Genomic DNA, 44,104 nt, shown 5'->3' with positions numbered 1-44,104 from the left:
TACAAGGCAAAATGCCATCACCGAAGGTGATTTGGAATGCATTTTGACTCGTAACTGTGAGGGTACTGAACAGTTACCTTTATACAAAAAATCGAAAGGTGGATATAAAACATGAATACATCAATGTCCTGGATTAAAATGTATGTGCCGGATCTGGATGTAACAGCCCAGGAATACACAGATGCCATGACACTGTCAGGAACAAAGGTAGAAGGCTTCGAGAAACTGGATGCTGACCTTGAAAAGATTGTGATCGGACAGATTGAAAAAATAGAAAAACACCCTGATGCAGATAAGCTCATCATCTGTCAGGTCAATGTCGGAACAGAAACTATTCAGATCGTAACAGGTGCTCCGAATGTCAAAGAAGGAGACAAGGTACCGGTTGTCTTAGACGGCGGACGTGTTGCAGGCGGCCATGACGGCAAAGCAGCTCCTGGCGGGATTAAGATCAAAAAAGGAAAGCTCAGAGGAATCGAATCTTATGGAATGATGTGCTCCATCGAAGAACTGGGAAGCACAAGAGAAATGTATCCGGAAGCACCGGAATACGGCATCTATATCTTCCCGGAGGATGCAGTTGTCGGCGAAAGTGCGATCAAAGCACTTGGCCTTGATGATGTTGTATTTGAATATGAGATCACATCCAACCGTGTAGACTGCTATGGAGTACTTGGAATTGCAAGAGAGGCAGCAGCTACTTTTGATAAGAAATTCATCCCTCCGGCAGTAAAAGAAACCGGAAACAATGAGAATGCATCTGATTATATTAAGGTTACGGTAGAGGATCCGGAGCTTTGCCCGAGATATACAGCACGAGTTGTCAAGAACATCAAGATCGGTCCGTCTCCGAAATGGATGCAGAGATGTCTGGCTTCCAACGGAATCCGCCCGATCAACAACCTTGTGGATATCACAAACTATGTAATGGAAGAGTTTGGACAGCCGATGCATGCTTATGATCTGGACAGAATTGAAGGTAAGGAGATCGTGGTCCGCCGTGCAGAAGCAGGAGAAAAATTCGTGACTCTGGATGGTCAGGAACGAGAGATGGACGATCAGGTTCTTATGATCTGTGATGGAAAGAAAGCAGTCGGTATCGCTGGAATTATGGGTGGTGAGAACTCCATGATCACAGATGATGTACACACAGTTCTGTTTGAAGCTGCCTGCTTTAACGGCACAAACATCCGTCTTTCTTCCAAGAGAATCGGTCTTCGTACCGATGCCTCCGGTAAATTCGAAAAGGGTCTTGATCCGAACAATGCAAAAGCAGCGATCGACCGTGCCTGCCAGCTGATGGAAGAACTGGGAGCCGGCGAGGTTGTTGGCGGCTGTGTAGATGTATGCAATGAGACCAGAGAGCCTTCCAGAGTACCGTTTGAGCCGGAAAGAATCAATGCACTTCTTGGAACAGACCTTACAAAAGAGGAGATGCTTGCATATCTTGCAAAGGTGGAACTGACGCTGGATCCTCAGACGAACGAGATCGTGGCACCTACCTTCCGCCAGGATATCCACTGCATGGCAGATGTTGCAGAGGAGGTTGCAAGATTCTTCGGATATGACAAAATCCCGACAACACTTCCGACCGGAGAAGCTACAACAGGAAAACTTCCGTTTAAACTCCGCATTGAAAATGTGGCAAGAGATATCGCAGAATATTGCGGCTTCTCAGAGGGAATGACCTATTCTTTCGAAAGCCCGAAGGTATTCGACAAGCTTCGTATCCCGGAGGACAGTGAACTTCGCAAAGTGATCACAATCAATAATCCGCTCGGAGAAGATTACAGTATCATGCGTACTACAACTCTGCATGGAATGCTTTCTTCCCTGGCGACAAACTATAACAGAAGAAACAAGGCTGTCCGTCTCTATGAGATCGGAAAGGTTTATCTGCCAAAGGCACTTCCACTGACAGAACTTCCGGATGAAAGAGTACACTTCACTCTTGGTATGTACGGAGCCGGAGATTTCTTTGACATGAAGGGTGTGATCGAAGAATTCTTCGAGAAATCCGGAATGAAGAAAAAGGTTCATTATACACCGGACAGCAACAAGACCTACCTGCATCCGGGCAGACAGGCAAACATCATCTATGAAGGCAAGGTGGTCGGATATCTTGGAGAAGTACATCCACTCGTTGCTGATAATTATGGAATCGGAGACAGAACTTATGTTGCAGTGATCGACATTCTGGATATCCTTGAATTCTGCGGATTCAACCATAAATTTACCGGAATCGCAAAATATCCGGCAGTTACCCGTGACTTAAGCATGGTTGTTCCGAAGCACGTTCTCGCAGGTCAGATCGAGGACGTTCTGGAACAGAGGGGCGGAAAAATCCTCGAATCCTATCAGCTGTTTGATATTTATGAGGGAGCACAGATCAAGGCAGGATACAAATCCATGGCATACTCTGTGGTATTCCGTGATCACGAAAAAACTCTGGAAGAGGCTGAGATCACAGCAGCAATGAAGAAGATTCTGAATGGTCTTACTGCTCTTGGAATCGAGTTGAGAAGCTGATGAAACTTTATGTGGTACGACATGGGGAGACTGTATGGAACAAGCTTCATAAGGTGCAGGGGGCGGCAGATATCCCGCTCGCTCCAAATGGTATCCTGCTTGCAGAGAAAACAGGAGAAGCATTGAAAGATGTCCGGTTTGATCTCTGCTTCAGCAGTCCCCTTGCGAGAGCCAGAAAGACGGCAGAACTGATCCTTGACAGTCAGGCTGGAGAAGTACCTGTCATTGAGGACAAAAGGATCCAGGAAATCAATTTCGGTGAGCTGGAGGGAGTGATCTGCTTTAATGATGCACATGAGTATCTGAATCCGGAGATGGAGAAGTTTTTTACGGATCCATGGAAGTTTAAACGCCCAAAGCACGGAGAAAACATTGCAGATATTCTTGCAAGGACGAAGGATTTCTGGGACGAAAAGATTCATGATCCTTCCCTCCTGGACAAAACAATTCTGATCGCATCCCACGGGTGCGCGGTAAGAGCACTTTTGCAGAATGTGTATCAGGATCCTGAGAATTTCTGGCATGGATGCGTGCCTCCGAACTGCAGCGTGAATGTTGTTGAGGTTAAGGATGGACAGGCAGTCCTTCTGGAAGAAGATAAAGTATATGCGTAAATAAAACAGATAAGACAGGCTGGAGATCTTTTATGACAAGGTTTCCGGGCTGTCTTTTTTGCAGATCAGAGTACGGTCTGTGAGCTGCCTGAAATGTGTTCAAATTGTGAGGCTTTTGGTAAAGTAGAGAAAACAGCTTGTTCGTCAAAAAATGGTATGATATGATAATAGACAATAAGGAGGTTGCTTATGAGAAAAAAGGTGTTAAACGTAATGCTTTTTCTGGCAGTTGTAGCAGCGGCTGTCGGAATGACCCTTTATGTTGGCCGCGGAGCTGCCAGTATACTGATTTATAACTTCTGCTTTCTGGGGATCATGGCAGTTACCTATATTGCCGGGATGTTTGGCGGAATGTTCCGTATGAATGATCTTTCCAGGGCACTGAGCGATGCGGCAGATGAGATCAGAAATGTATTTCAGTCTCCGGGAAAGGTTGATGCAGATAAGGTTTCTGCACTGAATGGTATCTTTCATCAGCGATATCTTGATGAGAAGATGCAGGCTTTTACGGATGCGATCTCACAGAGTCATGAGGGAATCGGTGATATCGAGGAGTATCTGAATGGAGATGATATGGATGAACATGTCCACAAGCGTCTTCTGGAAATGGCTCCGGATATTTTTACAAGTCTTGGTATCCTTGGTACCTTCGTAGGACTTGTGTGGGGACTTAAGAACTTTGAACCTACCAACTATGAGGCAATGACAACATCGGTTGCTTCTCTGGTAGACGGTATCAAGGTAGCGTTTCTGACTTCCATTTATGGTATTGCGATGTCGATCGTCTATACCTGCGGCATGAAGTCAGAGTATTCTTCAATGACAGCGAGTCTTCAGAAATTCCTGGATCGATTCCATACATATGTCATGCCGACAGCAGAGAGTGAATCTATGAATATCCTGGTTTCCAGCCAGAAGAATCAGACCGCAGCCATGGAGCAGATGGCGGAGAAATTCTCTGTACAGATGGCGGGCAGCTTTGAAAAGGTTATCACGCCGACCTTCCAGAAGATGAACGATTCTCTGGATGTGCTGGTATCTTCTGTGACGAAATGCCAGGAGGATGCGATCAGGGAGATATTGGATACTTTCCTGAAGGAAATGAATCTTTCTTTCAAAGCACAGTTTGAGGATTTTGGCAGGGCACTTACCCAGCTTAAAGACGCTCAGACAGACAATGCCAACTACACGACAAATCTCTATCAGTCTATGAGCAGACAGCTCAGTGAGGCATATACGGAGCATGAGCGCAACATGCGTACCATGCTGGAGGATACCAGTATGGCACAGAAGGAATATCTCGACAGGGCAGACCGCATTCTTAAGGATAATCAGACGATCCAGAAGGAACAGCAGGCAGATTACCAGCATCTTGCAGATTATCTCAAGGAAGCGGAAGCTTCTTCTGCGAAATTCTGGGTTGCGTGCAACCAGACCATGCAGAAATATGTCGAGGCTGCTGCACAGGGAATGGATCGCATTTCCGCAGCGGGCAGGCGTAATGTAGAGCTTGCACAGGCAAACCGTCAGGTGGTTGCGGAATTTGATGCAAGACTTCAGGAGTTTATGAATTATCAGAAGCTGTCTTACAAGACGATGGATCAGGTCCGCCGTCTTCTTGCAGATATTTCGGCAGCAGGAAGTGATAAGACCGTGACCCTTTCTTCCGGTCAGCTGACACAGAAACAGTCTTTCGATAAACTGGAAGAACTTCTGGAACAGCAGGGAGAACAGCAGCAGTTACTGCTTGAAGAACTCAACAGAAATTTACGTGAACTGACCAAAGGGACACAGAAAGGCAAGCTTGGTATATTCAGATAGGAGGACAAATGCGCAGAAAGAAAAAATCAGAAAACAACGGATTTAATGTCTGGCGTTCCTATTCTGATATGATGGCGGGAGTTCTTCTTCTCTTTGTACTGCTGATGTGTGTGACTCTTTTTCAGGCTCAGAAAAGCTACAACGAGAGCATTAAGGAGAGAGACGACAAGATCGCACTTCAGGAGGAATACACACAGCAGCTTCTTGACAAGCAGAATGCCCTGAATGAGAAGGAAGGAACGATCCAGAATCAGGACGAGCAGCTTAAGAATCAGGACGAGCAGCTCAAGACCCAGCAGGAGAAGCTTGAGGAACAGGAACAGCAGCTGAACGCGCTGGCTGCCAAGCTTAAGGAACAGGAAGCCACACTCAAAAGCCAGCAGTCTGCACTGGATACCAAGACTCAGCAGCTTAAGAACCAGCAGGCACAGATCGATCAGATCATTGGTGTCAAGGCAGATGTTATAGAGGCTCTGAAGAATGAGTTTTCCAGGAACAATATCAGTGTGGATATTGATGCACAGACAGGTGCACTGACACTGGAGGCCAGCGTTATGTTTGATTATGATCAGGCGGAGCTGACCGATGCCGGTAAACAGGCACTGGAACAGATCCTTCCGATCTACTGTAAGGTGCTTCTGCAGGATGATTATATGAAATATCTTGCAGAGATCATCATTGACGGTTATACCGATACGGACGGAGACTACAGCTACAACCTGCAGCTGTCCCAGCAGAGATCCCTGGCTGTGGCACAGTATCTTCTGGATATTCAGGGGAATTTTCTGGATTCCACTCAATCGGCAAATCTTCAGAATTATCTGACGGTAAACGGACATTCCATGGCAAATCCGGTTCTGGATGCAGATGGAAATGTAGATAAGGATGCTTCCAGACGTGTTGAGATCAAGTTCCGTCTGAAGGACGAAGAGATGATCGATGAGCTGAATCAGATTTTGAGCAGTTCCGATGCGACCACTGCTTCCGATACTGCATCCGGTAATTAAACATAAAATAAAAAACTGCTTGCAATCGGAATATTTTTATAGTATACTTATTTTCGTTGTAAAAAAGATGGTCCTCTGTTACAGAGTCATGTATTAAGAACATCCAGATAAGAATAGGAGAGAATAAAATGAACGACATTATCAAAAACATTGAGTCTGCTCAGTTAAAAGCAGAAGTACCGCAGTTCCGCGTTGGTGACACAGTAAGAGTACACGCTCTGATCAAAGAGGGAAACCGTGAGCGAGTTCAGGTTTTCGAGGGAACTGTTCTTAAGAAACAGGGTGGAAGCACAAGAGAAACTTTCACAGTAAGAAAGAGCTCCAACGGTGTTGGTGTTGAGAAGACATGGCCGCTTCATTCCCCACACGTTGTTAAGGTAGAAGTTATCCGTCAGGGTAAAGTTCGCCGTGCTAAGCTGAACTACCTGAGAGACCGCGTAGGTAAAGCTGCAAAGGTTAAAGAACGCGTTAGATAATGTGTTTTATCTGAAAATTTCAAATGTTTTAAAAGCAGGGACAATAACGACAGCTATTGTCCCTCTTTTCCATTATGGGAGAGAGCAGATATGAATATACAGAACTGGAAAGAACACTCAAAGGTTCTTGAATTAAAGGCAAAACTGGAAGACAGAAAGATTCGCGGAATTCTGAAGTGGATCTTTCAGATTGTGGTAACACTGGTGTTTGCAGCAGTGGTGGCACTCATGTTGTTCCAGACTGTGACCATGCAGGAAAATTCAATGGAACCGACAATTTCTGTCGGTGATCGTTTCTTTATCAATAAAGCAGTATATAAATTTTCATCACCGGAAAGAGGAGATCTGATCGTTTTCAGAACAAATGCCAGTGATGATGCGGCACTTCATATCCGGCGTGTGATCGGACTTCCGGGAGAGACGGTACAGATTTCTGACGGAAAGATCCTGATTGACGGCAAAGAGTATCAGGAGGCCGGACAGTTTCCGGAGATCACGAATCCGGGACTTGCTTCCACTACAGTTACACTGGAATCGGGGCAGTATTTTGTTCTGGGCGATAATCGCAACAACAGTGAAGACAGCCGTTATTCTGATATCGGAAATGTAAATAAGCGTTATATTGTCGGAAAGCTGTGGTTCACCTGCTCTCCGTTTGAGAAATTTGGTTTTTGTGAAAGATGGTAACTATTCAGAAGGTAGTATCCCGCGAGGTGTTTTGGCATATTTTTTGCCAAAATCCCGAGACATACAAGGCGAAATGCCATCACCGAAGGTGATTTGGAATGCATTTTGACTCGTAACTGGGAGGGTACTGAACAGTTACGAAAGATGAATAAATACGAAAGGTCAGGACAGATATGAATATACAATGGTACCCTGGTCATATGACCAAGGCAAAACGGCAGATGCAGGAAGACTTAAAGCTGATCGATCTGATCATAGAACTGGTGGATGCCAGAGTGCCGCTCTCCAGTAGAAATCCGGATATAGATCAGCTTGGACAGAATAAATCGCGTCTGATACTTCTGAACAAGGCAGATCTTGCAGATGAGAGACAGAATGAGGCCTGGAAAGAATATTTTCAGAGCAAGGGATTTTATGTGGTGAAGGTGGATTCGCGTAACGGGGCAGGAATGAAGACAATCCAGAATGTGATCCAGGAAGCATGCAAAGAAAAGATTGAGCGTGACAGGAGAAGAGGAATCAAAAACCGTCCGATCCGTGCCATGGTGGCAGGTATCCCAAATGTAGGGAAGTCTACGTTTATTAATACCTTTGCAGGGAAGGCCTGTGCCAAAACCGGAAACAAGCCTGGCGTGACAAAGGGAAAACAGTGGATCCGCCTGAATAAGAATGTAGAGCTTCTGGATACACCGGGAATTCTCTGGCCGAAGTTCGAGGATCAACTGGTCGGTATCCGTCTGGCCTGCGTTGGTTCCATCAAGGATGATATCCTGAATATCGAAGAACTGGCTCTCTGGCTTCTGGAGAAGCTTAAGAAGGATTATCCGGGCTTTCTTGAGAAACGCTATGGCATTTCTGAGGAAGGTACGCCGCTTGAAACTCTGGAAGCAATTGCAAAGGCAAGAGGCTGTCTGAAACGGGGAGAAGAACTGGATTATGTCAAAGCCTCCGGACTGATTTTTGACGATTTCCGTGGCGGCAAGATCGGACGAATTACTCTTGAATGGGCAGAGCAGGTAAAAGCAGATGAAAAAGATCGGTGAAATCAAGGCGGAATTTGCCGCGGCAGCTGAAGAGCAGTGGAACGGACTCTGTCAGGAATATGCGGATGATGAACGAAGCGGGGTGCAGAAGATTATTCAGCAGTATCAAAAGAAGCTTGCGAACATCCAGAAGGAAAAGCTCCGCATGGAAGAAATGATGCACTACGAGCATGAATATGAACATCTGGGATATCTCTGCGGGATTGATGAGGTGGGAAGAGGGCCGCTGGCAGGTCCTGTAGTAGCCTGTGCAGTGATCCTTCCGAAAGATCACGATATCCTCTATCTGAATGATTCAAAGAAACTTACTGCGAACAAAAGAGAAGAGCTTTATGATGTTATCATGGAAAAAGCAATAGCGGTAGGTATTGGTATGGCAAGTCCGCAGAGGATTGACGAGATCAATATTCTGCAGGCGACCTATGAGGCAATGCGGGAAGCTATCAGTAAACTGAAGGTCACTCCGCAGCTTCTTCTCAATGACGCGGTAACGATCCCGGGAGTAACGATCCCGCAGGTTCCAATCATCAAGGGAGATGCCAAAAGCGCGTCCATTGCAGCGGCCAGCATCGTTGCAAAGGTAACAAGGGACAGGATGATGGTCGAATATGACAGTGCGCTTCCCGGATATGGATTTGCATCCAATAAGGGATACGGTTCCGCTGAGCATATTGAGGCACTCAAAAAATACGGACCAACCCCGATCCACAGAGCAAGTTTTATTACGCATTTTGTATAATCGGCGTGTGGTTTAAGACCATATGCCAGACTTTCTTACAAAAGATACCGACACACAAAAAGAAAAGAGAGACAGCGTATTAACAAACGTAAAACAGGCAGTCGTCATGAAGAGCAGGCGGCTGCCTTTCTGGAAAAACAGGGAGTAAGGATTCTTGAGAGGAATTTTTTCTGCCGGAGCGGAGAAATCGATCTGGTAGCCAGGGATGGAAACTATCTTGTGTTCGTGGAGGTGAAATACCGGGCTACGGCGGTCTCGGGAGAGGCGGCAGCAGCAGTTGATATCAGGAAGCAGCGCCGGATCAGCCGGGCGGCACAGTTTTATCTTCTGCGTTATGGATATGGAGAACCTCCCTGCAGATTTGATGTGGTGGCGATCGACGGAGAAGAGATCCACTGGATCAGGAATGCCTTTGATTACTGTGGATAAAACACAGAAGGAGGATATTGATGACAGATATAAAATGGCATCAGGAAGAGAGACCCAAAATGCGGGTAAATACAAGAGAGGGCGTGACTTATCTTACTTATCCGGAATTTGATAAACTGCCCGGATTTGTGCATGCCTTCAGCACCAGGCTTGGAGGTGTCAGTGAGGGAATTTATTCCTCTATGAATCTGAGCTTTACCAGGGGGGACAAAGAGGAAGCGGTAAAAGAAAATTATAAGAGAATAGCCGATGCCGCAGGCTTCGATATGAACGATATTGTAACCTCTGATCAGACACATACGGCGAATGTCCGCCTTGTCACAGAAAAAGACCGTGGAAACGGCATCACAAAGCCAAGACCGTACACAGATGTGGATGGAATGATCACCAATGTTCCGGGACTGGTACTTGCAACGTTTTATGCGGATTGTGTGCCGTTGTACTTCATTGATCCGGTACATCGTGCGATCGGACTTTCTCATTCCGGCTGGAGAGGAACAGTGGCAAAAATCGGTGCGGTTACTGTTCGGAGAATGCAGGAAGAGTTCGGCTCTGAGCCGTCAGAAATCTATGCTGCAGTAGGACCTTCTATCTGCCAGGACTGCTATGAGGTTAGTGAGGATGTGATTGAACAGTTTAAGGAGAATTTTGCAGAAGAACAGTGGGATTCTCTGTTTTATGGAAAACCGGACGGAAAATATCAGCTGGATCTCTGGGAGGCGAACCATCAGATCATGCTGGAAGCGGGAATCAGAGAGGAACATATCTCCCTTCCGAACCTGTGCACCTGCTGCAATCCGGAGTTCCTTTTTTCTCACAGGGCATCACATGGCAAAAGGGGAAATCTTGGAGCGTTTTTGGGAATAAAGAAAACGAAATAAAAGATATCGACAAAGAAAATGGGCTGCATACCGTACAGATAAAAACGGTATACAGCCCATAAATGTTATTTGGCAGATAAATCAGCACTTATTGACTTTCTCCATAAGCTCCATGATCTTATCGTTGCTGGAACGTACCTTCTCTACAGACAGGTCGTGGTTGATGATATCCATAATACTTGCAAGATATTTGCTCATATTTGCTTCAATGTAATATGGTTTCTCGAGGAGTTCCGGATCGCGGTAGTTTAAGTTGGTGGTGATCACCTTATCGATCCAGCCCTTTTCGTAGTATTCATCAAATTTCTTAAGACCATCTGTGAACAGACCGTAAGTAGTGCAGATGAAGACACGTTTTGCGTGACGCTCTTTGATCTGCTTTGCAACATCGAGCATACTCTCTCCGGAAGAGATCATATCATCGATGATAACAACATCCTTGCCCTCAACGGAATCGCCAAGGAACTCATGAGCAACGATAGGGTTCTTGCCGTTTACAATAGTGGAGTAATCGCGGCGTTTGTAGAACATACCCATATCGACGCCGAGGATATTTGAGAAATATACTGCTCGTGACATAGCTCCCTCATCCGGGCTGATGATCATCAGGTGATCGTTGTCGAGCTTGAAGTCCTTAACGTCCTTGACCAGTGCCTTAAGGAACTGATAGGTCGGGAAGAAGTTGTCGAAACCGTTCAGCGGGATAGAGTTCTGTACACGCGGATCATGTGCGTCGAAAGTGATGAAGTTGGAAACACCCATATCACTCAGTTCCTTGAGCATCAGTGCACAGTCAAGAGATTCTCTCTTGGTACGGCGGTGCTGACGTCCTTCATAAAGGAATGGCATGATCACGTTGATACGATGAGCCTTACCGGTAGCTGCGGAGATGATTCGTTTGAGATCCTGATAGTGGTTGTCCGGGGACATGTGGTTCTCATGACCACAGACAGTATAAGTTTCTGTGTAGTTTGTGATATCCACCATGATAAAAAGGTCGGCACCACGTACAGACTCTTTGATATAACCCTTGCCCTCGCCGGTACCGAAGCGTACACATTCACATTCTACAAGGAAAGAAGGAAGGCTGTATCCCTGTGGTACAGTGCTGGGTTTCTTTTTGGCTATAAGTTCTTTACGGAATTTTACAAGCTTCTTGTCAACCTCTTTTGCAAGGTCCTGACATCCGGCAAGTGCTGCGATACGGATCGGAGCAACTGGGGTTGCTTTTTCAAGTAACTCTATATTTGGCATAATATTCCTCCTAGGTATAGTTTTTCAAACTGAGTCCTATTATATTTATAACATTTGCCCTAAATCCCGTCAAGGAATTTATTGATTTTTACTCCCGAAATCAGTATTATTTATGAAAATGTACGCAAATACAGGGGATGCAGGGAGTAGTATTTTGGATTTACCCCGTTTTTTACCCCGGTGAGAAAGAAAAATCGCGGAATGAGGTATAATTAGTAACAAGACGCAAAAAATAGAATTACAGAGAGAACTGTAAAAAATAAAATGTAGTATAGAATTATAATGATTATTAAAGTGGAGGCTGTTATGGACAACGAAATGAATCATGGATATTATGTTGAAATGCTTGATAACAATTTGGATACATTTAGTTTGTTAATGAATTTAGATTCTGTATTATGGAATCAAACGGAGCAACCATTGTCTGTAAGTGATTTTTTTGAAAAATGGAAACGTGGAGCGCGGAAATCAGATAATTATAATATTAATTTAGGAATGAATTTAATTAGGACATTGTACTGTGGTATTGTGATTCCTTGTGAAAAATATAAAACATTATTACCGCAAATTTCGATGGATTCTATGGAGATTTGCGAATGGTTTGGAAATGATTCGAGTTGGAAAATCAAAGTGGAAGAAAGAAATTTGAAAAATTGCATGAAAAGAATTCGAAATGCAGTTGCGCATTTTTATGTTGATATTAATTTTCCGGAAGAATATACGGCTGCTAGTAGAATATTGAAAAATACTACTGTTGTGTTGAAAGATAGGCCAAATGAACAAAAACCATTTACATTTGAAGCGAGATTTACTATAGATCAGCTTATTAAGATTATGACTAGAATTGCTGATCTTATAAAAGAATATGACATTTGTGAAAAGAAAAGGGCAATAAAAGAAAGAATGGTTTTAAGCAATGGTTCTAAGTAATAATATATATGAATATATTTTATAAAATTAATTTGAATATATTTCAAGTGTGTAGTATAGTTATAGTATAGAAGTGGAGGATTACTTCGTGATTTGCGAAATAAGAAAACGGGAGGAACATAAGATGATAGTGATGGATATAAGGTTAGATAATTTTATGGCATTTAAGAACTTTCACATGAATATGTCTTATCCAAAAAAAATAGTAAATTCCTATATTGAAGAAGAATTTTTAAAAGATCATCCTAATTTTAGATATAAAAAAGTAAATATAATTATGGGAGCTAATGCGTCAGGGAAAACTTCTTTGGGTAGAATGCTAATGAATATATTTAACTTTATGGATAAAAAAGAAATGGAAAAAATAACCGGTGTAATTTGTGATACACATAAGAAAGCAACATTTTCAATGGATTTTGTAACTTATGATGGAGATTTTTTATATAGAATAATCACTCAAATTGCTCCTAAAACAGAAGAAAAATATAAAGAGACAGATGTTAGTATTTGTGTAAATAATGTAAAAATAGGTGTTAAAGATAGCTATGAGAGCTGTAGCAAACGGTTGGATGAACAGAATTGTAATATGAAAAAAAATTTTGTTGAAGAACTGGGAAAGATAAAGGGATTATCATGGTTATTTGAATATCCTGTAGATTTTGGCGGTGTTTATAGATACGACACATATTATAATAGCCAGAAATATTTAACAGTTTTGGAAAATACTCTAAAAGCATTAGATACATCAATTATTAAAGTTGAAAAACTGCGGGATGTAAAAAATTCTTTTGTTATAAGAATGAAAAATCAAGATGTTATAATACAAGATGGAGAGTTGACAAAAGCAGATACGTTGTCTAGCGGGACTAAAGCGGGAATAGCTGTAGCAGGTATGTTAACAGCCATTATTAATGGTGAAAATGGATTTTACTATTGTGATGAAAAATTTTCATATATACATACAGATATAGAAAAAGCTTTTCTAACGTTAATGATTCAATGTTTGAAGGGAAATGATCAGCTGTTTTTCACGACACATAATACAGATATCCTTGATTTACCACTTCCTAAGCATACCTTTACATTTTTCAAAAAAGATACGAATGATGATATGGAAACTATAAAATGTATAAATGTTTCTGATTTTCTGAAAAGAAGTACCGATTCAGTAAAAAATGCAGCTGAGAATGATTTGTTTTCAGTGGCGCCAAGTATGGAACTTATTTATGAATTGGAAAAATTGAAGTAAAATGCAAAAGAGGGTATACAATGGGGAAAAATTATCAGTATTATGTTGAAGGCGAAGATGAAGAAAAAATAGTTAAAGTACTGAAGACTGAATTGCGATTAATAGAGCCTGGAAAAATAGAAAAATTCAATGTTGTTTCAGAGCAATTTACTAATCTCAGGGTAATGTCTTTGAAAATGGGGACAGTGGTAGTATTGGTTTTTGATACAGATGCTGGAAATATTGATATATTAAAGAAAAATATTGAATTTTTAAAAAAGCAAAAATCAATAAAAAAGGTCTTATGTATCACACAAGTAAAATGTTTAGAAGATGAGCTAAAAAGAAGTTGTAACATTAAAGATGTAAAAGAACTAACAGGAAGCAAATCTAATAGTGATTTTAAACATGATATGAGAAAAGAAAAAGCATTTGGAAAGAAATTAGAAAAAAAGGGATTTGACATGAAAAAGTTTTGGATTCAAACAGACAATGGTATTTATAAAGAAATTCAAAATAATTCTAATGAAATTAAAATATAAAGATATTCTTTTTGTACATAGGATAGTATTTGGAGGATATTGCTGAGGGATGCTTGAAATTTATGAGAAGTAAAACTTTTTGTTAAGAGGCGAGCGAAAATAGTATGGGTTTTTGGAATTTCTTTGTAGGGAACATTATAATGAATTAAAATGGGCTGGAGCTGTAACAGGTTCCGGCTTTTTTTACAGTAGGACGATAAAGTTTATGAGTGATATGTTTTGCGAAGATATTTTGTAGAATTATGAAGCGGTTTATGCTATAATAAATATATAGTATTTTTGAGGGAGTAGGAAACTCTGATGGCAGATGTGGCTTAGCCATTGCTATGATTGTCGTAGACAGTATTTTGTATGTAGTTTATTTGTATGCACCTACACATGTAGTGTGCCAGACTTTCTTTGAAAGGGTGATGCCTATGGTAATTAATGGTTTTATAGTAACAGTTCATGCAGTGATTGCAAGTGTAGTGGCTAGTCTGCTACTGCCTCAAGAGTATTATTAAGTATTTTCACAAGCAGTCTTTCGCGAGGCTGTTTTTTTAATATAGCGAATATACAATAAAGCACTCAATGCCTATGACATGATGCCTCTTAAGCAGACAAGGTAAATAACCGGAGCTACTTAAGAGGAATCAGGAGAGGTATTGGGTGCTTTTTTATTATTCATCATAAGGATTATTTTCATAATAACATTTTTGTATCAAATCATCAATTAGTTTACCAAAGTCACCTTGAATTCTAAAAAGCGAAGCATCATAAGAATCATGGCAATCTGACATGCGTCGACGATATTGATCATATAGAAAGTCCCCTGAATCTTTTAATTCTATTTCTTCTTTTATATCATGTTTCTGTTTAATATTTTTGGAAAGAGGTGAATTTTCTGCCCATTTTAAATTGTCAAATTTACTATAGCATCTATTAATATCTTTGATAAGGAAAATGGAAAATGCTGGATTCTGTATAAGTTTATCGAGTATTGCAATCATTTCTTTTCCATCTTGTGGTGTTTTTATAATTTCCTGCAGTCTTTTTTGAGAAGTTTCGGATAACCCTGTTTTTTCTTGAATGGATTTTATAGTATGGGTAGATTCTTCAATTCTTCCAAGTAAATAATCAATATCACATTCTAATAAATCACATATTCGCACTAGAATATTTAATGTTGGATTTCCGTTTGGAGAACGCCATTTCCTTAATGTATTATAAATTGTTTTTCCGTTTTCACTCGGATATTTTTTATCATATTCATTTGCTAGCTTTTTTAAATCCCATTTTTTTCGTGTAAGTGCTTTATCAAAATTCTCTAAAGATAATATATTACTCATAATACCTCCGAAATAAATAAAAAAGATAATAAAAGGAGAACAAAATATCTTTAAAATATAATACCATAAACTCAGACGGAACACAACAATAACAAGATGAAAGGAAAGGTATTTATGAATCCATTAAAAACAAATAATCCAAAAGGAAGGTTACTCACTTATCAACAAGTAGCTGAAAATAGTAATCTTGGAATTAACACAGTTATGCGTTTGGCAAAAGAATCCAATTCAATAGTTCGAATTGGACGAACTGTAAGAGTAAATCCTGAGAAATTCTATGAGTACATTTTAGCAAAGTATTCAGAGTAAGGCGGTGTTTCTATGGGAGTATACGAAAACCTACTGCCGGGTAAAGAAAATGCACTGACACCGGAGTACCTTACTGTGAAATGCCATTTTTCCAGCGTTCGAATGCTTCAGAAGCAGATCGAAGCAGAACGCAGGGCTGGCAAGGTCATATTATCTAGCACCACTCCGCCAGGAGGATATTATCTTCCGGCAGCAGGAGACACAATGGAAATTCGAAAATTTATTCGTACTTTAGAGAATAGAGGTGAAAATACATTGAGAGCTTTGGAAAGCGCAAGGGACTTATTGAAAGAATTGGAGAGTGATGAATGTTGATCAATCTCCAAGAGATAAAGGATTTTGTGTCTATCAGTGCTGTAGCGGATTACTTAGGGTTGGAAGAAGAATATGGAAAACGTAAGTTTCCAGGTGAAAGAACTGCAAGTATTGAATTATATCCAAATACTCAGACATTTTACGACTTTGGTCGTGCTGTTGGTGGAGATATCTTTGATTTACTTTCTCACATAAAAGGGATTGGCTTCAAGGAAGCACTTGACGAAATTGTTGATTTTTTTAAGATTGAGGTTTCAACAAGTGAAAATGAAGAGACATCTCGTCCGCGCTGGATTAACTATTTGGAAGAGAAGAAAAAATGTCGATATATTGAGCATTATAACTACTCTTTGATTAGTCTCAAAGGGGAATATTTAGGCTATGCATTCACTAAAGTGCGGGTAATGCACCAGATAAAGAAAAAAGATGATAATGGCGATGAGGTTTTGATATGGGACAAGACCCTGATTTATGGAACGCTTAATGGTGATTATATCAAATGCAAGTTAGAGAAGAAAGCAAAGGACACTTTTGCCATTTATGGTAGTTCTGTTTTTGCAATTCAGGAAGCGATAGATCGTCAGGAGACAGTCTTTTATACGGAAGGCGAAAAAGATGTAAATACGCTGATGGAAAAGGGATATACAGCAGTTACCTGCGGCGGATCAGGAGACTGGAAGTCAGATGCTTCTATTCTTTTTCAAAATGCGAATGTAATTGTTCTAGCTGATAATGATAAGCCGGGGGGAAAACTGGCATCTACTGTTGTAAAAGACCTAAAGGGCATAGTCAAGAGCATTAAAATAATTGTTCCAATGCCAAATACGCCAAAAGCAGATATAACCGATTATTTTGAAGAGGGACATACTGTTGAAGAATTTAAAAATTTAATAAAAACAGGTGATGATACAGAAAGCATTTGTGCAGATGTTCAGCAAGATCAGAAGCAGGATACAGGCAAAAAACGATCTGTAATACAAAAAAGCAAGGACGAAGTAGCAGGAGGTCCGGCATTACGAGTGTGCCGGAGCTGCATCAGTGGTTGAGAGCTTGCAGAAGGGAAAATGCCAGAAAGAAATTACAGGGCCATAATGGTACGAAGAAACAGGCAAAGGATTTGCATATTTAAAGGCGGTGGTGAATTATGGGAAGTCCGTTGATTAAAAGGCTTGATGCTTTATACCAAAGAGCTCAGATGGTAATGAAAGTGCAGGCGGATCATGCTCCGTTTGTATCCATTGCTCCATGGAGTTTTATGAAGAATGAATGCAGGGTTGAATATTTCCCGGAAGGACATTATCAGAAACCAGAGCGGATAACAACTACACTTCATGATGCATTAATGATAGCTCAATATTATTACGAATGTGGGGTGTATGTTCAATTTACAATGAGCCTGTGTATAGAGTGGCTGTTCCTGTATGTGCGTGATGATCCCCGGTATTCTCCGCCACAACAGAAGTCATGGTATACAAAGAATGTTGAAGAATGTCCAGAAATAAAAACTATGTTGGAGAGTGAACAGCGATTTGAAATTATTGGAACATTGCGAAGAATGCCTCAGAATTTCCTTTTTAAGGGATTGCCTGATGATATTAAAGATGATTACAAATTGATGGATTTTTAGACAAAAAATGACGGGAGTATGGGAATTCGTGGACACGATAATGCGCACGTAAAAGAGTTTTGTAACACGATAACGCGCGCGAAAATATTCGGAGATTTCGGAGCCCCTAAAAGAGTAAAATGCGTTAGAACGAAGCCTGAGCGAACCCCGAAAAATAAGACTGTAAATATTATCGAACAAAAAGGAGATTTTTATGGATGGATGTAATGAAAATGTAATTGAATTTATGACCAATGATATCAGAGCAACTTTATCATTCTCACAGGGTCGGTATAAGTCTGTAATCCGCAAGCTGGCAGAGAAGCACCCGGAAGATTGCCAGATCATTGCGGATAACGAGGACGGAAGCATTTGCGCTCATGTTCCAGTATCCTGGCTTCGGATTTCTCCGCCAAGGCAGTATACAGAGGAACAGCGGCAGCAGATGGGAGAACGACTGAGGCAGAATAGGTCTGAAAATACAGCAACACAAGGATAAAACAGGGCGAGAAACGATTGTAGAGTGTTTGAGGTAAAGTTGTAAGGGAGAGCAAATATAAAGGCTAAATGAGCCGATAAAACAGTAGAAGCGGTGATGCTGGTAGTTAATAAAAATCCTGCTGCCGAACCTACGGTTCAATAAAGAATCTATTATGAGAAATACGGTCAGGCGTTATTGCTGATTTTTCAGTGTCGCTCCAATCGAAGCAGTGAGGAAGCAGTGAAAAATGGAAGTAAAACGGCGAGAACAGGGAGTGCTTGAACTGTCGATTAACAGTCGATATATTTGATCGAACAGGCGAGGAACAGGCGAGAAATTAATAAATTGATGGAACAAGATGGTATTTTTGGATATAGCTAAAGAAAGGCGTACAGTATGAATGAACTTGTTTATTTAAAGAATGACGAAGCAGTATGTGACAGCTTGCAGGTAGCTGAGAAGTTTGGAAAAGAACATAAAAATGTTTTGCAGAGTATTGATAATCTCATTGCTGAAAATTCAGCTGTGAAAATAATGTTTAAGATTTCTTCTTACAAATCTGGTAACGGGCAATCATATAGAAAATTTTATATGAATCGTGATGGTTTTTCTCTTTTAGCAATGGGGTTTACTGGGAGAGAAGCCCTCGAATGGAAATTGCAGTATATCCGGGCATTTAATCAGATGGAGAACTTTATCCGTGAGAAATCTACTCAAATGTGGGTTGAAACCCGAAAAGCAGGAAAGCTTACCAGAAAGGCAGAAACCGATACAATCCAGAAACTTGTTGAGTATGCAAAAGGACAGGGCAGCAGCCATGCAGAAATGCTTTACATGACTTATTCCAGGCTGGCAAATAAAATGGCAGGAATCAATAAAAGGGACGAAGCTACGGTGATGCAGCTTAATAACCTGTCTTTAATGGAAAATATCATTTTGCATGAGGTTGATCTGGGAATTATGCGAGGGAAACATTATCAGGAAATATATAAAGACTGCAAGGAACGCCTTGAGACGGTGAAAGACTTGGCGTATTTAGAAGCAGTATAGAAAGGAGAAGCAAAATATGAGTGCAGTTGACGACTACATCAAAGAAAACGCAGAAATACATAAATTCGCCGCAGAAGTGGCGAGAATCATCTCAGGAATACCGCAGATGCCGGAGTTCTCATCAGAGGGCATATCCGTAGCTGATGCGAGCAAACTAATTGGTATTCCAGCAGCATCTATTAGAGCCGGTATCGTATACGGATGGCTTCCGATTGGAGTAGCTATCCAGAACAACAAGCCAGCAAAAAGCCTTTCCGGTAGCCGGATTACGTACATTGTATCACCGCGAAAAGTTTATGAGGTAACAGGACATGTTTGGAGGGGGAAAGAAGCATTAAGAAAGAAAAACAAAGCTGAAGAACATATTGAAGAATGAATAAGGCAGCAGTTTATAGTAAATTGACAAATTCCTGAAGCTGGCATATAATATACTTATCAAGACAGCCAGTAAGGGAAGTCAAGGTTCCCCGTCCTGGCAAGATATATGTTTAAGACGTAGCCGCCTATTCTTTACCAGAGAGCAGGGCGGCTATTTCTTATGTGTGTATGTAAGGATAGATACAATTAAGCTGGCTGTCGTCAGGATTATCATAAATATCTCGTAATCGCTCATAAGCATCCCCTCCTGTCAAGGCTCAGGATCAGGGAACCACAGCCGCTCTACTGGCTGCCTGGATAAATATACTATATTCAGTTTTAGCTTATTGAAATCCCATGTTTTATTGCTTGCTCTTTGAGTTTGAGAAAATTTTTTGTTTGAGCATTTTTCATTCTACGATATCCACCGAATGACTTTGGAGCAATTTCAGGAAGCTCATAAAATATATGGTAATATTCAATTTCGTCTAAATCCTTTTGTTTTTCTTTCTGTAATTGTTCAAGATGTTCTAAATAATTCTTTTTTTCTTCTGCAGTACGATCGTCTTTAAAAGGTCGTTGACTGGATTTTATAGCATTTACGCTATTTCCGTTTTTGTCGAAAATAGTATCATCTTTCCCGGTGTAAAAGAAGACCGAAAAATTGTGACCACATCCATCATGAACTTTTCCTGTTTCGCGTATTACATCTGGCAATTTAGGAAAGATTTTGCTTTTTCCTGATATACTGTATACTCGTCCTTGCAATTTATTACATTCCTCACAACAAGCACGATGGGCACTCATAGAAATGTAATCAGTATTATATTTTCCACAATCAAAAAGCAATTTGTCCATCATATCTTTTGAAGAATTATAGAAAGAAAAGGAATTATGGCATACTCTTAATGTTTTTAAATAAGATTGCACAATTGCTTTATATTTTTCTGATTCTTCAAAATGTCCTTCTTTTAGGAGAAGATGTGAATATATTAAAAAATCTTTTTCTTGATATCCATTATCAGCTGCACCCATAAAAAGATGAATCCGCTCCAAGATAGAATTCGATTCTTTAAGGAGTCCTTTTCTACGGAGATTGCCAGCTTTCATGCGCAATACATATTCTAAACTTCCGGTAATACCGTAGCCATGCATAATATCAATGTTTGTAAAAGCAGGTATGGGAATACACCTTAAATCATCCAGATTCTCCAGATCATATTTTACTCCATCTGAAACTAGATATCTGGCATCGTACCAACTTTCCTTATCGGTGGGGTACACTTTGTACATTTCTCCGTTTTTAAAATAGATGGTTTGCGCATCAGGAATATCAATGGATGATGAATTGAAAACATTTTTGATTTTGCTAAAAAGGCTCATATAATCCTCCTAATAAATGGAACAGTAAAATATCAGATGTTGCTTTATTTTTTAACGATAGAAAGACGATAGGTAACGTGATGCTCCTCAGATGGTGGATTCTGGAAAACTTCTTCGTCAATCTCTAAATCTGTAAAGTCATCTGTGTAAATTATTCCGTCAAGTAGCTCCACCCGGATAAAATCAGGCAGATTCATAATATCATCACAGGTATATAAGTGTTTTGCCATGGTAGCACATCCTTTCGTGTTATGCATTGTCGCGGTCCATTCGCTGATCTACAGCCTTTTTTATATATCCGTTTACGGATTCACCAGCAGCAGTTGCAGCGGCTTTGATTTCCTCGTATTTTTCCTTTTGTACATCAAGAGGAATACGTTTAAGTTTATTTTTGGCATATTCAATATCGTATTTTCTTTTTGCACTGGTTTCACTCATGGTATTAGTTCCTTTCTGGAAAGAGGGCGTAATAAAATACTTACACTTTCCCTATTATGTACATAGTATAACACAAAAAGTCAACTGTGTACATAGTAAAAAATACAGAAAAACTACGTACATATTTATGCAAAATGTCAATAGACATACAACTACGTACATAGTATACTATGATTAGTTCAAGGGAATACAACAACAGCGAAGGTTGACGGGAGTACCGAAAGGGAAAGCAAGACAACAACAGAACACCGGGAAACAGGATAAGAGAGATTGAGAAGTTCAAGAGGAACTAGATGTTTAAAGCCTGCCGGGGCTGTTGAGGAATCCCAACAGAAAGGAGAAACAGAACATGAAGTACAACTTATCAAAGATCATGTTGAAAGCATGGAAAGTTTACCGCAAGACAAAGAATATCAGCTTTGCAGAAGCACTTCACAGAGCATGGTTATCTGCAAAGGCAGAAGAAATCAATGCAAAGAGAATCGAAGATGCGAAACATGCAGCAGGCATCACGGAGGAAACCAATACCTTTGCTAAGTGGAAAGAGCTTGGTTATAAGGTAAAGCATGGAGCATCAGCATTATTCGGATGTTCTCTGATCTGGGGAAGTAGAGGAGATGGGGCAACATACAAAGCCAGTTTCTTCGGAAAGTCTCAGGTAGAAGCAATTTAATAAAAAAGCCCTTACCGGACTGGTACTCCGATAGGGGCAAAGTAACCCGACAAACGATCAAAATTGAGGGGCTGTGCGTATTATAACATACTCATTCCCCTCAGACAACAAAAGAAAGGAACGAAAGTATGATATCAGTAATGGACGTTCTTGTAATTTTTTTGAGTGGATTTATATCTGCTAAAGTATGTGATTATGTACACGAATTAGAACGAGAGGAGAATGAAGCATGAGTAAAGAAAAAACATTAAGAACATTAGAAGAAACAGAAGTGATGCAGGCTACAGGTATTCCGGCACAGGAGACAGAAGAAGTAAGTACAGCTCTTGCAACTGAGATTATCGCGGATCTCAAGAAACAGTTAAAAGAAGCAAAGGAAGAGGCTGACAATCTGGAAAAAGACTGGGAGTTTTGTTCGCAGCAGAGATTAATTCTTACAATGCAGACAGACATTATCAATTTTACACTGAAAATCTTTGATTATAAATGTCTCAGCAGGGCTTTAAGTTATGTAAAGGCAGTGTACAATCAGCAGCCGCCGGAAGAAGAGGAAGAACAGGAGGGTGAAGAGTAATGGAAAGATGCACATTAACTCAGATTCCTTGCAGGGAAGCAATCATGGAAGTTGTTCAGAACAACAAGAACAGAAGATCATTGCAGCACACTTATGAACTGGCAGAACTTTTTCAGACAGCTTGTTCCGGTAATGAAGCTTTTATGGAATTATCAGAGGAGGATCAGGAGCGTTTCTGGTTGATTACAGATGCTTTAATGATGAATGACCTGGAAGACATCAAAAGAGTACATAACCTTGCAAATTATTTGATGGTAAAGCGAATTAAGGATAGCGCAAAAGTGGCGGAGGCGTAACATGGACTACAAAAAGAAACTCATAGAGATGTTAGAGAAAGCAGATTATGACCAAACATACACAATTTTCAGATTTGTTTGTAGTTTTCTTGGATTAAAATAGGACAATCATAGAGAGGGGCGGCAACTGCTGCCCTTTTACCATATATTGAGGTGGTTAGATAATGATAAAGAATTTGCTGAGATGATAGATCAGATCGCAGAAAGAAGGGTGATATAATGGCAGCTACAAGAAGAGATAACAGAGGTATCGTTCTGGAAAAAGGCGAAAGTCAGGATAAATCCGGTAAATACCGCTTCAGATACTATGATGATACTCAACAGGCACATGATGTATATTCCTGGAGATTAAGACCAGAGGATGAAATGCCGGAGGGAAAGAAACCGGGGCCAAGTCTGAGGGAGATAGAGAAGAATATTCAAAAAGGGATCCTGGATGATCTTAAAGTTTGGGAGGGGAATGTGACAGTAAATAAGCTGGTAGAGGAGCATATCAGGATGCAAATGCCTTACTGGGAACCGGCAACCCTGAACAGCACAACCAGTGTTTACAGGGTCCATATCAAGAACAGCATCGGCAAAAAGAAAGCGAACAAGGTGACGGCCGACATGATAGAAACCTTTTACAACAATATGCTGAATGACAAGGAGAAGCCGGTAAAGATAGGCATGGTCGAGTCAGTCAATAAAATATTGAATGCGGCCTTTAATCTGGCAGTAAAGCGGCATCTGATCAGAAATAACCCTGTAACCGGATGTGTTGGAGCCGTGAAAAGGAAGAATGACATAGAGGAAACGATAAAACATTCCCTGGAAGACAGCCAACAGGGGAAATTACTGGAATTTATACGAAATACACCAAAATATGCCTGCTATTATCCATTCTTCTACATTTTGGCGTGGACCGGATGCAGAATAGGGGAGCTTTTGGGGCTTACCTGGTATGATCTGGACTTTGGCCAGGAGATTATCAGCATTAACCATAAGATTACATACACTAAGGTAGATGGATATTATCAGTTCGTACTTGGTCAGACAAAGACCGTGAATGGAAACCGGGAGATTCCAATGCTTGCTGATGTAAAGGATATACTTCTGGAACTGAAACAGGCAGCAGGATGGGCCAAGATTTCCATGATCGGAAAACCGGAATTAAGTGTTAATGATACCCGCCCGTTTATTTTTACGAACAGTAAGGGGAAATTAATCCCACAGGTTACTATGGAACACCTGCTGCAACGGATCATAAGAGACTACAATAAACAGAATGTGGACAAGATCGAGAGAGCAACGCCGCACACATTCCGTCATTCCTTCTGTTGCTGGTTATGCGAGAACGTGGCAGGAGAGAACAGCATGGATGATATAAAGTATATCCAGTCCATTATGGGGCATAAGGATGCCAGTACAACGCTGAATATTTACTCAGAACTGAGAAAGAACAATGCAAAGGATAAGCACACAGCCTTGAAGCTAAAAGCCCGGAAAGCATGAAATAATCAAGAATATTTGCAGAACGTCTTGTAGAGATACAGGGCGTTTTCTTTTGGGGGAATCCCCCATTTTTACCCCGATTTTTACCCCGGTAACATCAAAAATACCCCGATTTTTACCCCGATGCGGATAACATCAGATAACACCAGATAAAGCAAAGAACATAGGAAACAAGCCATTTTCAGCACTTGATAACATCAGATAACACCAGATAAAATTTACGGTTGTTTTTTACTCCCGAAATTGTTATGATAATAATAATCGGGCATGAACGAAGGCGTGTCCGAATGTACAAAGAAAGGAAAATCATGAAAAAAAAGAAACACATAATTTCCAGAGTTCTTCCTGGAAGCATTGGTGAAGAACTGGAGCTGGAACCGGGAGATGTGCTGGCAGAGATTAATCATCAGCCGGTGGAGGATGTTTTTGACTACCGTTATCTGATGAATGATGAATATATAGAACTTCTTATAGAGAAGGCGGACGGAGAAATCTGGGAGCTGGAAGTAGAGAAGGATTATGATGAGGATCTGGGGATAGAGTTTGAGAACGGACTGATGGATGAGTATCGTTCCTGCAGTAATCACTGTATGTTCTGTTTTATTGACCAGATGCCGCCGGGAATGCGAGAGACCCTTTATTTTAAGGACGATGACTCCAGACTTTCATTTCTTCAGGGAAACTATGTGACACTGACAAATATGAGTCAGGATGATATTCAAAGGGTGATCAAATATCATCTGTCACCGATCAACGTTTCCTTTCAGGCAATGAATCCGGAGCTTCGCTGCAAAATGCTGCACAACCGTTTTGCGGGAGATGCCCTCAAGAAAGTAGACCAGCTTTATGAAGCGGGGATCATCATGAACGGGCAGATCGTTCTGTGCAAAGGAGTCAACGACGGAGAAGAACTGGAATACAGCCTGGAGAAGCTTTCGGAATATGCACCGGTCCTTCAGAGCGTGTCCGTGGTACCGGTCGGTCTGACAAAATTCCGTGACGGGCTTTATCCGCTGGAGAGCTTCGAGCGTGAGGATGCGATCCGGGTTCTGGAGCAGATCCATCGCTGGCAGGACAAAATGTATCAGAAATATGGAATCCATTTCATTCATGCTTCGGATGAGTGGTATATCCTTGCAGGACAGACACTTCCTGAGGAAGAACGCTATGATGGCTATCTTCAGCTTGAGAACGGAGTGGGAATGCTGAGACTTCTTGATACCGAGGTGCAGGAAGCAATAGAGAAGCGTGTGGGTGATGAGAAATCGAGATCCGTTACCGTTGCGACCGGTAAGCTCGCAGCACCTTATATAGAAGAATGCCTGAGAAAAATCTCGACGAAATATCCGAAACTGGAATATGAGGTGATCGCGATCAGAAATAATTTCTTCGGTGAGAAGATCACGGTTTCCGGACTGATCACAGGCACTGATCTGAAAGAACAGCTTCTTAAGCGTAAGCTGGGAGAGAGGCTTCTGATCCCATGTAACATGTTGCGGAGCGGAGAGAATGTCTTTCTGGATGACCTGACGGTTGAGGAGATCTCAGAAGCTCTGGGAAGAGAGATCATAATTGTAGATGAAGGCGGAGAAGATCTGGTATCTTCGGTACTGGATCCCGTTCAGAATAAAAAACAGATAAGGAGACAAATGTATGAGCAAACCAGTAGTGGCAATTGTGGGGAGGCCTAATGTCGGTAAATCCACATTGTTTAATGCCCTGGCAGGCGAGATGATATCAATTGTAAAAGATACACCGGGAGTTACCCGTGACAGAATCTATGCGGATGTAACCTGGCTGGATAAATCCTTTACCATGATCGATACCGGTGGAATTGAGCCGGACAGCGGAGACATCATTCTCTCTCAGATGAGAGAGCAGGCACAGATCGCCATTGATACCGCGGATGTGATCGTGTTTATTACCGATGTGCAGCAGGGACTTGTAGATTCTGATGCAAAGGTAGCAGATATGCTGCGCCGCAGCCAGAAACCAGTGGTTCTTGTTGTAAACAAAGTGGACAGCGTTCAGAAATATATGATGGACGTTTATGAGTTCTATAATCTTGGCATTGGAGAACCGATTCCGATTTCAGCAGCAAACCGCACCGGACTTGGTGATATGCTGGATGAAATTGTCAAGGAATTTCCGGAAGGACTTGATACAGAAGAAGACGACGATATTCCGAAGATCGCCGTTGTAGGTAAGCCTAACGTAGGTAAGTCTTCCCTCATCAATCGCCTTCTCGGTGAGGATCGTGTGATTGTATCTGATATTGCCGGAACCACTCGTGATGCTGTCGATGCGAAAGTGAAATGGCAGGGCAAGGAATATATTTTTATTGATACTGCAGGTCTTCGTCGTAAGGGCAAGATCAAGGAAGAGATTGAACGTTACAGCGTAATTCGTACGGTTACGGCTGTAGAGCGTGCACATGTTGTCGTGATTGTGATCGATGCGACCGAGGGAGTTACCGAGCAGGATGCCAAGATCGCCGGAATCGCACATGAGCGTGGTAAGGGTGTCATTATCGCAGTCAATAAATGGGATGCAGTTGAGAAGGATGACAAGACTATTTACAAGCACACAAACCGTATCAGGGAAGTGCTGGCGTACATGCCGTATGCAGAACTTGTATTCATTTCCGCCAAAACAGGTCAGCGTCTGCCGAAGCTGTTTGAGACAATCGATGCGGTCATTGAGAACCAGACACTTCGTATTCAGACAGGTGTCCTGAATGAGATTCTTTCCGAAGCCGTTGCCATGCAGCAGCCGCCGTCTGACAGAGGAAAACGTCTCAAGATCTTTTACATGACACAGGTTGGCGTACGCCCGCCGACATTTGTTATCTTTGTAAATGACAAAGAACTGATGCATTTCTCTTATACCCGTTATATCGAGAATAAAGTTCGAGATGCATTTGGTTTCCGTGGCACACCACTGAAGTTTATTATCCGTGAACGCGGGGAAAAGAGCTGATAAAATGACAGAACGTTTGGTATCTCTTCTGATTGGTTATATTTTTGGGCTGTTTCAGACATCCTATATTATTGGAAAAATGCATAAGACAGACATCCGCGAGCATGGAAGCGGCAATGCGGGAACCACCAATGCCCTCCGTACCTTTGGCAAGAAGGCCGGTGCCATGACACTTCTTGGCGACTGCCTGAAATGTGTACTGGCGATCGTGGTTGTACGTCTCTTTTTTCGAAATTCTGCGTCAGACATTCTGCCGCTGCTTGCAATCTATGCGGCAGCAGGATGTGTCCTCGGACACAATTTCCCGATAAATCTGGGATTCCGCGGCGGCAAGGGAATTGCTGCCTCCGTGGGATTTCTGCTTGCTTTTGACTGGAGATTGTTTGTTCTGTGTGCGGTTGTATTCTTTGTGATCTTTGCCCTGACACATTATGTTTCTCTGTGTTCGCTGACTGCTTATCTGGTTGCGCTGATCGCACTGATCGTGCGTGGTGAAAATGGCGGATATGGAATGAACCCTTCACATACGCTGGAAATGTATGTGGTGATGGCTTTTCTGACCTGTCTTGCGTTCTGGAGACACAGGGCTAATATTGTGAGGCTGGCACACGGAAAAGAAAATAAAGTATTTCTTGGAAAATCAAAGAAAGGTTAAATGGTAGGTAGGATATATGGCAAAAATCAGTGTACTGGGAGCAGGAAGCTGGGGAACTGCACTTTCTATTCTTCTGAGCAATAACGGACATGAGGTGCGTCTCTGGTCAAGATTTCAGGAAGAGGTAGATGCTCTGAGGGAAACAAGAGAGCTTACTTCCAAGCTTCCGGGAGTACATATCCCGGAGGATATTGATATTACAGCAGACCTGAAAGACTGCATCGAAACAGCAGAAGTGCTTGTGCTGGCCGTACCGTCTCCGTATATCAGAAGCACATCAAAACTGATGGCACCTGATGTAAAGAAAGGGCAGATCATTGTCAATGTTGCCAAGGGAATCGAAGAGAACACACTGATGACGATGACAGATATCATCAGTGAAGAAATTCCGGCAGCAGCTGTATATGTGCTTTCCGGACCGAGTCATGCGGAAGAGGTGGGAAGAGGAATCCCGACCACCTGTGTGATCAGCGGGCCTGAGCGGGAAACAGCTGAGTATCTTCAGGGGATTTTTATGAGTCCAGTATTTCGTGTATATACGACACCGGATATGCTTGGGGTAGAGCTTGGCGGCTCTCTTAAGAACGTGATCGCTCTTGCAGCAGGAACAGCAGACGGACTTGGTTATGGTGACAACACGAAGGCGGCACTGATCACAAGAGGGATTGCCGAGATTGCACGTCTTGGAACAAAGATGGGAGCGCGCATGGAAACTTTCGGAGGACTTACCGGGATCGGTGATCTGATCGTAACCTGTGCGAGTGTTCACAGTCGTAACCGTAAGGCAGGTTACCTGATCGGACAGGGCTATACCATGCAGCAGGCAATGGATGAAGTCAAGATGGTTGTGGAAGGCGTTTATTCTGCCAAAGCAGCCAAAAGTCTTGCCGAGAAATATGGGGTAGAAATGCCGATTATCATGGAAGTCAACGAAGTCCTGTTTGAAAACAAGCCGGCGGCAGATGCAGTCAGAGATCTGATGCTTCGCGACAAAAAGGTGGAAACACCGATGCTTCCGTGGTAAAGAACAGTATAAAGACAGAATAGATGGCTTTATCAGAAGATAAGCTATATAAGATTTGAATAACAATAAAAGCCGATGAGACAGTTGTAAGTTCTGCTCATCGGCTTTTGACGTGCTGTGTGATCCTGACAGAAATCATATCGGAATATCGCAGACAAAACTATCAGAAAACAATATCCCGCAGATCCTCCGGAATGCTGGCACTGTGGAAGTTCTCGTTAAGTGTATCAAGAAGATCCATATCTTCCTGCTCGATCTCAAAGTCAAAAATCCGTGCATTGGAAGCAATGCGGTCCGGATGAACGGATTTCGGAATAACGGAGATTCCCTTCTGGACGGCCCAGCGAAGACCGACCTGTGCAGGAGTATGTGCATACTTTGTGCCAAGGACGCAGAGAATATCATTATCCAGATAAGCACCTCGTGCCAGAGGGGCATAGGCCTGCACCTGGATCCCATTTGCCTGACAGTATTCAATAAGCTCCTTCGGATAACAGAGAGGATGACATTCAATCTGATTTACCGCAGGGACAATACCGGATACCTTGCGGAGCTCTTCGAGATGACGAATCTCAAAATTGCTGACACCGATAGAAAGGGCACGGCCGGATTCGAGGAATTTCTCCATTTCCTTCCAGGTGCTCAGATAACAGCCCGGAACCGGCCAGTGAATGAGATAAAGATCAATGTAATCAAGACCGAGGCGATCCAGACTTCGCTGAAAAGCACCATCGACATCTCCGAGACGCTGAGCGTTGTTCCAGATCTTGGTGGTTATGAACAGATCCTTCCTCGGAATGCCGCACCGTGCAATGCCGCGTCCGACATTCTCTTCGTTTTTATATGCAGAAGCGGTGTCAATCAGACGATAGCCATTCTTTACTGCTGCGGCAATGGCATTCTCAGCTTCATCATCGGCAGTTGCTTTATATAAACCAAGTCCCAGAAGCGGCATGGTTCTGTCGTTATTTAAGAATACGGAAGTAGTCAAAGTGTATCCTCCTTGCTTGCTTTTTTGAAAATTTTTATATATTATAACATGAAAATGTGAAAGAAGAACATCAAATATATTAAAAATTTGATACAGTATGTGCAAAAAGCTAGGAAATAATGAAATATAAACAACGTTAAAAAAAAGACATATGCGTTATTTATGTAACAACTAAAACAACAAAATGACTTGAAAAAACGTAAAAAAAAGAATGCCTAACCTCTTCGTTTTTGTGGAATTTTTCATATTATCTCCTTGATAAACGAGAAAAAAAGATGTATAATAAGTTTAATTGATAAATTCTTGTCATAAGTTTGTTACGTTTAAGACAGAATATCTGCCTGTGAACGTGGGAAACAATAAACGGAGGGACAGGAATTCGTGCAGAAAGGAGCAGACACAATGCACTTGATCAAAGATGAAAACGGAAATCTTGTCCAGCACGGACATGAGCATACAGAGGGACATACCCATGAACACACACATGCGGACGGTGTGACCCATACACACTCCCATTCTCATGGAGATGGCGAGCATGCACATACCCACGAAGGCGGATGTGCAGACCAGAGTCACTGCGGTTCCTGCGAAGGCGGAGACTGCAAGAAAGAAACCATCGCACTTCTGACTTATATGTTGCAGCATAACGAGCATCATGCGGCAGAACTCGATCAGATGGCAGACAACCTGGAGAAGATGGAGCTTACAGGCTCAGCCAGAACGATCAGAGAAGCTGTGGCAGATTTCCAGAAGGGTAATATGCGCTTGGGACTTGCCCTGACTCTTGTTAAGGAAGAAATGAAATAATACTATGTAACAGCAGCAATACTGAATGACACAACACAACAGAAAGGGATGACTTATATGTGTCTTGCAACGGTATATAAAGAAAGCGATAATTCTGTTATTTTCAAAAATGTATCCAGAATTGACGTAGATGGAAATAAACTGATCCTCAGAGATATCATGGGTGATGAGCGTGTTGTAGAGGGACGTATCCTCATGGTAGATCTGGCTAACAGCATTGTAAAGCTTTGCTGTGAAGACTGAACGCAACAGATGATGCAGCTAAAAGGCAGCTGCACGGAAATAAAAGCGGAAATTGAGTAGGAGGCACTCTTTAATATGGCACATGTGATTGCCGTCGCCGGTAAAGGCGGCGTAGGTAAAACTACTTTATGCGGGATGCTGATCCAGTATCTCTGCGAACAGGGCAAAGGGCCGATCCTTGCAGTGGATGCGGATGCAAACTCCAACCTGAATGAAGTCCTCGGAGTTAAGGTTGACACAACTCTCGGCGACGTACGTGAGGAGATTGCACAGGCAGAGATCGCAAAGGAAAGTCCGATCCCGAAAGGAATGACCAAGGCAGATTATGCCGAAATGAGATTTGAGGATGCACTGGTTGAGGAGGATGATTTTGATCTGCTTGTAATGGGCAGAACGCAGGGCAAGGGATGCTACTGTTACGTAAATGGTCTTCTTCAGGCACAGCTTGCGAAATACCAGAACCATTATCCATATATTGTAGTGGATAATGAGGCGGGTATGGAACATATCAGCCGAGGTGTTCTTCCGTCCATGCAGACAGCGATCCTGGTGAGCGACTGCTCACGCAGAGGAATCCAGGCTGTCGGAAGGATCGCGAAGCTGATCGAAGAATGCAATATGAAACCGAGCACGGTGGGACTGATCGTCAACCGGGCACCGAAGGGCGAACTGAACGAGGGAATCAAGGAGGAGATCGCAAACCAGGGACTTCATCTTCTGGGTGTGGTACCTCAGGATGATGCCGTCTATGAATATGACTGTGAGGGTAAACCTACAGCAAGCCTTCCGGAGGATAATCCGGTCAAGAAAGCACTGAGAGAAATCGCCGGTAAATTAGACTTATAATTGAATCGAGTAAGTCCCCTTCTGTCACTGCAAAGAGCAGGGAGCGGCAGCTGGGAACTTACGTTTTCTCTGCTGACAAAGCGGAGAAGTATTACAGAATATGCCGGAATCTGTCAATATCCGGCAGCATTTTTTACAGGAAATAACCCATGGGCGGGGATGGGTTCTGTCTTGCGGGTTATTATATAAAACTTTATAGAAAGGTAAAAATACATGACTCATTCATGTATCATCAAAGGAGGTCTATAATGAGTGAATTCAAATTAACTACAGTGGAAGAATTTGAAGCTGCTACCAACAGACTGTTGGAAACTGGCGCAAAGGTAGGCGCAGACGCTTGGCAGCTTCGTGTAAAGAACCAGACTCCACACTGTAAGTTCGGCGAGCAGGGTATCTGCTGTCGAATCTGTGCTATGGGACCATGCCGTATCACACCTAAGGCTCCGAGAGGTATCTGCGGATGTGACGCACATGGTATCGTAGGAAGAAACTTCCTGAAATTCACAGCAGGCGGTGCAGCAACTCATTCTGATCACGGTCGTGAGATCTGCCACACACTGTACTGTGCAAAAGAAGACGGAAACTATAAGGTAAAAGACCCTGAGAAACTGCTTCGTATCGCAAAAGAATGGGGCGTAGAAACAGAAGGAAAAGATATCTATGATCTGGCTCATGAGATGGCTGAGATCGGTCTGATGGAATATGGTAAACCATTCGGATATCAGAGATTCCTTGACAGGATGCCTGCAGGACAGAAAGAAAAACTGATCGAGAACGAAATCGCACCTCGTGCTATCGACCGTGAGGTTGCAAGTTCCATGCATATGGCTCATATGGGATGTTCTTCCCTTCCGGAAGCACTTGTAAAACAGTCCCTTCGCTGCGGTATGGCTGATGGATGGGGCGGTTCCATGATGGGAACAGAGTTCTCTGACGTGCTGTTCGGAACTCCGAAGCCGATTGATACAGAAGCTAACCTTGGTGTAATGGTTGAAGAAAACGTAAACATCGTTGTACACGGCCATGACCCGAGCCTTTCTGAGATGATCTGTGAATATGCAGACAGCAAAGAAATGATCGATTATGCAAAATCCGTAGGAGCTAAAGGAATCACAGTTTCCGGTGTATGCTGTACTTCAAACGAAGTAGCTATGCGTCGTGGTGTTCCGATGGCTGGTAACTTCCTGCAGCAGGAAAACGTAGTACTGACAGGTGCCTGCGAAGCAATCGTAGTTGACGTTCAGTGTATCTTCCCTGCATTAGGACCTCTGAGCAAATGCTTCCACACCAAATTTATCACAACTTCTCCGATCGCTCAGATGCCGGATTCTGAATTTATCAGATTCAACGCTGAGACAGCAGGAGAAAACGCAAAAGCAATCGTTAAGATGGCTATCGATAACTTCAAGAACAGAAAACCAGAGCTTGTACATATCCCGCAGCTGAAACAGAAAGCTACTGTTGGTTACTCCGTAGAAGCAATCCTTAAAGTTCTTGACGGTGTTACAAACTCTCAGGTTGATGTAACAGGAACAACCAAACCGTTACTTGAGTGCATCACTTCCGGCGTTATCCGTGGTGCTGTTGCTATGGTTGGATGTAACAACCCGAAGATCCGTCCTGACTACGCACATATCGAATTAATGAAGAAATGTATCGCAAACGATATCATCATCATCGCTTCCGGATGTTCTGCACAGGCAGCTGCAAAAGCTGGTCTGATGGACAAATCCGCAAGAGAACTCTGCGGTGCAGGTCTGAAACGTGTCTGTGAACTGGCTGATATCCCGCCGGTACTCCACATGGGATCCTGTGTAGATATCTCCCGTATGATGATCCTGGCTGCAGAACTTGCAAAAGATTCAGGACTTCAGATCAATCAGCTTCCGGTAGTCGGATGTGCTCCTGAGTGGATGTCTGAAAAAGCTGTATCCATCGGTAACTACGTAGTAGGTACTGGTATTGATACCTTCCTTGGTGTTGATCCATATGTTTCCGGTTCTTCAGAGATGGCTGAACTTCTTACAGAAGGAACAAGAAAATGGACAGGTGCTGCTTACACAGTAGAAACTGATATCGAGAAATTAGTTGATCTGATGATCGAAAGAATTGAAGAAAAGAGAACAGCATTAGGAATCTAATCTGCTGTAATCTAAAATTGTAATAAAAGGTGGATGACATAAAATGAAAATAGCAGTTACAGGAAAAGGCGGCGTAGGCAAAACTACTTTTGCAGCAACGCTCGCGAGGTTGTATGCAGCAGAGGGCAGACCGGTACTTGCAGCAGATGTGGATCCGGATGCAAATCTTGGCCTGGCGCTGGGATTTGATGAAGAAACACTGGATTCTATCGTGCCGATCTCCAAAATGCGTAAGCTTGTGGAGGAACGTACAGGAGCAACTGCAGGAAATCAGTTCTATCATCTGAACCCAAAGGTAGACGATATTCCGGATAAATACGGTAAGGTCTGCAACGGCGTACGGCTCCTTGTCCTGGGAACTGTCGAGACAGGCGGCGGCGGATGTGTATGTCCGGAGCATGTAATGCTGAAACGTATTATTAACAATCTGGTGTTGAGAAGAGAAGATGTGGTGATTCTTGATATGGAAGCCGGCCTGGAACATCTCGGCAGAGGAACCACAGAGGGAGTTGACGCATTTATCGTAGTGATCGAACCGGGTGCAAGAAGTGTACAGACATACAAAAATGTCAAGCGTCTTGCCAGTGACCTTGGAGTAGCACAGGTTAAGGTTGTGGCAAACAAGGTCAGAAACACAGAGGATGAGGAATTTATCCGTTCCAGAATCCCGGCAGAAGACCTTCTTGGCATACTCCATTATAATACGGAGGTTATCGATGCTGACCGTCAGGGTAAATCCCCTTATGATTTCAGCGAGACTGTAACAGCAGAAATCACAAAAATAAAAGAAAAGATTGATCAGAATTCAAGTCTTTAAAAACAGGAGGTATTAACGTGACTTTATTTGATAGAGTATTCAGCGGAAACGATGCTGTATATGGTTTAACAGAGGGTGCTATCGATGGAGCAATCGCTAAATTTGGCGAAGACAAAGCTGTCAGCTTCCCGAACACCGCATACAGCCTTCCTTGTTACTACGCTGTAACAGGAACAAAAGTTACAACATTAAAAGAATTAAAAGAAGCTCTTGGCGTTGTTAAAACTCTGATGACAAGAGAAAAAAGATTAAATGATGCATTCATGTCAGGTGTTGCTACAGCACTCTGCGCAGAGTTCATCGAAGTTCTGAAATATCTCGATGGTGCAGTACCATACGAAGAACCATGCTACGGACATCTTGCAGATGCTGTGATCCGTGAGCTTGGTGTACCGCTTGTAACAGGAGATATCCCTGGTGTAGCTGTAATCCTCGGATCTGCTCCGTCCGTAGAAGAAGGTGTTGCTCTTGTTAAGAGTTATCAGGCGCAGGGTATCCTGGTAACACTGGTTGGCGGAATCATCGACCAGGTTGCAGAAGCAGGAATGAAGACAGGCGCAAACGTACGTGTTATCCCGCTTGGCAAAGACGTTACAGCAGTTATCCATGTAGTATCCGTAGCACTTCGTGCAGCCCTGATCTTCGGTAACGTAACACCTGGAGATGCAGGCACACTGATGAAATATACAATGGACCGTGTACCGGCATTCGTTAACGCATTCAAACCTCTGGATGACGTGATCGTAGCTTGTGGTGCAGGTGCCATCGCACTTGGATTCCCGGTAGTTACAAACGAAACAGAGAATATCTTCCGTGTACCGAAGAGCCTGATCGTTCAGGAAGACGTAAGCAAATTCAATGCTACATCTCTTGAAGCACGTGACATCAAGATCAAGATCACAAACATCGATATCCCGGTTTCCTTCGCATCTGCATTCGAAGGTGAGATCATCCGTCGTAAAGATATGCAGGTTGAATTCGATGGTTCCCGTGTAGACTGTGCAGAGCTTGTACAGACCTGTGATGCTTCTGAAATTGAAGACCACAAGATCACAGTAGTCGGACCGGAAGTAGATGACATGGAACTTGGAAGCAAGAACAGCATCGCATATATTGTTAAAGTTGCAGGCAAGAACATGCAGCCAGACTTTGAACCGGTTATCGAGCGTAAATTCCACAACTACATCAACTGCATCGAGGGTGTATACCATACAGGACAGCGTGATATGCAGCGTATCCGTATCAGCATTGATGCATTCAACGCAGGATTCAAGATCAAACACATCGGTGAAGTTCTTTACGCTTCTGTTAAAAATGAGTTTGACGCAGTTGTTGACAAATGCGAAGTTGTTATCTATACAGATCCGGCAGAATGTACAAGAATCCGTCATGAAGTTGCAATCCCGATCTTTGACAAACGTGATGAGCGTCTTGATACTCTGACAGACGAATCTGTAGATGTATACTACAGTTGTATCCTCTGCCAGGCATTCTCTCCGAGCCATGTCTGCGTAGTAACACCAGAGAGACTTGGTCTTTGCGGTGCTGTTTCATGGCTGGATGCAAAAGCTACTCATCAGCTTGATCCTAATGGACCTTGCCAGGTAATCACAAAAGAACGTCCGATCGATGAGAACCTTGGTTCTTACGAAGACGTTGATGAAGCAGTTCAGAAATTCTCACAGGGTGCTCTGGAGCACGTTACTCTGTACTCCATTATGCAGGACCCGATGACATCCTGTGGATGCTTCGAATGTATCTGTGGTATCGAGCCATTCTCCAACGGTGTTGTTATCGCAAACCGTGAGTATGCTGGTATGACACCACTTGGTATGACCTTCCCTGAAATGGCTTCTATGACAGGCGGCGGTGTTCAGACTCCTGGATTCATGGGACATGGAAAACATTTCATCTCCTCCAAGAAGTTCATGAAGGCCGAGGGCGGTATCGAACGTATCGTATGGATGCCGAAGGAACTGAAAGAATTCGTTGCTGACCGTCTGAATAAGACAGCTCAGGAACTCTACGGAATCGAAAACTTCACAGATATGATCGGTGATGAGACCGTAGCAGAAGATCCGGAGACACTGGTAGCATTCCTTACCGAAAAAGGCCATCCGGCACTTGCAATGGACCCAATGATGTAAACCCCTCGAGGGCCAGGAGTGCTTGCACTCCTGACCCGGGGGTTTAACCTTGAAATTCGAATCGCAGCGTAAAGTTGCGTAAGCAACGGGCTGAGAGAGAATTTTAAGGTTCACGCAGGAAAATTCAGAGTTTATCTGAAACTCGAATCGCAGCGTAAAGTTGCGTAAGCAACGAGCTGAGAGAGAGTTTTAAGGTTTACGCAGGAAAATTCAGGGTTTATCTCTGTGACAGTGCAAGTCGTTTGCACAGGTAACTATTTTTGATATATTTTTAACATAAATACGCCATGTTACTTGTAACTGGTAATTTTATGTAGTATAATGCTATATGCAATTTGAGTAATTAATAATTAAGAGGAGGCTTATGAGAAATGCCGTTTAATCAGAAACCACAGAAATTTAATGCAAAGATTAACGCTGTCACAATCGGAAGCGGAGATAAGACTGTGACAATCGGTGGAGAAAATTCTTTCCCGTTCTATACTTTTGATGCACCAACAGAGAACACAGCCAAAATTGGTGTTGAGATCTCTGACCTTGGACTGGATGAATTCTCTGAAGGCGTAAAAGCTTATTATGAAGGAGCTACTACAATGGCTGAGATCGCTCAGAAAGCAGCAGCTATTGAAGGAGCTGATTTTGTTGCTCTTATCCTGGATGGTGGAGACCCGAATGGAGCAAACAAATCTGTTGAAGAACTTATCGAGGTTGTTAAAGAAGTGGCAGCAGCTATCGACTGTCCACTCGTTGTAGAAGGCTGCAAGAACGTGGAGAAGGATGCGGAACTTCTTCCGAAAGTTGCAGAGGTTCTTCAGGGAAGAAATGCACTTCTTCTTTCCGAAAAAGAAGAAAACTACAAAGCAATCGGTGCAGCAGCAGGTCTTGCTTACAATCAGATCGTTGGTGCTGAGTCAGCCGTTGATATCAACCTTGCAAAACAGTTAAACGTTGTTACTACACAGCTTGGTGTTGATGCGAAGAAGATCGTTATGAACATCGGCAGTGCAGCAGCTGGTTACGGATATGAGTACGTAGTTTCCACTATGGACCGTATCAAAGGTGCAGCATTAGGTCAGAACGACAATATGCTGCAGATGCCAATTATTACTCCTGTATCCGCAGAAACATGGGCAGTAAAAGAAGCTACAGCTTCTGAAGCTGATATGCCTGAATGGGGATCAGCAGACGAGCGTGGAATCGACATGGAAGTTATGACTGCAGCAGCAGACCTTGCTGCTGGTTCTGATGCCGTAATCTTAAGACATCCGGAATCTGTTAAGACAATTTCCAAACTGATCAAAGCACTTGCGTAAGGAATAATAGGAGGAATAAATAGCTATGGCACTGAATGGTATTCAGATTTTTAAATTAACACCAAAGAAAAACTGTAAGGAATGTGGATGTCCGACATGTATGGCTTTCTCCATGAAAGTTGCACAGGGCGCAATGCAGATTGAGCAGTGTCCACATATGTCTGATGAAGCACTGGCTTCCCTGTCTGAGGCAACTGCTCCGCCGATGAAGACAATCAAAATCGGAACAGGCGATGCAGAGTTTACTCTCGGAGGAGAAACTGTTCTGTTCAGACACGAAAAAACATTTGTAAGCAAACCGAGATACGCTGTAGCTCTGTGCACATGCATGGATGACGCAGAGGTTGAGGCTAAACTTGCAGCAATCCCACATGTAGACTATGACCGTATCGGTGAGAGAATGCATGTAGAACTTGTATATGTAAACTGCAGCGAAGGTGCTGATGCTGCAAAATACACAGCACTGGTAGAAAAAGCAAATGGTCTGGGAAGAACTCTCGTTCTTGGATGTACAGATCCTGAAATCGCAAAAGCAGCTCTTGAAGTATGCAAGGACGGAAAACCGGTTCTCAACGGAGCAAACGCTTCCAACTATGAGGCAATGAACGCTGTTGCTACAGAAGCTGGAGTAGTTCTCGGAGTATCCGGAAAAGACTTAAACGAGCTCTATGACACCGTAGCAGCTCTTGAAAAACTTGGCAACAAGAACCTTGTTCTTGACACAACAGGCGCTGACATCAAAGAAACCTTTGCAAACACTGTACAGGTTCGTCGTGCAGCTCTGAAAGACCAGGATAGAACATTTGGATATCCGTCCATCGTAAACCTGGTTAAAATTGCCAGAGGTGATCATCATTTACAGGCAGCACTTGCTTCCGTATTCACAATGAAATACGGTTCCATCATCGTTATGGAGCAGATGACCTATGCAGAGGCACTTCCGCTGTTTGGTCTTCGTCAGAACGTTTACACAGACCCGCAGAAGCCGATGAAAGTAGAGCCGGGTATCTACCCACTCAACGGTGCAGACGAGAACTCTCTCGTTGTTACAACCGTAGACTTTGCTCTTACATACTTCGTAGTTTCCGGCGAGCTGGAGCGTTCCGGTGTTCCGCTTAACCTGGTTATCAACGATGCAGGCGGACTTTCCGTACTGACATCCTGGGCAGCTGGTAAATTCTCCAGCACCAGCATCTCTGAGTACATCAAGACAGAAGTTGAGCCGAAGGTTAAATGCCGTAAGCTCGTTATCCCAGGTAAAGTAGCAGTTCTCAAGGGCGACCTTGAAGCTAAACTTCCGGGATGGGAGATCATCGTAGGACCTAGAGAAGCAGTACAGCTTGTGAAATTCTTAAAAGATATGCAGGCATAATTGCCAACAAAATATGCCGGAGGCCGCATCAGGCTTGCCTCCGGGCATTTATAAAACTATGAAAAGGAGATACACAGGTATGGGAAAATTTGTTACAATTGGAGAGAGACTTTCCACAACAGCACCAGCAGTAAATAAAGCATTCACAGAGAGAGATCCTGAGCCGATCCTCAAAAGAGCAAAACAGCAGCTTGACGCAGGTGCTACATATCTTGATGTAAACATCGGACCAGCTGAGAATGATGGACCGGAACTGATGAAATGGGCTGTAGAGCTTCTGCAGAGCAACTTCGACAATGTTCCGCTGGCACTGGATACTTCCAACATCGCAGCTATCGAAGCTGGTATCTCCGTATACAACCGTTCCAAAGGAAAACCGATCGTAAACTCTGCCGATGCAGCAGGAAGAATCGGCTATGTTGATGTTGCAGCAGCTAACGATGCAATCGTTATCGCTCTTTGCAACGGCGAAGGAATTGCAAAAGACAATGATGAGCGTATGATGTACATGCAGACTCTTATGGAAAGAGGTATGGAGCATGGCATGGACGTTGAGAACGATATGTGGTTCGACCCGCTGTTCCTGGTTATCAAAGGAATGCAGGACAAACAGATGGAAGTTCTTGAGTTCATCAAAATGATCTCTGACATGGGAATGAAGAGCACCGGTGGTCTTTCCAACAACTCCAACGGTATGCCGAAACACATCCGTCCGATCATGGACTCCGCTATGGTAGCTATGGCTATGATGCAGGGACTTACATCCGCAATCGTTAACCCTAACGACCTGCGTCTGATGGAAACAATCAAATCCTGTGATATCATCAAAAACAACTACCTGTACGCAGATTCCTATCTGGAAATCTAATCAGTCCGACTTTTATATGGCTGTAAAGAATAAAAGGCTGGAGGCTTCGCGGCCTCTGGCTTTTTTTATAAGTCTAACTCCCAACGCCACAGGTGTGGACTATAGTATTCACGAGGCGAGAAAGGTGGTTACCATATGTTTAAGGTAACGTTTGCATTTGAAAATGGCAGTAAGGTAGAAGTATTTGCCAATGCGGGGGATAATCTGCTTGAGGTTGCACGTGGTGCCAATGTTGCAATCGATGCACCGTGTTCCGGTAATGGAGCCTGCGGAAAATGTAGGGTGCAGTTAAAAGGCGGGGAACTGGACTCAAAAAAGACACTTCATATTTCAGACGAGGAATTTGAGAAGGGATGGCGTCTTGCCTGCATGAGCAAGATCAGTGCTGACGTGGAAGTACTGGTGCCGGATATCGCTTCTGCGTACAAGAGCAGAATGAAGGTTGCCGATTTAAGTTCCAAAGAAGAAATTGCAATTTTTGAAAAAGCAAAATCTGAGGTTGAATCAACAGGTATTCAGCTGAGAAACAGTCTGGAAGTCGTAGAACTCCAGATGTCTGAGCCGACTCTGGATGATACGATGCCGGATGTTGAGCGACTGACAAGAGCACTTCGGAAATTTATGAATCTGAAAAGAATCCGGGTTCCGTATGCTGTTCTTCGTAAACTGCCGGATGTACTCCGAGCAGCGAAATTTTCGGTAAAATGTGTTGTACGTGTTACACCGGATGATATGTTTGTGTATGACATCTTTGACAGCAAAGAAGATGTTGTTATGGGCGGACTGGCAGTAGATATTGGTACAACAACTGTTTCTGCCGTACTTATCAATATGGCAACAGGAGAAATCCTTGCCAAAGGTTCCGCCGGAAACGGACAGATTCGTTATGGTGCGGATGTCATCAACCGTATCATTGAGACGACCAAACCGGGCGGAATCAAGAAACTCCAGGATGCTGTGATCAGTGAGACGATCAATCCGATGATCCACGAAATGTGCAGAAGCATTCATTTCCCGGAAGAGCAGATATATCGTATGTGCGTGGCATCCAATACAACTATGAATCATCTGTTTGCAGGGATCAATGCGGACTATCTTCGTACAGAACCGTATATTCCGGCATTCTTTAAGACAAATTCCATGTTTGCATCAGATGTGAACATTGAAATTAATAAAGACGCTCACATCATCATTGCTCCGAATATCGGAAGCTATGTGGGTGGAGATATCACTGCAGGTACTCTGGTGAGCATGATCTGGAACAGACCAGAATTTTCTTTGTTCATAGACCTTGGTACCAACGGAGAACTTGTATTTGGAAATTCTGACTTTATGATGAGCTGTGCATGCTCTGCCGGTCCTGCATTTGAGGGCGGAGATATCAGCTGTGGTATGCGTGCGACAGACGGTGCGATCGAGGCGTGCACCATCGACAAAGAAACCATGGAGCCGACCTACAGGGTTGTCGGTGATCCGGGAACCAAACCGGTTGGTTTATGCGGTTCCGGTATTATCGATGTGATCAGTGAGCTTTATATGACAGGAATCATCAATCCGAAGGGCAAATTTGTCCGGGAAGGAAAGAGAGTCCGTCATGACCATTATGGAATGGGAAGCTATGTGATTGCCTTTGAGGAGGAAGCCGGTTCTGCCAAAGATGTGGAGATCACAGAGGTAGACATTGACAACTTTATCCGTGCCAAGGGAGCAATTTTCTCAGCAATCCGCACAATGCTGTCTTCTCTGGACTTTGATGTATCCATGATCGATGACGTTTATGTTGCCGGTGGTATCGGCAGCGGTATCAATATGCAGAATGCTGTCAATATCGGAATGTTCCCGGATGTGCCGCTGGAAAAATTCCACTACATCGGAAACTCATCCCTGACTGGTGCATATCTGATGCTGCTTTCCACACAGGCAGAGAAAAAGACTTACGAACTGGCATCGAATATGACATATATGGAGCTTTCTACCGTTCCGACCTATATGGATGAATTCGTAGGAGCATGCTTCATTCCTCATACAGATGCGTCTATGTTCCCGAATGTACAGCAGAGATGATATCCTGGAAGCGTGAAGCTGTGTAATGGTGGAGCGATTCGTGGATATGACAATACTTAAAATTTTAGAGGTGAATTATGAGTTCTGACGCAAAAGACATAAAGACAAATCAGGCAGAAACTGTCGGAAATGAATCCGTGGGAGATAAATTAGGCTATGATAAAGACAGCAAAGAACGTCTTCCATGGGAACATTATCTGCAGCAGTATCAGTCCGCGGATCCGGAGGAGATCGCTCAGAGACTTGGAATTTCCTATGACAAAGAGCAGAAGCTCTTTACTCTGAAATTCCTCGGGACAGTATATTTTATTTCCTGGCCGGAATTTGAGATTACCCACGAAGCAGATGATATGGGATTCTACCCTCTGGAAACTATGGTGTATGCCAGAACTCTGACCATCCGTTTTCTGCTGAATGGTGCCGCATCGAGTGGCACCGGTAAATTCAAGACTTATCGCGAGATGCCGTGGGGAGAGGTCTACTTAAGACAGTTTGACGGCAGATGCATCAAGCGTCTGGCTTTCTCCTACGGAAACCGTATTAAGGATTTTCAGGCGATCATGGAGCATATCCACTGTGTTCCTGTAGCACATGGCGATATTGCATACCAGCTTGAAATCTTTCCGGGATATCTGGTACAGATGATCCTGTGGGAGGGTGATGATGAATTTCCACCGTCCTCACAGATCCTGTTTTCCGATAATTTCCCAGTATCCTTCCAGGCGGAAGACATGGCCGTTATGGGAGATGTGATCATCGGATCACTTAAATCCTTTGCAAAAGTGATCTGATCTTTACCATGTCAGACCTCTGAATACAAAAAGAGGGAAATCCTCATTGTATATAATAAAAATAAAACGCGGGAGGTAATATTATGGGATTCAAAAGTGACATCGAAATCGCACAGGAGTGCACAATGGAGCCGATTACCAAGATTGCAGAGAAAGCAGGTATTGATGACAAATATCTGGAGCAGTATGGTAAATACAAAGCAAAAATCGACTACAATCTTCTGAAAGAAAGTGACAAAAAGGACGGCAAGCTGATCCTCGTAACCGCGATCAACCCGACACCGGCAGGTGAAGGAAAGACCACTACAACCGTAGGTCTTGCTGATGGTATGCAGAAGCTTGGCAAGAGCGTTATGGTAGCACTTCGTGAGCCATCCCTCGGACCGGTATTCGGTGTTAAGGGCGGCGCAGCAGGCGGCGGATATGCACAGGTAGTTCCGATGGAAGACATCAACCTTCATTTTACAGGTGATTTCCATGCGATCGGTGCAGCAAACAACCTTCTTGCAGCAATGATCGACAACCATATCTTCCAGGGTAATGCACTGAACATCGACCCGAG

Annotated in this window: 46 protein-coding genes; 40 read left to right on the top strand and 6 right to left on the bottom strand. The window is 43.0% G+C overall.

Annotation, left to right across the window (positions count from 1 at the left end; translation table 11 throughout):
- Positions 1–111 precede the first annotated feature (111 nt).
- The 10 genes from pheT (at position 112) to pgeF (ending at position 10,226) form a co-directional block, all read left to right on the top strand.
- Entirely contained in the window at positions 112–2,529 is a 2,418-nt protein-coding gene (pheT, locus tag GT674_RS12135) for a phenylalanine--tRNA ligase subunit beta (RefSeq protein WP_161285938.1), read from the top strand.
- Positions 2,529–3,143 carry a histidine phosphatase family protein gene (locus GT674_RS12130; protein ID WP_178637928.1) on the top strand — a complete coding sequence of 205 codons (615 nt, stop codon included), beginning with the start codon at positions 2,529–2,531 and terminating at the stop codon, positions 3,141–3,143. Before pheT ends, GT674_RS12130 begins: the two co-directional genes overlap by 1 nt.
- Positions 3,144–3,332: 189 nt before the next feature.
- Positions 3,333–4,964, top strand: coding sequence for a MotA/TolQ/ExbB proton channel family protein (locus GT674_RS12125; RefSeq protein ID WP_161285937.1), 1,632 nt, complete (start codon positions 3,333–3,335; stop codon positions 4,962–4,964).
- 8 nt (positions 4,965–4,972) lie between these two features.
- The gene (locus GT674_RS12120; protein ID WP_161285936.1) at positions 4,973–5,971 is read left to right on the top strand and encodes an OmpA family protein; all 999 of its coding nucleotides are present in this window, start codon (positions 4,973–4,975) and stop codon (positions 5,969–5,971) included.
- 128 nt (positions 5,972–6,099) lie between these two features.
- On the top strand, positions 6,100–6,447 hold the full coding sequence (gene rplS, locus GT674_RS12115; RefSeq protein WP_161285935.1) for a 50S ribosomal protein L19: 348 nt from the start codon (positions 6,100–6,102) through the stop codon (positions 6,445–6,447).
- 90 nt (positions 6,448–6,537) lie between these two features.
- Positions 6,538–7,134 (top strand): signal peptidase I, encoded by a 597-nt coding sequence (gene lepB / locus GT674_RS12110; protein WP_161285934.1) that lies wholly within the window; start codon positions 6,538–6,540, stop codon positions 7,132–7,134.
- A gap of 173 nt (positions 7,135–7,307) precedes the next feature.
- Positions 7,308–8,177, top strand: a complete 870-nt coding sequence (ylqF, locus tag GT674_RS12105) for a ribosome biogenesis GTPase YlqF (RefSeq protein ID WP_161285933.1) — start codon at positions 7,308–7,310, stop codon at positions 8,175–8,177.
- Positions 8,161–8,916, top strand: a complete 756-nt coding sequence (locus GT674_RS12100) for a ribonuclease HII (protein WP_161285932.1) — start codon at positions 8,161–8,163, stop codon at positions 8,914–8,916. Before ylqF ends, GT674_RS12100 begins: the two co-directional genes overlap by 17 nt.
- Before the next feature lie 78 nt (positions 8,917–8,994).
- Positions 8,995–9,345, top strand: a complete 351-nt coding sequence (locus GT674_RS12095) for a YraN family protein (protein WP_161285942.1) — start codon at positions 8,995–8,997, stop codon at positions 9,343–9,345.
- Between the two features lie 20 nt (positions 9,346–9,365).
- Positions 9,366–10,226 carry a peptidoglycan editing factor PgeF gene (gene pgeF / locus GT674_RS12090; protein WP_243149115.1) on the top strand — a complete coding sequence of 287 codons (861 nt, stop codon included), beginning with the start codon at positions 9,366–9,368 and terminating at the stop codon, positions 10,224–10,226.
- 81 nt (positions 10,227–10,307) lie between these two features.
- On the opposite strand, the gene GT674_RS12085 is transcribed toward pgeF, so the two are convergent.
- Positions 10,308–11,480: a ribose-phosphate pyrophosphokinase gene (locus GT674_RS12085; protein ID WP_161285931.1), complete on the bottom strand. Its 1,173-nt coding sequence runs from the start codon at positions 11,478–11,480 to the stop codon at positions 10,308–10,310.
- A gap of 306 nt (positions 11,481–11,786) precedes the next feature.
- Between GT674_RS12085 and GT674_RS12080 the strand changes: the two genes are divergently transcribed.
- The 3 genes from GT674_RS12080 to GT674_RS12070 all read left to right on the top strand — a co-directional run bounded on the left by GT674_RS12080 (position 11,787) and on the right by GT674_RS12070 (position 14,180).
- Positions 11,787–12,410, top strand: a complete 624-nt coding sequence (locus tag GT674_RS12080) for a HEPN family nuclease (RefSeq protein ID WP_161285930.1) — start codon at positions 11,787–11,789, stop codon at positions 12,408–12,410.
- A 124-nt stretch (positions 12,411–12,534) separates the two neighbouring features.
- Complete coding sequence (locus GT674_RS12075; protein WP_161285929.1) at positions 12,535–13,659, top strand: AAA family ATPase; 1,125 nt, start codon at positions 12,535–12,537, stop codon at positions 13,657–13,659.
- Positions 13,660–13,679: 20 nt separating this feature from the next.
- Positions 13,680–14,180 (top strand): hypothetical protein, encoded by a 501-nt coding sequence (locus tag GT674_RS12070; protein ID WP_161285928.1) that lies wholly within the window; start codon positions 13,680–13,682, stop codon positions 14,178–14,180.
- 659 nt (positions 14,181–14,839) lie between these two features.
- Here GT674_RS12070 and GT674_RS12065 read toward each other — a convergent pair.
- Entirely contained in the window at positions 14,840–15,508 is a 669-nt protein-coding gene (locus tag GT674_RS12065; RefSeq protein WP_161285927.1) for a hypothetical protein, read from the bottom strand.
- Between the two features lie 114 nt (positions 15,509–15,622).
- Here GT674_RS12065 and GT674_RS12060 point away from each other — a divergent pair, with 114 nt between their 5' ends.
- The 7 genes from GT674_RS12060 (at position 15,623) to GT674_RS12030 (ending at position 19,645) form a co-directional block, all read left to right on the top strand.
- Positions 15,623–15,817, top strand: a complete 195-nt coding sequence (locus tag GT674_RS12060; RefSeq protein WP_161285926.1) for a DUF6462 family protein — start codon at positions 15,623–15,625, stop codon at positions 15,815–15,817.
- 12 nt (positions 15,818–15,829) lie between these two features.
- Positions 15,830–16,132 carry a hypothetical protein gene (locus GT674_RS12055; protein WP_161285925.1) on the top strand — a complete coding sequence of 101 codons (303 nt, stop codon included), beginning with the start codon at positions 15,830–15,832 and terminating at the stop codon, positions 16,130–16,132.
- Positions 16,126–17,178 (top strand): CHC2 zinc finger domain-containing protein, encoded by a 1,053-nt coding sequence (locus GT674_RS12050; protein WP_161285924.1) that lies wholly within the window; start codon positions 16,126–16,128, stop codon positions 17,176–17,178. Before GT674_RS12055 ends, GT674_RS12050 begins: the two co-directional genes overlap by 7 nt.
- A gap of 98 nt (positions 17,179–17,276) precedes the next feature.
- Positions 17,277–17,759 carry a hypothetical protein gene (locus GT674_RS12045; protein ID WP_161285923.1) on the top strand — a complete coding sequence of 161 codons (483 nt, stop codon included), beginning with the start codon at positions 17,277–17,279 and terminating at the stop codon, positions 17,757–17,759.
- A 193-nt stretch (positions 17,760–17,952) separates the two neighbouring features.
- Positions 17,953–18,237, top strand: a complete 285-nt coding sequence (locus GT674_RS12040) for a hypothetical protein (protein ID WP_161285922.1) — start codon at positions 17,953–17,955, stop codon at positions 18,235–18,237.
- A gap of 378 nt (positions 18,238–18,615) precedes the next feature.
- A complete protein-coding gene (locus tag GT674_RS12035) occupies positions 18,616–19,269 on the top strand; it encodes a Rha family transcriptional regulator (RefSeq protein ID WP_161285921.1) in 654 nt (217 codons plus the stop codon).
- A gap of 16 nt (positions 19,270–19,285) precedes the next feature.
- The gene (locus tag GT674_RS12030; RefSeq protein WP_118071012.1) at positions 19,286–19,645 is read left to right on the top strand and encodes a hypothetical protein; all 360 of its coding nucleotides are present in this window, start codon (positions 19,286–19,288) and stop codon (positions 19,643–19,645) included.
- 320 nt (positions 19,646–19,965) lie between these two features.
- Here the strand turns inward: GT674_RS12030 and GT674_RS12025 are convergent, their stop codons facing one another.
- Genes GT674_RS12025 through GT674_RS12015 form a run of 3 tightly spaced genes read right to left on the bottom strand, consistent with a single transcriptional unit; the run spans position 19,966 to position 21,447 of the window.
- Positions 19,966–21,009: a phage minor capsid protein gene (locus tag GT674_RS12025; protein WP_161285920.1), complete on the bottom strand. Its 1,044-nt coding sequence runs from the start codon at positions 21,007–21,009 to the stop codon at positions 19,966–19,968.
- Positions 21,010–21,053: 44 nt separating this feature from the next.
- Positions 21,054–21,239, bottom strand: coding sequence for a hypothetical protein (locus GT674_RS12020; RefSeq protein ID WP_161285919.1), 186 nt, complete (start codon positions 21,237–21,239; stop codon positions 21,054–21,056).
- A 19-nt stretch (positions 21,240–21,258) separates the two neighbouring features.
- Positions 21,259–21,447 carry a hypothetical protein gene (locus GT674_RS12015; RefSeq protein WP_117998558.1) on the bottom strand — a complete coding sequence of 63 codons (189 nt, stop codon included), beginning with the start codon at positions 21,445–21,447 and terminating at the stop codon, positions 21,259–21,261.
- A gap of 349 nt (positions 21,448–21,796) precedes the next feature.
- On the opposite strand from GT674_RS12015, the gene GT674_RS12010 reads away from it, so the two are divergent.
- The 8 genes from GT674_RS12010 (at position 21,797) to GT674_RS11975 (ending at position 29,142) form a co-directional block, all read left to right on the top strand.
- Entirely contained in the window at positions 21,797–22,120 is a 324-nt protein-coding gene (locus GT674_RS12010) for a hypothetical protein (protein WP_118048735.1), read from the top strand.
- Between the two features lie 229 nt (positions 22,121–22,349).
- Positions 22,350–22,694 carry a hypothetical protein gene (locus GT674_RS12005; protein WP_161285918.1) on the top strand — a complete coding sequence of 115 codons (345 nt, stop codon included), beginning with the start codon at positions 22,350–22,352 and terminating at the stop codon, positions 22,692–22,694.
- The gene (locus tag GT674_RS12000) at positions 22,694–22,990 is read left to right on the top strand and encodes a hypothetical protein (RefSeq protein ID WP_161285917.1); all 297 of its coding nucleotides are present in this window, start codon (positions 22,694–22,696) and stop codon (positions 22,988–22,990) included. Before GT674_RS12005 ends, GT674_RS12000 begins: the two co-directional genes overlap by 1 nt.
- A gap of 219 nt (positions 22,991–23,209) precedes the next feature.
- On the top strand, positions 23,210–24,484 hold the full coding sequence (locus GT674_RS11995) for a site-specific integrase (RefSeq protein WP_161285916.1): 1,275 nt from the start codon (positions 23,210–23,212) through the stop codon (positions 24,482–24,484).
- 308 nt (positions 24,485–24,792) lie between these two features.
- A complete protein-coding gene (locus GT674_RS11990; protein ID WP_161285915.1) occupies positions 24,793–26,175 on the top strand; it encodes a DUF512 domain-containing protein in 1,383 nt (460 codons plus the stop codon).
- The gene (gene der, locus GT674_RS11985; RefSeq protein ID WP_161285914.1) at positions 26,138–27,463 is read left to right on the top strand and encodes a ribosome biogenesis GTPase Der; all 1,326 of its coding nucleotides are present in this window, start codon (positions 26,138–26,140) and stop codon (positions 27,461–27,463) included. Before GT674_RS11990 ends, der begins: the two co-directional genes overlap by 38 nt.
- A gap of 4 nt (positions 27,464–27,467) precedes the next feature.
- The gene (plsY, locus tag GT674_RS11980) at positions 27,468–28,118 is read left to right on the top strand and encodes a glycerol-3-phosphate 1-O-acyltransferase PlsY (protein WP_161285913.1); all 651 of its coding nucleotides are present in this window, start codon (positions 27,468–27,470) and stop codon (positions 28,116–28,118) included.
- Between the two features lie 16 nt (positions 28,119–28,134).
- Positions 28,135–29,142, top strand: coding sequence for an NAD(P)H-dependent glycerol-3-phosphate dehydrogenase (locus tag GT674_RS11975; RefSeq protein WP_161285912.1), 1,008 nt, complete (start codon positions 28,135–28,137; stop codon positions 29,140–29,142).
- A 163-nt stretch (positions 29,143–29,305) separates the two neighbouring features.
- On the opposite strand, the gene GT674_RS11970 is transcribed toward GT674_RS11975, so the two are convergent.
- Entirely contained in the window at positions 29,306–30,133 is an 828-nt protein-coding gene (locus GT674_RS11970) for an aldo/keto reductase (RefSeq protein WP_279286412.1), read from the bottom strand.
- A 402-nt stretch (positions 30,134–30,535) separates the two neighbouring features.
- Here GT674_RS11970 and GT674_RS11965 point away from each other — a divergent pair, with 402 nt between their 5' ends.
- The 12 genes from GT674_RS11965 to GT674_RS11910 all read left to right on the top strand — a co-directional run.
- Positions 30,536–30,940 carry a cobalt transporter gene (locus GT674_RS11965; RefSeq protein ID WP_161285911.1) on the top strand — a complete coding sequence of 135 codons (405 nt, stop codon included), beginning with the start codon at positions 30,536–30,538 and terminating at the stop codon, positions 30,938–30,940.
- A gap of 57 nt (positions 30,941–30,997) precedes the next feature.
- Positions 30,998–31,183, top strand: coding sequence for a CooT family nickel-binding protein (locus GT674_RS11960; protein WP_161285939.1), 186 nt, complete (start codon positions 30,998–31,000; stop codon positions 31,181–31,183).
- A gap of 75 nt (positions 31,184–31,258) precedes the next feature.
- Positions 31,259–32,029, top strand: coding sequence for an ATP-binding protein (locus tag GT674_RS11955; protein WP_161285910.1), 771 nt, complete (start codon positions 31,259–31,261; stop codon positions 32,027–32,029).
- Positions 32,030–32,277: 248 nt separating this feature from the next.
- Positions 32,278–34,170 carry an anaerobic carbon-monoxide dehydrogenase catalytic subunit gene (cooS, locus tag GT674_RS11950; RefSeq protein ID WP_161285909.1) on the top strand — a complete coding sequence of 631 codons (1,893 nt, stop codon included), beginning with the start codon at positions 32,278–32,280 and terminating at the stop codon, positions 34,168–34,170.
- A 43-nt stretch (positions 34,171–34,213) separates the two neighbouring features.
- Positions 34,214–34,987: an ATP-binding protein gene (locus GT674_RS11945; RefSeq protein ID WP_161285908.1), complete on the top strand. Its 774-nt coding sequence runs from the start codon at positions 34,214–34,216 to the stop codon at positions 34,985–34,987.
- Positions 34,988–35,004: 17 nt separating this feature from the next.
- On the top strand, positions 35,005–37,134 hold the full coding sequence (acsB, locus tag GT674_RS11940; RefSeq protein WP_161285907.1) for an acetyl-CoA decarbonylase/synthase complex subunit alpha/beta: 2,130 nt from the start codon (positions 35,005–35,007) through the stop codon (positions 37,132–37,134).
- A gap of 371 nt (positions 37,135–37,505) precedes the next feature.
- Positions 37,506–38,447: an acetyl-CoA decarbonylase/synthase complex subunit delta gene (gene acsD / locus GT674_RS11935; RefSeq protein ID WP_161285906.1), complete on the top strand. Its 942-nt coding sequence runs from the start codon at positions 37,506–37,508 to the stop codon at positions 38,445–38,447.
- A 25-nt stretch (positions 38,448–38,472) separates the two neighbouring features.
- Positions 38,473–39,819, top strand: coding sequence for an acetyl-CoA decarbonylase/synthase complex subunit gamma (gene acsC, locus GT674_RS11930; protein WP_161285905.1), 1,347 nt, complete (start codon positions 38,473–38,475; stop codon positions 39,817–39,819).
- Between the two features lie 79 nt (positions 39,820–39,898).
- Positions 39,899–40,687 carry a carbon monoxide dehydrogenase/acetyl-CoA synthase methytransferase subunit gene (gene acsE, locus GT674_RS11925; protein WP_161285904.1) on the top strand — a complete coding sequence of 263 codons (789 nt, stop codon included), beginning with the start codon at positions 39,899–39,901 and terminating at the stop codon, positions 40,685–40,687.
- A gap of 135 nt (positions 40,688–40,822) precedes the next feature.
- Positions 40,823–42,751, top strand: coding sequence for a corrinoid activation/regeneration protein AcsV (gene acsV, locus GT674_RS11920; protein ID WP_161285903.1), 1,929 nt, complete (start codon positions 40,823–40,825; stop codon positions 42,749–42,751).
- A gap of 77 nt (positions 42,752–42,828) precedes the next feature.
- Positions 42,829–43,542, top strand: coding sequence for a DUF3786 domain-containing protein (locus GT674_RS11915; protein WP_161285902.1), 714 nt, complete (start codon positions 42,829–42,831; stop codon positions 43,540–43,542).
- A gap of 83 nt (positions 43,543–43,625) precedes the next feature.
- A partial coding sequence (locus GT674_RS11910) for a formate--tetrahydrofolate ligase (RefSeq protein ID WP_161285901.1) occupies positions 43,626–44,104 on the top strand: 479 nt, incomplete at its 3' end.

This window comes from Blautia sp. BIOML-A1, assembly GCF_009883055.1.
Lineage (GTDB): Bacteria > Bacillota > Clostridia > Lachnospirales > Lachnospiraceae > Blautia_A.
Note: the sequence above shows the minus strand (reverse complement) of the source record. Positions and strands in the feature narration are given on the sequence as shown.

What these genes read in the sequence shown, in the direction of transcription:
- pheT (WP_161285938.1), top strand. Translation starts at nt 112, where the DNA reads ATGAATACATCAATGTCCTGGATTAAAATGTATGTGCCGGATCTGGAT.
- GT674_RS12130 (WP_178637928.1), top strand. Translation starts at nt 2,529, where the DNA reads ATGAAACTTTATGTGGTACGACATGGGGAGACTGTATGGAACAAGCTT.
- GT674_RS12125 (WP_161285937.1), top strand. Translation starts at nt 3,333, where the DNA reads ATGAGAAAAAAGGTGTTAAACGTAATGCTTTTTCTGGCAGTTGTAGCA.
- GT674_RS12120 (WP_161285936.1), top strand. Translation starts at nt 4,973, where the DNA reads ATGCGCAGAAAGAAAAAATCAGAAAACAACGGATTTAATGTCTGGCGT.
- rplS (WP_161285935.1), top strand. Translation starts at nt 6,100, where the DNA reads ATGAACGACATTATCAAAAACATTGAGTCTGCTCAGTTAAAAGCAGAA.
- lepB (WP_161285934.1), top strand. Translation starts at nt 6,538, where the DNA reads ATGAATATACAGAACTGGAAAGAACACTCAAAGGTTCTTGAATTAAAG.
- ylqF (WP_161285933.1), top strand. Translation starts at nt 7,308, where the DNA reads ATGAATATACAATGGTACCCTGGTCATATGACCAAGGCAAAACGGCAG.
- GT674_RS12100 (WP_161285932.1), top strand. Translation starts at nt 8,161, where the DNA reads ATGAAAAAGATCGGTGAAATCAAGGCGGAATTTGCCGCGGCAGCTGAA.
- pgeF (WP_243149115.1), top strand. Translation starts at nt 9,366, where the DNA reads ATGACAGATATAAAATGGCATCAGGAAGAGAGACCCAAAATGCGGGTA.
- GT674_RS12085 (WP_161285931.1), bottom strand. Translation starts at nt 11,480, where the DNA reads ATGCCAAATATAGAGTTACTTGAAAAAGCAACCCCAGTTGCTCCGATC.
- GT674_RS12080 (WP_161285930.1), top strand. Translation starts at nt 11,787, where the DNA reads ATGGACAACGAAATGAATCATGGATATTATGTTGAAATGCTTGATAAC.
- GT674_RS12075 (WP_161285929.1), top strand. Translation starts at nt 12,535, where the DNA reads ATGATAGTGATGGATATAAGGTTAGATAATTTTATGGCATTTAAGAAC.
- GT674_RS12070 (WP_161285928.1), top strand. Translation starts at nt 13,680, where the DNA reads ATGGGGAAAAATTATCAGTATTATGTTGAAGGCGAAGATGAAGAAAAA.
- GT674_RS12065 (WP_161285927.1), bottom strand. Translation starts at nt 15,508, where the DNA reads ATGAGTAATATATTATCTTTAGAGAATTTTGATAAAGCACTTACACGA.
- GT674_RS12060 (WP_161285926.1), top strand. Translation starts at nt 15,623, where the DNA reads ATGAATCCATTAAAAACAAATAATCCAAAAGGAAGGTTACTCACTTAT.
- GT674_RS12055 (WP_161285925.1), top strand. Translation starts at nt 15,830, where the DNA reads ATGGGAGTATACGAAAACCTACTGCCGGGTAAAGAAAATGCACTGACA.
- GT674_RS12050 (WP_161285924.1), top strand. Translation starts at nt 16,126, where the DNA reads ATGTTGATCAATCTCCAAGAGATAAAGGATTTTGTGTCTATCAGTGCT.
- GT674_RS12045 (WP_161285923.1), top strand. Translation starts at nt 17,277, where the DNA reads ATGGGAAGTCCGTTGATTAAAAGGCTTGATGCTTTATACCAAAGAGCT.
- GT674_RS12040 (WP_161285922.1), top strand. Translation starts at nt 17,953, where the DNA reads ATGGATGGATGTAATGAAAATGTAATTGAATTTATGACCAATGATATC.
- GT674_RS12035 (WP_161285921.1), top strand. Translation starts at nt 18,616, where the DNA reads ATGAATGAACTTGTTTATTTAAAGAATGACGAAGCAGTATGTGACAGC.
- GT674_RS12030 (WP_118071012.1), top strand. Translation starts at nt 19,286, where the DNA reads ATGAGTGCAGTTGACGACTACATCAAAGAAAACGCAGAAATACATAAA.
- GT674_RS12025 (WP_161285920.1), bottom strand. Translation starts at nt 21,009, where the DNA reads ATGAGCCTTTTTAGCAAAATCAAAAATGTTTTCAATTCATCATCCATT.
- GT674_RS12020 (WP_161285919.1), bottom strand. Translation starts at nt 21,239, where the DNA reads ATGGCAAAACACTTATATACCTGTGATGATATTATGAATCTGCCTGAT.
- GT674_RS12015 (WP_117998558.1), bottom strand. Translation starts at nt 21,447, where the DNA reads ATGAGTGAAACCAGTGCAAAAAGAAAATACGATATTGAATATGCCAAA.
- GT674_RS12010 (WP_118048735.1), top strand. Translation starts at nt 21,797, where the DNA reads ATGAAGTACAACTTATCAAAGATCATGTTGAAAGCATGGAAAGTTTAC.
- GT674_RS12005 (WP_161285918.1), top strand. Translation starts at nt 22,350, where the DNA reads ATGAGTAAAGAAAAAACATTAAGAACATTAGAAGAAACAGAAGTGATG.
- GT674_RS12000 (WP_161285917.1), top strand. Translation starts at nt 22,694, where the DNA reads ATGGAAAGATGCACATTAACTCAGATTCCTTGCAGGGAAGCAATCATG.
- GT674_RS11995 (WP_161285916.1), top strand. Translation starts at nt 23,210, where the DNA reads ATGGCAGCTACAAGAAGAGATAACAGAGGTATCGTTCTGGAAAAAGGC.
- GT674_RS11990 (WP_161285915.1), top strand. Translation starts at nt 24,793, where the DNA reads ATGAAAAAAAAGAAACACATAATTTCCAGAGTTCTTCCTGGAAGCATT.
- der (WP_161285914.1), top strand. Translation starts at nt 26,138, where the DNA reads ATGAGCAAACCAGTAGTGGCAATTGTGGGGAGGCCTAATGTCGGTAAA.
- plsY (WP_161285913.1), top strand. Translation starts at nt 27,468, where the DNA reads ATGACAGAACGTTTGGTATCTCTTCTGATTGGTTATATTTTTGGGCTG.
- GT674_RS11975 (WP_161285912.1), top strand. Translation starts at nt 28,135, where the DNA reads ATGGCAAAAATCAGTGTACTGGGAGCAGGAAGCTGGGGAACTGCACTT.
- GT674_RS11965 (WP_161285911.1), top strand. Translation starts at nt 30,536, where the DNA reads ATGCACTTGATCAAAGATGAAAACGGAAATCTTGTCCAGCACGGACAT.
- GT674_RS11960 (WP_161285939.1), top strand. Translation starts at nt 30,998, where the DNA reads ATGTGTCTTGCAACGGTATATAAAGAAAGCGATAATTCTGTTATTTTC.
- GT674_RS11955 (WP_161285910.1), top strand. Translation starts at nt 31,259, where the DNA reads ATGGCACATGTGATTGCCGTCGCCGGTAAAGGCGGCGTAGGTAAAACT.
- cooS (WP_161285909.1), top strand. Translation starts at nt 32,278, where the DNA reads ATGAGTGAATTCAAATTAACTACAGTGGAAGAATTTGAAGCTGCTACC.
- GT674_RS11945 (WP_161285908.1), top strand. Translation starts at nt 34,214, where the DNA reads ATGAAAATAGCAGTTACAGGAAAAGGCGGCGTAGGCAAAACTACTTTT.
- acsD (WP_161285906.1), top strand. Translation starts at nt 37,506, where the DNA reads ATGCCGTTTAATCAGAAACCACAGAAATTTAATGCAAAGATTAACGCT.
- acsC (WP_161285905.1), top strand. Translation starts at nt 38,473, where the DNA reads ATGGCACTGAATGGTATTCAGATTTTTAAATTAACACCAAAGAAAAAC.
- acsE (WP_161285904.1), top strand. Translation starts at nt 39,899, where the DNA reads ATGGGAAAATTTGTTACAATTGGAGAGAGACTTTCCACAACAGCACCA.
- acsV (WP_161285903.1), top strand. Translation starts at nt 40,823, where the DNA reads ATGTTTAAGGTAACGTTTGCATTTGAAAATGGCAGTAAGGTAGAAGTA.
- GT674_RS11915 (WP_161285902.1), top strand. Translation starts at nt 42,829, where the DNA reads ATGAGTTCTGACGCAAAAGACATAAAGACAAATCAGGCAGAAACTGTC.